Source organism: Rhodobacter sp. SY28-1, assembly GCF_005222785.1.
GTDB lineage: Bacteria > Pseudomonadota > Alphaproteobacteria > Rhodobacterales > Rhodobacteraceae > Tabrizicola.
In genome coordinates this window covers 221,714-276,617 of record NZ_STGH01000001.1, presented here as the reverse complement: position 1 = coordinate 276,617, position 54,904 = coordinate 221,714, and the positions used below count along the sequence as shown (strand labels likewise).

The 54,904-nt window shown below is 64.7% G+C and carries 58 protein-coding genes (2 of these 58 cut by a window edge); 30 read left to right on the top strand and 28 right to left on the bottom strand.

What is annotated here, in order from left to right:
- Window positions 1-771, bottom strand: the beginning of a protein-coding gene (locus E8M84_RS01350; RefSeq protein ID WP_170971816.1) for a flagellar hook-length control protein FliK. 867 nt of this gene lie to the left of the window's left edge; the window shows 771 of its 1,638 coding nt (coding positions 1-771); it begins with the start codon at window positions 769-771; the stop codon falls past the left edge of the window.
- Here E8M84_RS01350 and E8M84_RS21640 point away from each other — a divergent pair.
- The 6 genes from E8M84_RS21640 (at window position 770) to fliP (ending at window position 4,859) form a co-directional block, all read left to right on the top strand.
- On the top strand, window positions 770-1,402 hold the full coding sequence (locus tag E8M84_RS21640; RefSeq protein WP_240790256.1) for a rod-binding protein: 633 nt from the start codon (window positions 770-772) through the stop codon (window positions 1,400-1,402). The genes E8M84_RS01350 and E8M84_RS21640 overlap by 2 nt on opposite strands.
- Entirely contained in the window at window positions 1,389-1,700 is a 312-nt protein-coding gene (locus E8M84_RS01340) for a hypothetical protein (RefSeq protein ID WP_137109377.1), read from the top strand. Before E8M84_RS21640 ends, E8M84_RS01340 begins: the two co-directional genes overlap by 14 nt.
- A 195-nt stretch (window positions 1,701-1,895) precedes the next feature.
- Entirely contained in the window at window positions 1,896-3,278 is a 1,383-nt protein-coding gene (locus tag E8M84_RS01335) for a flagellar M-ring protein FliF (protein WP_137109376.1), read from the top strand.
- Window positions 3,278-3,859 carry a flagellar biosynthesis protein gene (locus tag E8M84_RS01330; RefSeq protein ID WP_137109375.1) on the top strand — a complete coding sequence of 194 codons (582 nt, stop codon included), beginning with the start codon at window positions 3,278-3,280 and terminating at the stop codon, window positions 3,857-3,859. Before E8M84_RS01335 ends, E8M84_RS01330 begins: the two co-directional genes overlap by 1 nt.
- Before the next feature lie 8 nt (window positions 3,860-3,867).
- A complete protein-coding gene (locus E8M84_RS01325) occupies window positions 3,868-4,137 on the top strand; it encodes a FliM/FliN family flagellar motor switch protein (RefSeq protein WP_128514862.1) in 270 nt (89 codons plus the stop codon).
- Window positions 4,138-4,166: 29 nt separating this feature from the next.
- Window positions 4,167-4,859 carry a flagellar type III secretion system pore protein FliP gene (gene fliP, locus E8M84_RS01320; protein WP_137110791.1) on the top strand — a complete coding sequence of 231 codons (693 nt, stop codon included), beginning with the start codon at window positions 4,167-4,169 and terminating at the stop codon, window positions 4,857-4,859.
- Between the two features lie 361 nt (window positions 4,860-5,220).
- Here fliP and E8M84_RS01315 read toward each other — a convergent pair whose 3' ends face one another.
- The 3 genes from E8M84_RS01315 to E8M84_RS01305 all read right to left on the bottom strand — a co-directional run bounded on the left by E8M84_RS01315 (window position 5,221) and on the right by E8M84_RS01305 (window position 9,558).
- Window positions 5,221-6,075 carry a 4-(cytidine 5'-diphospho)-2-C-methyl-D-erythritol kinase gene (locus E8M84_RS01315; protein WP_137109374.1) on the bottom strand — a complete coding sequence of 285 codons (855 nt, stop codon included), beginning with the start codon at window positions 6,073-6,075 and terminating at the stop codon, window positions 5,221-5,223.
- A complete protein-coding gene (locus E8M84_RS01310; RefSeq protein ID WP_137109373.1) occupies window positions 6,065-7,783 on the bottom strand; it encodes a tetratricopeptide repeat protein in 1,719 nt (572 codons plus the stop codon). Before E8M84_RS01310 ends, E8M84_RS01315 begins: the two co-directional genes overlap by 11 nt.
- Window positions 7,784-7,911: 128 nt before the next feature.
- Complete coding sequence (locus tag E8M84_RS01305) at window positions 7,912-9,558, bottom strand: electron transfer flavoprotein-ubiquinone oxidoreductase (protein WP_137109372.1); 1,647 nt, start codon at window positions 9,556-9,558, stop codon at window positions 7,912-7,914.
- A gap of 279 nt (window positions 9,559-9,837) precedes the next feature.
- On the opposite strand from E8M84_RS01305, the gene greA reads away from it, so the two are divergent.
- From greA to ureG, 12 genes are all read left to right on the top strand, one after another.
- On the top strand, window positions 9,838-10,308 hold the full coding sequence (gene greA / locus E8M84_RS01300; RefSeq protein ID WP_137110790.1) for a transcription elongation factor GreA: 471 nt from the start codon (window positions 9,838-9,840) through the stop codon (window positions 10,306-10,308).
- Between the two features lie 29 nt (window positions 10,309-10,337).
- Complete coding sequence (locus E8M84_RS01295; protein ID WP_240790255.1) at window positions 10,338-11,366, top strand: hypothetical protein; 1,029 nt, start codon at window positions 10,338-10,340, stop codon at window positions 11,364-11,366.
- Between the two features lie 151 nt (window positions 11,367-11,517).
- Entirely contained in the window at window positions 11,518-12,174 is a 657-nt protein-coding gene (locus E8M84_RS01290) for a peroxiredoxin (RefSeq protein WP_137109370.1), read from the top strand.
- 150 nt (window positions 12,175-12,324) lie between these two features.
- Window positions 12,325-13,164: an urease accessory protein UreD gene (locus E8M84_RS01285; protein WP_170971815.1), complete on the top strand. Its 840-nt coding sequence runs from the start codon at window positions 12,325-12,327 to the stop codon at window positions 13,162-13,164.
- On the top strand, window positions 13,161-13,463 hold the full coding sequence (locus E8M84_RS01280) for an urease subunit gamma (RefSeq protein ID WP_137109368.1): 303 nt from the start codon (window positions 13,161-13,163) through the stop codon (window positions 13,461-13,463). The genes E8M84_RS01285 and E8M84_RS01280 overlap by 4 nt, the downstream gene beginning before the upstream one ends.
- Window positions 13,464-13,470: 7 nt before the next feature.
- Window positions 13,471-13,647, top strand: coding sequence for a hypothetical protein (locus E8M84_RS21360; protein ID WP_170971814.1), 177 nt, complete (start codon window positions 13,471-13,473; stop codon window positions 13,645-13,647).
- Window positions 13,644-13,949 (top strand): urease subunit beta, encoded by a 306-nt coding sequence (locus E8M84_RS01275; protein WP_137109367.1) that lies wholly within the window; start codon window positions 13,644-13,646, stop codon window positions 13,947-13,949. The genes E8M84_RS21360 and E8M84_RS01275 overlap by 4 nt, the downstream gene beginning before the upstream one ends.
- Before the next feature lie 34 nt (window positions 13,950-13,983).
- The gene (locus E8M84_RS01270; RefSeq protein WP_137109366.1) at window positions 13,984-14,292 is read left to right on the top strand and encodes an antifreeze protein; all 309 of its coding nucleotides are present in this window, start codon (window positions 13,984-13,986) and stop codon (window positions 14,290-14,292) included.
- Between the two features lie 10 nt (window positions 14,293-14,302).
- Entirely contained in the window at window positions 14,303-16,012 is a 1,710-nt protein-coding gene (gene ureC, locus E8M84_RS01265; RefSeq protein WP_137109365.1) for an urease subunit alpha, read from the top strand.
- A gap of 1 nt (window position 16,013) precedes the next feature.
- Window positions 16,014-16,502 (top strand): urease accessory protein UreE, encoded by a 489-nt coding sequence (locus E8M84_RS01260; RefSeq protein WP_137109364.1) that lies wholly within the window; start codon window positions 16,014-16,016, stop codon window positions 16,500-16,502.
- The gene (locus tag E8M84_RS01255) at window positions 16,459-17,121 is read left to right on the top strand and encodes an urease accessory protein UreF (RefSeq protein WP_170971813.1); all 663 of its coding nucleotides are present in this window, start codon (window positions 16,459-16,461) and stop codon (window positions 17,119-17,121) included. The genes E8M84_RS01260 and E8M84_RS01255 overlap by 44 nt, the downstream gene beginning before the upstream one ends.
- Window positions 17,118-17,741: an urease accessory protein UreG gene (ureG, locus tag E8M84_RS01250; RefSeq protein ID WP_137109362.1), complete on the top strand. Its 624-nt coding sequence runs from the start codon at window positions 17,118-17,120 to the stop codon at window positions 17,739-17,741. The genes E8M84_RS01255 and ureG overlap by 4 nt, the downstream gene beginning before the upstream one ends.
- Here ureG and E8M84_RS01245 read toward each other — a convergent pair.
- From E8M84_RS01245 to E8M84_RS01230, 4 genes are all read right to left on the bottom strand, one after another.
- Window positions 17,738-18,319, bottom strand: a complete 582-nt coding sequence (locus E8M84_RS01245; protein ID WP_137109361.1) for a L,D-transpeptidase — start codon at window positions 18,317-18,319, stop codon at window positions 17,738-17,740. The genes ureG and E8M84_RS01245 overlap by 4 nt on opposite strands.
- 127 nt (window positions 18,320-18,446) lie before the next feature.
- Window positions 18,447-20,588, bottom strand: coding sequence for a polyribonucleotide nucleotidyltransferase (gene pnp, locus E8M84_RS01240; RefSeq protein ID WP_137109360.1), 2,142 nt, complete (start codon window positions 20,586-20,588; stop codon window positions 18,447-18,449).
- A gap of 174 nt (window positions 20,589-20,762) precedes the next feature.
- Window positions 20,763-21,710 (bottom strand): NAD(P)H-binding protein, encoded by a 948-nt coding sequence (locus E8M84_RS01235; RefSeq protein WP_137109359.1) that lies wholly within the window; start codon window positions 21,708-21,710, stop codon window positions 20,763-20,765.
- 9 nt (window positions 21,711-21,719) lie between these two features.
- Window positions 21,720-22,469: a winged helix-turn-helix transcriptional regulator gene (locus E8M84_RS01230; RefSeq protein WP_170971812.1), complete on the bottom strand. Its 750-nt coding sequence runs from the start codon at window positions 22,467-22,469 to the stop codon at window positions 21,720-21,722.
- A gap of 153 nt (window positions 22,470-22,622) precedes the next feature.
- Between E8M84_RS01230 and E8M84_RS01225 the strand changes: the two genes are divergently transcribed.
- Window positions 22,623-22,880, top strand: coding sequence for a hypothetical protein (locus tag E8M84_RS01225; RefSeq protein WP_170971811.1), 258 nt, complete (start codon window positions 22,623-22,625; stop codon window positions 22,878-22,880).
- 57 nt (window positions 22,881-22,937) lie between these two features.
- Here E8M84_RS01225 and trxA read toward each other — a convergent pair whose 3' ends face one another.
- The 8 genes from trxA to regB all read right to left on the bottom strand — a co-directional run bounded on the left by trxA (window position 22,938) and on the right by regB (window position 34,759).
- Window positions 22,938-23,264 carry a thioredoxin gene (gene trxA, locus E8M84_RS01220; RefSeq protein ID WP_137109356.1) on the bottom strand — a complete coding sequence of 109 codons (327 nt, stop codon included), beginning with the start codon at window positions 23,262-23,264 and terminating at the stop codon, window positions 22,938-22,940.
- Between the two features lie 57 nt (window positions 23,265-23,321).
- A complete protein-coding gene (gene addA, locus E8M84_RS01215; RefSeq protein WP_137109355.1) occupies window positions 23,322-26,642 on the bottom strand; it encodes a double-strand break repair helicase AddA in 3,321 nt (1,106 codons plus the stop codon).
- Window positions 26,639-29,536 (bottom strand): double-strand break repair protein AddB, encoded by a 2,898-nt coding sequence (addB, locus tag E8M84_RS01210; protein ID WP_137109354.1) that lies wholly within the window; start codon window positions 29,534-29,536, stop codon window positions 26,639-26,641. Before addB ends, addA begins: the two co-directional genes overlap by 4 nt.
- Complete coding sequence (locus tag E8M84_RS01205) at window positions 29,529-30,233, bottom strand: nucleotidyltransferase family protein (RefSeq protein WP_137109353.1); 705 nt, start codon at window positions 30,231-30,233, stop codon at window positions 29,529-29,531. The genes addB and E8M84_RS01205 overlap by 8 nt, the downstream gene beginning before the upstream one ends.
- Window positions 30,209-31,225, bottom strand: coding sequence for an aminoglycoside phosphotransferase family protein (locus E8M84_RS01200; RefSeq protein WP_137109352.1), 1,017 nt, complete (start codon window positions 31,223-31,225; stop codon window positions 30,209-30,211). Before E8M84_RS01200 ends, E8M84_RS01205 begins: the two co-directional genes overlap by 25 nt.
- A complete protein-coding gene (tsaE, locus tag E8M84_RS01195; RefSeq protein ID WP_137109351.1) occupies window positions 31,218-31,685 on the bottom strand; it encodes a tRNA (adenosine(37)-N6)-threonylcarbamoyltransferase complex ATPase subunit type 1 TsaE in 468 nt (155 codons plus the stop codon). Before tsaE ends, E8M84_RS01200 begins: the two co-directional genes overlap by 8 nt.
- Before the next feature lie 37 nt (window positions 31,686-31,722).
- Window positions 31,723-33,291 (bottom strand): PAS-domain containing protein, encoded by a 1,569-nt coding sequence (locus tag E8M84_RS01190; RefSeq protein WP_137109350.1) that lies wholly within the window; start codon window positions 33,289-33,291, stop codon window positions 31,723-31,725.
- Between the two features lie 76 nt (window positions 33,292-33,367).
- Window positions 33,368-34,759 (bottom strand): sensor histidine kinase RegB, encoded by a 1,392-nt coding sequence (gene regB, locus E8M84_RS01185; protein WP_137109349.1) that lies wholly within the window; start codon window positions 34,757-34,759, stop codon window positions 33,368-33,370.
- A gap of 95 nt (window positions 34,760-34,854) precedes the next feature.
- Between regB and E8M84_RS01180 the strand changes: the two genes are divergently transcribed.
- The 3 genes from E8M84_RS01180 to E8M84_RS01170 all read left to right on the top strand — a co-directional run bounded on the left by E8M84_RS01180 (window position 34,855) and on the right by E8M84_RS01170 (window position 36,449).
- Window positions 34,855-35,481 (top strand): SCO family protein, encoded by a 627-nt coding sequence (locus tag E8M84_RS01180; RefSeq protein ID WP_137109348.1) that lies wholly within the window; start codon window positions 34,855-34,857, stop codon window positions 35,479-35,481.
- Window positions 35,482-35,508: 27 nt separating this feature from the next.
- The gene (locus E8M84_RS01175) at window positions 35,509-36,063 is read left to right on the top strand and encodes an ActR/PrrA/RegA family redox response regulator transcription factor (RefSeq protein WP_137109347.1); all 555 of its coding nucleotides are present in this window, start codon (window positions 35,509-35,511) and stop codon (window positions 36,061-36,063) included.
- 71 nt (window positions 36,064-36,134) lie between these two features.
- Window positions 36,135-36,449, top strand: coding sequence for an H-NS family nucleoid-associated regulatory protein (locus tag E8M84_RS01170; RefSeq protein ID WP_170971882.1), 315 nt, complete (start codon window positions 36,135-36,137; stop codon window positions 36,447-36,449).
- Between the two features lie 2 nt (window positions 36,450-36,451).
- Here E8M84_RS01170 and E8M84_RS01165 read toward each other — a convergent pair whose 3' ends face one another.
- Window positions 36,452-37,327 (bottom strand): LysR family transcriptional regulator, encoded by an 876-nt coding sequence (locus tag E8M84_RS01165; protein WP_137109346.1) that lies wholly within the window; start codon window positions 37,325-37,327, stop codon window positions 36,452-36,454.
- 96 nt (window positions 37,328-37,423) lie between these two features.
- Here E8M84_RS01165 and E8M84_RS21355 point away from each other — a divergent pair, with 96 nt between their 5' ends.
- On the top strand, window positions 37,424-37,594 hold the full coding sequence (locus E8M84_RS21355) for a hypothetical protein (RefSeq protein WP_170971810.1): 171 nt from the start codon (window positions 37,424-37,426) through the stop codon (window positions 37,592-37,594).
- 19 nt (window positions 37,595-37,613) lie between these two features.
- On the opposite strand, the gene E8M84_RS01160 is transcribed toward E8M84_RS21355, so the two are convergent.
- Both E8M84_RS01160 and E8M84_RS01155 read right to left on the bottom strand, forming a co-directional pair.
- On the bottom strand, window positions 37,614-38,204 hold the full coding sequence (locus tag E8M84_RS01160; RefSeq protein WP_137109345.1) for an HD domain-containing protein: 591 nt from the start codon (window positions 38,202-38,204) through the stop codon (window positions 37,614-37,616).
- Complete coding sequence (locus E8M84_RS01155) at window positions 38,204-39,148, bottom strand: glycosyltransferase (RefSeq protein WP_170971809.1); 945 nt, start codon at window positions 39,146-39,148, stop codon at window positions 38,204-38,206. Before E8M84_RS01155 ends, E8M84_RS01160 begins: the two co-directional genes overlap by 1 nt.
- Before the next feature lie 127 nt (window positions 39,149-39,275).
- Here E8M84_RS01155 and ahcY point away from each other — a divergent pair, with 127 nt between their 5' ends.
- On the top strand, window positions 39,276-40,670 hold the full coding sequence (gene ahcY, locus E8M84_RS01150; protein ID WP_137109343.1) for an adenosylhomocysteinase: 1,395 nt from the start codon (window positions 39,276-39,278) through the stop codon (window positions 40,668-40,670).
- Between the two features lie 33 nt (window positions 40,671-40,703).
- Here the strand turns inward: ahcY and E8M84_RS01145 are convergent, their stop codons facing one another.
- A complete protein-coding gene (locus E8M84_RS01145; protein ID WP_137109342.1) occupies window positions 40,704-41,897 on the bottom strand; it encodes a glycosyltransferase family 2 protein in 1,194 nt (397 codons plus the stop codon).
- A gap of 250 nt (window positions 41,898-42,147) precedes the next feature.
- Between E8M84_RS01145 and E8M84_RS01140 the strand changes: the two genes are divergently transcribed.
- The 4 genes from E8M84_RS01140 to E8M84_RS01125 all read left to right on the top strand — a co-directional run bounded on the left by E8M84_RS01140 (window position 42,148) and on the right by E8M84_RS01125 (window position 45,438).
- Window positions 42,148-43,914, top strand: a complete 1,767-nt coding sequence (locus E8M84_RS01140) for a hypothetical protein (RefSeq protein WP_137109341.1) — start codon at window positions 42,148-42,150, stop codon at window positions 43,912-43,914.
- A complete protein-coding gene (locus E8M84_RS01135) occupies window positions 43,911-44,282 on the top strand; it encodes a GtrA family protein (RefSeq protein WP_137109340.1) in 372 nt (123 codons plus the stop codon). The genes E8M84_RS01140 and E8M84_RS01135 overlap by 4 nt, the downstream gene beginning before the upstream one ends.
- 128 nt (window positions 44,283-44,410) lie before the next feature.
- Complete coding sequence (locus E8M84_RS01130; protein WP_137109339.1) at window positions 44,411-44,752, top strand: DUF2853 family protein; 342 nt, start codon at window positions 44,411-44,413, stop codon at window positions 44,750-44,752.
- Between the two features lie 314 nt (window positions 44,753-45,066).
- Window positions 45,067-45,438, top strand: a complete 372-nt coding sequence (locus tag E8M84_RS01125; RefSeq protein WP_137109338.1) for a hypothetical protein — start codon at window positions 45,067-45,069, stop codon at window positions 45,436-45,438.
- A gap of 6 nt (window positions 45,439-45,444) precedes the next feature.
- On the opposite strand, the gene E8M84_RS01120 is transcribed toward E8M84_RS01125, so the two are convergent.
- Both E8M84_RS01120 and E8M84_RS01115 read right to left on the bottom strand, forming a co-directional pair.
- The gene (locus E8M84_RS01120; RefSeq protein ID WP_137109337.1) at window positions 45,445-45,858 is read right to left on the bottom strand and encodes a DUF1761 domain-containing protein; all 414 of its coding nucleotides are present in this window, start codon (window positions 45,856-45,858) and stop codon (window positions 45,445-45,447) included.
- Window positions 45,859-45,967: 109 nt separating this feature from the next.
- A complete protein-coding gene (locus E8M84_RS01115; protein ID WP_137109336.1) occupies window positions 45,968-46,861 on the bottom strand; it encodes a sugar kinase in 894 nt (297 codons plus the stop codon).
- A gap of 152 nt (window positions 46,862-47,013) precedes the next feature.
- On the opposite strand from E8M84_RS01115, the gene E8M84_RS01110 reads away from it, so the two are divergent.
- Window positions 47,014-48,105 carry a mannitol dehydrogenase family protein gene (locus E8M84_RS01110; RefSeq protein WP_137109335.1) on the top strand — a complete coding sequence of 364 codons (1,092 nt, stop codon included), beginning with the start codon at window positions 47,014-47,016 and terminating at the stop codon, window positions 48,103-48,105.
- Here the strand turns inward: E8M84_RS01110 and E8M84_RS01105 are convergent.
- From E8M84_RS01105 to E8M84_RS01080, 6 genes are read right to left on the bottom strand one after another with little or no spacing between them, the layout of a single operon-like run.
- On the bottom strand, window positions 48,102-49,115 hold the full coding sequence (locus E8M84_RS01105) for a zinc-binding alcohol dehydrogenase family protein (protein WP_137109334.1): 1,014 nt from the start codon (window positions 49,113-49,115) through the stop codon (window positions 48,102-48,104). The two genes, E8M84_RS01110 and E8M84_RS01105, sit on opposite strands and share 4 nt — an antisense overlap.
- 33 nt (window positions 49,116-49,148) lie before the next feature.
- Window positions 49,149-50,084, bottom strand: a complete 936-nt coding sequence (locus E8M84_RS01100; RefSeq protein WP_137109333.1) for an ABC transporter permease — start codon at window positions 50,082-50,084, stop codon at window positions 49,149-49,151.
- On the bottom strand, window positions 50,081-51,586 hold the full coding sequence (locus E8M84_RS01095) for a sugar ABC transporter ATP-binding protein (protein WP_137109332.1): 1,506 nt from the start codon (window positions 51,584-51,586) through the stop codon (window positions 50,081-50,083). Before E8M84_RS01095 ends, E8M84_RS01100 begins: the two co-directional genes overlap by 4 nt.
- Window positions 51,583-52,608: an ABC transporter permease gene (locus tag E8M84_RS01090; protein WP_137109331.1), complete on the bottom strand. Its 1,026-nt coding sequence runs from the start codon at window positions 52,606-52,608 to the stop codon at window positions 51,583-51,585. Before E8M84_RS01090 ends, E8M84_RS01095 begins: the two co-directional genes overlap by 4 nt.
- Before the next feature lie 58 nt (window positions 52,609-52,666).
- On the bottom strand, window positions 52,667-53,707 hold the full coding sequence (locus E8M84_RS01085) for a sugar ABC transporter substrate-binding protein (protein WP_137109330.1): 1,041 nt from the start codon (window positions 53,705-53,707) through the stop codon (window positions 52,667-52,669).
- 34 nt (window positions 53,708-53,741) lie between these two features.
- Window positions 53,742-54,626, bottom strand: coding sequence for an SMP-30/gluconolactonase/LRE family protein (locus E8M84_RS01080; RefSeq protein WP_137109329.1), 885 nt, complete (start codon window positions 54,624-54,626; stop codon window positions 53,742-53,744).
- A 211-nt stretch (window positions 54,627-54,837) separates the two neighbouring features.
- Between E8M84_RS01080 and E8M84_RS01075 the strand changes: the two genes are divergently transcribed.
- Window positions 54,838-54,904 carry the 5' end (the start) of a sensor histidine kinase gene (locus tag E8M84_RS01075; protein WP_170971807.1) on the top strand. Its footprint extends 1,178 nt past the window's final position, so only the first 67 of its 1,245 coding nucleotides appear in the window; the start codon lies at window positions 54,838-54,840; its stop codon lies beyond the right edge, outside the window.

Below are 54,904 nucleotides of genomic sequence, written 5' to 3'. Positions count from 1 at the left end.
AGCAACCGACAGGACCGAAGCGAGGATCCGGCTACTTTCGGGTGAATGCTGAAGCGCAACCGGTGGTTGGGGGGGCACGGACAACACTTGGGTGCGCTGAACCTGGCCTGGCGAATCCAGCGAAGGATGCAATTGTGCCATCGGAGGCTGGTGACCAGCAAATGGGCTGTCGCTTCGCTCCAACTCGGTAAGGCCTTCATTCACCAGGGAGGAGGGAGCGCGTCCCGGCGTGATTGCACCTTCCATCGCTTCCGAAACGTCCGCGATTGAACTCGCCTGAGGCCGCACTGGCGTCGATCCGTATTCCTCGACGAGCTGGCTGTTGCTGGCCCTGCATGCAATGGAACTCTCATCAGACGGAGAATTGCTGCCAAGGGGCCGCGACATGTCATGCGGTACTCCGGCATTGCCCGGCTTCGAAGCTTCTGTCGGCACGATGAGCGCAGCAGCAATCGCAGCCGGACTGGAGACTGACTTTCCAGAAACAGGTTCGGGCAATGGGCGGCCGTCGACCGTTGTTGATCCCTCCTTGGCCAGATCAGGAGGGCTTGTCCGCCCTGATAGGACTTCAGGATTGTCGCTGACTGACCCCACTTCCCTACCCACGGCAAACTCCGCCACCATCGATCCTAGGGACGGCTGAAGACCAGGCGGTGTGCCCGGTTCGTCGGTCAGCAGCGCAATGAGTGGGTCGCTTCCGGCATCACCCAAAACCGCTTCCGAAACGCTATGCTTGGCTTCGACGTTTTCCCCCTCAGTCTTAAGAGACATGTCTACGGCAGATGCCGACCCCGTCGCCAACGCAGGTATTGCAGGCCCCGGAAACGGCCAGGCCAAGATCATTGGACCTGGAAAGGCCGTCCCTGTGGCATCAATCGCCAGAGCCCCGGTATCCTGGGTCGAGGCAATGTCGCCGAATGCCTCGGCAAAGGAACCATCGCCCGGTTCGACCGGCTGGGGCGCGCTGAGCCCCTCGCTTGTGGGCGGGATTGCTGAAAGGAAAGCAAGAGGGTTCTGCATTGATCCACGACTTCTGCCGCAACAGACCCATTTCTCGCGAACAGAAGTTACCCAATCTTTACCCGCTTGCCAGATGGTTGCCGAAAATCCGAACTTTCCGGAGCAAGCAATGGACCTTTCACCCGTCTCCTCGCTTACACCGCAACGGCGGCAGCAACTCATGTCAAAGGCAGAGGAGCTGGAGGCCACCTTCCTTTCGGAAATGCTGGCCCACTCGGGCATGTCCGAGCTGCAGGGCGCGTTCGGAGGCGGTCAAGGAGAGGCGCAGTTCACCTCTTTCCTCCGCCAGGAGCAGGCCAGGCTGATCGTTCAACACGGCGGCCTCGGTCTTGCCGAACTCATCTTCAATTCGATGACCGAGGCTGAAAATGGAAAGGCTTGAGACGCTTCTCGACCAAGTCGCAGCGGCGCTGATTGCCGGGGATTTTGCTGCCTTGGCCCGACTTGCACCACAGATCGAAGCGCAAAGCCTGGCGGGAAGGGATCGTCCCGCCGCTGAAGCCTTGCGCGAAAAGGCACTTAGGAACGAGCGCCTGCTTGATGCGGCCGCACGGGGCGTCAAGGCCGCCAGCCTGCGGTTTTCCGAGGTCGTCCGAGGCCCAACGCTGACCACCTACGATTCGCGAGGTCAGAAGGCCCAGATCAGCGCGCTCGCCGAGACCCGGTCTCGTCGTGTGTGAAGTGAATCAAATTCGGGGCATTTGGTCTCTCCGGATTAGGGAATGATTAGGGCCTTTATCGCCTGATTGGTCGTGCGCCTCATGACGAGGCGGCGCTTTCCGGATCCCCGGCAAGCACGGATAGAACGCCCCTTCTGCCACGATCTGTGGCTTCCCCGGCCGTGAAACCTGCGGCCCTGTGTGAAGGACTATGTAATGTCGTCGATCCTGACCAATACCAGCGCGATGGTTGCCTTGCAGACGATGAAGGGCATCAACGCCAGCCTGAACAAGACTCAGGCGGACATTTCTACCGGCAAGTCGGTGGCCAGCGCCAAGGACAACGCCGCCTACTGGCGCGCCAAGGAAGGAGAGATCGCCCGCACGCTCCTTGCGCTCCCTCAGGTCAAGGCCGCCCGCGTGCATATCGCAAGCGCGCCGACCCGTGCGTTCCAGCCGGACGCGAAACCAACAGCCTCCGTCACGCTGACCACCGTTTCCGGCAACCTTGACGAGGCTCAGGCGCGTGCGATCCGGCACCTTGTCGCCAGCGCGGTTGCGGGAATGACACCGGATGCGGTCCAGATCATCGACACCGTCGCGGGGCTGATCGGCGGCAGCGAACCGGATGGCTTCAACGCGGGCAGTGCGGATGATCGGGCCGCTGCGATCAAAGGCAATGTGGAACGCCTGCTGGCAGCCCGCGTGGGCGATGGCAAGGCCGTCGTCGAGGTGTCGATTGAGCTGAACTCCGAACGTGAGGCGATCACCGAACGCAAGTTCGACTCACAGGGCCGTGTCGCGATTTCCTCGGAAACGGAAGAACGCAGCGGGTCCAGCACCGAACCCGGAGGTGAGGTGACGGTGGCGTCGAACCTGCCGGAAGGCGATGCAACCGGGGGCGGTCAGGGCCGAAGCCAGAACTCCGAAACGCGTGAGCGGGTCAACTACGAAGTGTCGGAAACTCAGCGCGAGATCCTGCGCAGTCCCGGGGCCGTGCGGCGCATGACCGTCGCGGTAATGGTCGACGGCGTCGTCACAATTGCCGCCGACGGCACAAGGACCTGGGCGGCGCGGCCAGACGAAGAACTGGCAGCTCTGCGCGAACTTGTCGCGTCTGCCGTCGGCCTGGATGAGGCGCGGGGCGATGTCCTGACCCTCAAATCGCTGGAATTCCAGGAAACTGCGGTGCCTCCAGGGACAGAAGCAACCGCCAGCCTGATCCCGCCAATCGGCCAGATGGATGTGATGACGATCATTCAGACAGTGGTTCTTGCCTTGGTGGCGCTGGTTCTGGGGCTGTTCGTGATCCGGCCGATCCTGACGTCGGCAAATCGCCCGGCCCTGCCTGCTCCGACCCCGCCGTTGGCGCTGCCGTCTGCCGCAGTGCCGGGTGGCATCGCCCTGACCGGAGAGGTTGAGAACGGCTTTGACTACGGCGCTTTTGCGGATGTTCGCGGCGACGTCACCCGCGAAAATGCCGCTGACGGTGAGGAGGAGGACCCAGCAACCCGTCTGCGTCGCCTGATCGAAAAGCGGCAGACCGAGTCGATCGAGATCCTTCGTGGCTGGATGGAGCATGAAGAGGAGCGCGCCTGATGCCTGCACTGCGTCTGGAAGTCTTTGACACGGCGATTGCCGGCGATGGCACCACACAGCCGATGGTCGAGGGTGCCTTGGTCGAAGAAGCCAAGGTCGCCTCGTTCGAGCAGGGATATTCTGCCGGTTGGGATGACGCAGTTGCTGCGCAGCAGGGCGACCAGATGCGCATCCGGGCCGATCTGGCGCGCAACTTGCAAAGCCTGGCCTTCACCTTTCAGGACGCCCGAAGCCATGTCCTGCAGGCGATCCGGCCTCTGATCCTGGAAATGATCAATCGGCTTTTGCCCGAGGTTGCCCGAGAATCGCTCGCCCCGACTGTCCTTGATGCGATCACCCCGCTGGCCGAGGAGCTCGCCGATGCGCCGCTGAGCCTGGTGCTCAATCCTGCGGTTCGCGGGCAGGTTGAAGATCTTGTCAGGCAAGCAACCGGACTGCCGATGGTGATCGAGGAAGAGCCCTCGCTCCCTGAAGGTCAGGTCTACATCCGGTTCGGAATGGTCGAGACCAAGGTCGACCTCTCACAGGCCACGGCGGACATCGCCATCGCGGTCCGCTCCTTTTTCACCCTCAACACCTGAGGATCGTCATGGAAGACATTGCCGACACCAACCCGTTCAGCCAGGTGCCGATTGAAGTGACCATTTCGGTGGGTCGTGCGCGGCCCCTGGTCCGCGATTTGCTGCGGCTGTCTAAGGATGCCGTGCTGCAGCTGGATCGACGGGTCGATGACCCGGTGGAACTCTATGTGGGGGATCGCCTGATCGCCCGAGGTGAGCTGACCGAACTGGAGGGGGAACATGCGGGACAGCTGGCGGTCCGGCTGACCGAGGTGGCCAACCTGCGGGGCGGACTGTGAAGGGTGCTGTCGGTCTGGCGGCCGCCCTGATGCTCCTCGCTGGACCGGCCCTGGCGCAGCAGATGTCCATCGACTTCGGCGGCAGCGGGGGCGAGTCGCTTTCGTTGCGGTCGGTCCAATTGCTGCTGCTGGTCACCGTCCTGTCGATAGTGCCGGGGCTGGCGGTGATGGTGACCTGCTTTCCCTTCATCGTCACGGTCCTGTCGATCCTGCGGCAGGCGATCGGGTTGCAGCAGGCCCCGCCGAATATGCTAATCATCAGCCTGGCGATGTTCCTGACCTGGTATGTGATGGACCCGGTCTTCTCCGAAGCCTGGGTCAAGGGGATTGAACCGATGACGAACGGGACGATGGAGGTGGGGTCGGGTCTGCAGGCGGCCATCGCGCCGTTCCGGGTCTTCATGGCCGCGCGGGTCGATCCGGAGACGCTGCAGACCCTGCAGGACCTGCGGTCGGCAGTCCCGGTCGCCCCGACCGACGCGCCGCTGTCCTTGCTCGTCCCATCGTTCCTCTTGTCCGAGATCCAGCGGGCGTTCGAGATCGGGTTCATGATTTTCCTGCCCTTCCTGATCATCGACCTCGTCGTCGCGGCGATCCTGATGTCGATGGGGATGATGATGGTCCCGCCCGCCGTTGTCGCGCTGCCCTTCAAGCTGATCTTCTTCGTGGTGGCGGACGGCTGGGCGTTGGTATCGGGGGCGCTGGTCAGGGGCTATTTTTGAGGGCCTCGGAGTGGAGGCCGCAAAAGTGTCCACGGTGGACAAAACCTGATGTAACAGCAATATCAATGACTTGGCCGTGGGCGTTTGCCGTTTCTTAATCCGTGAACTTGGCCGCTGGCGGGCAGGGTTTTCGTTGTTTGCGGTACGGACCGTCCCACCAGACGGGCCAGGCTGAGCGCAGGGTGACAGCGGTGCAGATGGCGTCTGGTGGTGCCTGGACGCGGCCAAGTCAGACTTGGACGGTCAGCGGGTCCATGACGCCAGGTTAGACCCGCCAGACGGAGAAGCGACCATCCAACCTGTCCTTGACGCCGCCACGGGAAAACCATCGGGACAGGAGGCGAACCAACCCTCGCCCGCCTCAGGCGTCCAGGATGCGACCCTTGGAGATCCACCAGTCAGGATGCCTTGCAGCAAGCTGGCGGGCAGCGGTGTCTGCGGCCTTCACGGTCGCGTAAAGGCCGAAGTGGGTACCGCCCGACCCCGACATTCGGGCAAGGAGGCAGTTCGGCGTTCCGGCGAGGGCCTGCTGCACGTCAATCAGGATCGGGGCGACCGCAACCGCCGGGGGGACAAGGTCGTTTCGGGTATGGGTGGCGAGCCAGTCGGTGAAACCCTGCGCCGACGACACGGCGGCTGCAGGCAAATCCGGCAGGGGCGGGTTGTCCCGCGCGGTGAGGGCGGCAAAGACCTGCGGCGTCGACACGGCCACGCGGGGGTTCACCAGGACCACCCACATTGGCGGCAACGGAGGAAGTCCGGCCAGCGTTTCGCCAATCCCGGACATCCGCACTGGGCGGCCGACCAGACAGACCGGCACGTCGGCACCAAGGCGCAGCGCGTCCTGAACCGCAGGAAGGGGTTTTCCGGCGTGCCGCGTCAGGGCGCGCAAGGTCGCAGCCGCATCGGTCGAGCCGCCACCGATGCCAGACGCGACGGGCAGGTGCTTTTCCAACCGGATCGCCACATCCGTCACGCCCATGAGACGGGCCGCCCGGAGGACCAGATTGTCGGGCTCAGCCTGCAATCCGGCAGCTTCGGGACCGGCCAGATGCAGGGACAGCCCTGCACCGGCAGATACCTCGATCCGGTCGGCGACATCGGCGAAGACCACCAGACTGTCCAGCAGATGATAGCCGTCGGCCCGGCGGCCGGTAACGTGGAGACAGAGGTTCAGCTTGGCCGGTGCCGGTTCGCGGATCGGCTCAGTTGCCATTCTCGGCGGCCTTGACCGGAGCCTTGGCGGTGCCTTCCTCGACCATCACGGCATCCAGGCCAATCTCCAGCTTGCGCTGGATGCGCGCCTGATCCGTTTCCGTCGGATTGAACGACAGGGCACGCCGCCATTGAAAGCGCGCCTCAAGCTTGCGGTCGTTCATCCAGTAGACGTCGCCCAAGTGATCGGTGACGATGGGATCGACCGGTTCCAGAAGCGACGCGCGCTCCATCGGCTCCAGCGCCTCGGCGTAGCGGCCAAGCTTGAAGAAGGCCCAGGCCAAGCTGTCGATGATGTAGCCCTGTTCGGGATCGGCGGCGACGGCCTTTTCGATCATGCCGAGCGCCTCGTCGAGCTTTTCGCCCCGGTCGACCAGGCCATAGCCGAGGTAATTGAGCACCTGCGGCTGGGTTGGGTTCAGCTCCAGCGCCTTGCGAAAATCGGCTTCGGCGGGGGCCCAGTCCTTGGTCTGTTCGTGGCAGATGCCACGGTAGAAGTAGAGCACCCAGTCCTCGTTTCCGGCGGCCTTGGTCAGGTCGATGGCTGCGGAATAGGCGACTTCGGCTTCATCGAACCGTTCCTCTCCGCGCAAGACATCGGCAAGGGCAAATTGCACCGAAACAAGATCACCATGGGCACGGGCCAGTGTCTGCAAGGCCTCGATGGCGGCATCGGCCTTGCCTTGCAACCCGAGTGCTCCAGCCCGTCCGATTTCAGCCGTGACGAAGGCGGGATCGTCGGATTTGAACGCCGTGTAGGTCTGGACTGCCAGATCATGCTGGCCGAGATCCTGCAGCACATCGGCGGTCAGCAGAAGTGCATCTGAATGATCCGGACGCAGGTAGCCCGCCACGCGGAGGTGGATGAGGGTGTAGACCGGATCAGCCTCGCCGTTCAGGGCGGTCGAGATCGAGTAGAACACTTCGGCAATCCCATCCTTGGCCGTGCGGACGGTGTCGAAGGGGATCGGCTCGCCCGCCTGCAACCGACGGCGGACAGCATCGACGATGGGGTCGGGGCCGGGGCCGAAGCTGCGGTCGAGGAGCGCCAGCGCATCGGCATTGCGCTCCAGCTGGCTGAGGATCTGGGCATGGGCGAAGACGCCGCGCCGCATCACCACGATGGGCCCGGCGGCCCGTCCGGACAGGATTTCGTCGGCGCCTTCGAAGTCGCCGACCGACGCCAGGGCAAGGGCCTTGTGGTAATAGCCGAAGGCCTCATAGCCTTGCTTCTGGGTGACGGCGTCGAAGTCGGCGAGAGCCTCGGACATCTTGCCTTCGCCGACCTTGGCCCAAGCCAGGACCAGCTGGTTCGCAAGATCGCCGACGTCGCGCCCGGCGGTGGCGATGGCGGCATAGTCCTCGCGGTTGGCTTCGTCGGCCAAAAGGGTCATGTCGGCAAGCTGGCTGGAGTCGAGGCCGAGTTCGATGCCCACGTCCTGCCGCCGTTTCGCGACCTCGATGGCAAGGGCAAAGTCGCCTGTGCCGAGTTCAGCCAGGATGGCGCCGTCGAGAAGGGTCGGGTTGCCGGGATCGGCGGTTATGGCCCGGCCGTACCAGGTGGCTGCAGAGGTGAAGTCGTTTTCGGCTTCGGCGACCCGTGCAGCAAGGTAGGCACCAGAGTCCTGCTTTTCGTCTGCATGAAGGGGCGCACCCATCGCCGCCGCGAACACGAGGGCGGACAAGGTGCGGGAAACGACGGAACGCATGGGCCTCTCCTTGCCGATCAGCGGGAAGGTAGCCCGGCTGACGCTGTCGCGCAATGCGGCGGGGCCCGACCTTGCGGCCGGGCCCCGGTGTTTCGGACAAGCTTTCGTGAGTCGCGCCCGGAGGGGCGTCACATGTTGGGATAGTTCGGCCCGCCGCCACCCATCGGCGTGGTCCAGTTGATGTTCTGCGAGGGGTCCTTGATGTCGCAGGTCTTGCAGTGGACGCAGTTCTGGAAGTTGATCCGGAAGGTTGCGTCATTGCCTTCGCCGAGGACTTCGTAGACGCCAGCGGGGCAGTAGCGCTGGGCGGGTTCGGCATATTTCGGCAGGTTGACCTGGATCGGGATGGACGGGTCCTTCAGCACCAGATGGGCGGGCTGGCCTTCGTCGTGGTTGGTGAAGGAGAAGGCCACATTGGTGAGCCGGTCGAACGAGAGCTTTCCGTCAGGTTTGGGGTAGTCGATCGGTTTGAAGTCCTTGGCGAGGCCCGTCGAGGCGGCGTCGGATTTCTTGTGGCGGAGCGTGCCGAAGGCGGTAAGGCCGAAGGTGTTCAGCCACATGTCGACGCCGCCGCCCATCAGGCTGGCGGTCAGCCCGTAGCGTGACCAGAGCGGTTTGACGTTGCGGACTTTCTTCAGGTCCTTGCCGATGGCGCCGGTGCGGACCTCGGTCTCGTAGGCGGTCAGTTCGTCTTGCGCGCGTCCCGCGGTGATGGCGGCATGGGCAGCCTCGGCGGCGGCCTTGCCGGACAGCATGGCGTTGTGGTTGCCCTTGATGCGGGGGACGTTAACCAGACCGGCGCTGCAGCCGAGGAGGGCCACGCCCGGTGCGACCATCTTGGGGATCGACTGCCAGCCGCCTTCGCTGATCGCCCGCGCGCCATAGGCCACGCGCTTGCCGCCCTTGAGGAGTTCCGCGACCATCGGGTGGTGCTTGAAGCGCTGGAATTCCATGTAGGGGTAGAGGTGGGGGTTTTCGTAGTTCAGGTGGACGACGAAGCCGACGTAGACCTGATTGTTTTCAAGATGATAGATGAAGCTGCCGCCGCCTGCGTTCTTGCCCAGCGGCCAGCCCATCGTGTGGGTGACGGTGCCCTCGCGGTGCTTGGCCGGGTCGATCTCCCAGATTTCCTTCATGCCAAGGCCGAACTTCTGCGGGCAGTGGCCTTTGGAGAGGTCGTACTTGGCGATCACCTGCTTGGCGAGGCTGCCGCGGACGCCTTCGGAGAGGAAGACATACTTGCCGCGCAGTTCCATGCCGGGTTCGTAGGACGGGCCGGGCTCGCGCGTTTCGGGGTCGCGGCCGAATTCGCCCGCGACGACGCCGACGACCTTGTCATCCTCGAAGACGAGTTCCGAGCAGGCCATGCCGGGGAAGATTTCGACGCCTAGCCCTTCGGCCACACCGGCCATCCAGCGGCAGACGTTGGCCATCGAGACGATGTAGTTGCCGTGGTTCGACATCAGCGGCGGCATCGGCCAGTTCGGGATGCGGACCTGACCGGCGGGGCCGAGGAGGTAGAAATTGTCCTCTTTCACCGCGGTCTTGATCGGTGCGTCCATGTTGCGCCAGTCGGGCAGGAGGGCATCGAGTCCCGACGGATCAAGCACTGCACCGGACAGGATATGCGCCCCGACTTCGGAGCCTTTCTCCAGCACCACGACTGACCGCTCCGGGTCCAGTTGCTTCAGCCGGATCGCCGCTGACAGGCCCGCAGGCCCTGCGCCGACGATCACGACGTCATAATCCATCTTCTCGCGCTGAATGGCGGTCATCGCTTGTCCTTCCCCGGGCAGCCCCAGCCTGCCCTGAAACGCTGGCTTTTCGCGGCTTCCCTGTTGCCGCAGGCGCGACCCAAGGTCAACCATGACGCAACATCACGCCAAAGGCGCATCGGGGTGCGAAACAATCTGTCTTCCGGGCGACCGGACGCCGCCTGTCCGCGGCATGCCCCCTTGCAATTCAGGGCTTCATCGGGTGAGGTGACAGCAGCCTAGCCCGAAGTCATGGATCGTGCCTCGATCCGTGACTTCTTCTTTTACTGTGGAATGCCGATGGAAAAGATCCCGATGACCCGGCGTGGGTTCGACGCGCTGGATGCGGAACTGAAGCAGCTGAAGACGGTGGACCGTCCGGCGATCATCCGGGATATCGCCGAAGCCCGCGAGCATGGCGATCTGTCGGAAAACGCCGAATACCATGCAGCGCGCGAAAAACAGGGCTTCATCGAAGGGCGGATCAAGGAGCTGGAAGGCACGTTGTCCCTGGCCGAGGTGATCGACCCATCCAAGCTGTCCGGCGCGATCAAGTTCGGCGCGACCGTCACGCTTGTCGACGAGGACAGCGACGAAGAGAAGACCTACCAGATCGTCGGCGAAGTTGAAGCCGACATCGAGAACGGCCTTCTCAACATGCGCTCGCCCCTGGCGCGGGCCTTGATCGGCAAGGACGAAGGGGACTCGGTCGAGGTGAAGACCCCGGGCGGAATCCGGTCTTATGAAATCCTGTCGATCCGCTACATCTGATCTGGGGGGAAGTTGCCCAGGTGAAACCGGTGATCGAACCGCCCAGAGGTGACAACGGACTTGGGTCCGGCCCCTTGGCGCAGCTGAACGACCAGCCGAGCCGCGGAATGGAGATCGCGGGCGTCGGCCTTAGTCTGGTCTGGGTGATCCTGATCCTGGTCTATGTGCTGGTCACCCCACCGGGCAGCGAGACCCGGACGCTGGGACTGGTCATGACGCTGCTCATGGTCTTTCTGCCGATTGCGCTGATCTGGGCGGTGGTCATTACCTTGCGGTCGATCCGCGAGTTGCGCGCCGAAGCCAAGCGGTTGCAGGCGACGGTGGATGCTATGCGGTCAAGCTATGTGCAGGCACAGGCGCAAGCGCAGCCAGCAGGTCTGAAACCGTCGGTCGAGAAGAAGATCGACGAGATTGCCGCCTCGACCAAGCAGGCGGAAACGGTGCTGGCCACCTTCACCTCGCGCCGGGACGCGGCGCATGTGGTGCCGTCGGCTGATCGCAAGGCCGCGCTGGTGCAGCCCCGGCCCGAGCCTGCGGCGGAAGAACCGACCCTCGCGCTGGGCACCCCGGCCGAGGATTTCCGCCCGCCGTTGTCGGTGGCGCATTTCATCCGGGCGCTGCAGTTCCCGGAAACCCCCGAAGACAAGGAAGGCTTTCGTGCCCTGCGGCTGGCGCTGGAAGACCGGACCTCGTCCAAGTTGATCCGCGCGGCCCAGGACGTGCTGACGCTGCTGAGCCAGGACGGCATCTACATGGACGACCTGCAGCCGGACATGTGCCACCCGGAGCTGTGGCGGCGCTTCGCGGCGGGGGAACGTGGACGGTCCATCGCGGCGCTGGGCGGCATCCGGGATCGGACCTCACTGGCACTGACAGCGGCGCGGATGAAGTCCGACCCGGTGTTCCGGGATGCGGCGCACCATTTCCTGCGGGCCTTCGACAAGACCGTGGCCGTGTTCGAGCCGAATGCCACCGATGCCGAGCTTGCCGATCTGGCCGACACCCGCACCGCGCGGGCCTTCATGCTGTTCGGGCGGGTGACGGGGACGTTCGACTGATCCTGTGGCTCGTGGGACGTTTCCGCTGTCCTGGGCATTTGCAATGGAACGAATTTCCTAATTAACCGGCCAATCACGCGGGGGGATGAAACCCTGTTCCGTTTCGCCTATCTTTGCCGTCAGACAGGATTCCAAGCCAAGCGAGGTTCTCATGGCCATCCGCATCAACGACATCGCCCCAGATTTCACTGCCGAGTCCACTGCCGGAACGATCAAGTTTCATGAGTGGCTGGGCGACAGCTATGGCATCATCTTCAGCCACCCGCGCGACTTTACCCCGGTCTGCACCACGGAATTCGCCGCCGTCGCCCAGCTTGCCCCGGAATGGGCCAAGCGCAAGACCAAGGTCATCGGCGTGTCGGTCGACAGCGTGGAAGACCACGGCAAGTGGAAGCGCGACATCGAGGCCTTTGGTGGCGCCCCGGCGGATTTCCCGATCATCGACGACACCAGCCTGACGGTGGCCAAGGCCTATGACATGCTGCCCGCCGACTATTACCTGCCGACCGAGGGGCGGACCCCGGCGAACTCGGCGACGGTGCGTACGGTCTATATCGTCGGGCCAGACAAGAAGATCCGCCTGTCGATGACCTATCCGATGTCGATCGGGCGGAACTTCGCGGAGATCCTGCGGGCGCTGGACGCGGTGCAGAAGACCGATGGGGTGCCGCTGGCGACTCCGGCGAACTGGGTGCCGGGGCAGGACGTGATCGTGGCGCTGGCGCTGAACAACGACCAGGCCAAGGAGCGGTTTGGCGAGCTGGACATCAAGCTGCCGTATCTGCGCTTCGCGAAGTCCCCGGCTTGAGCGGTTAGCCCGGATTTCGGGCAGACTGCCTGAATTTTGAGCATGATGGGGGTCGGCATCCGGTTGGGGTGCCGACCCTTTCTGTCTTGGGGCGATCCGAATTGCTGGCCCGGAAGCGGGGTCGTTATCTGGGCGCGAGACGGGGGAACCATGCCGCGCGACTTTCAAGCCATCCGCACCCAGAGCCAGCGTGCCTTCGGGCAGGCGTCGGTGCGGCTTGTGGCGGCAGGGCCGGTGACGCGGCTGGCAGACCTGCGGCAGGAGGGCTCGGCCCGGGCGATGCTGCCGCGGTCGACGCCGGAGCGGCCTGAGGTGGTTTTCCTGAACACCTCGGGCGGGCTGACCTCGGGTGACCGGATCGGGTTTGCGCTGGATCTGGCGGAGCGGGCGAAGGTGACGGCCACGACCCAGACGGCCGAAAGGGCCTATCTGGCGCCCGATGAACCGGCGCGTCTGCGCGTGGCGCTAAGCGCTGGGGCGGGTGCGGATCTGGTCTGGCTGCCGCAGGAGACGATTCTGTTCGAAGGCTCGAACCTGGAGCGGGCGACCGAGGTTGAGCTGGGCGACGGGGCGGGCTGTCTGCTGCTGGAGATGGTGGTGCTTGGGCGGCGGGCAATGGGCGAACGGCCCCGGGCAGCCCGATTGGCGGACCGGCGGCGGGTGACGCTGCGGGGGCGGCCCCTGTGGGTGGAACAGCTGCGGCTGGACGCGGGGGCGGTGACGGACAGTGCGGCGGTTCTGGGCGGCGGGTCGGCCTTCGCGACGCTGGCCTTCTGCGGTTCGGGGCGTGAGGCGGCGGTGGACAGCTTGCGCGCAGTGGCGGTGCCGGAGGGTGTCACGGCTGCGGTGTCGGGCTGGAACGGGCGCTGTCTATTGCGGGCGGTGGCGGCAGAGCCCTGGCCCCTGAAGCTTTATCTTGGCGCGGCGATGGCGCGGCTGACGGGCCGACCCCTGCCGCGCGTCTGGCAGATGCAGGGAGTGACCCCATGAACCTGACCCCGCGGGAGAAGGACAAGCTGCTGGTCTCGCTGGCCGCGATGGTCGCCCGGGGCCGGCTGGCGCGCGGCGTCAAGCTGAACCACCCCGAGGCGATCGCGCTGATCACCGATTTCGTCGTCGAAGGCGCGCGGGACGGGCGGAGCGTGTCGGACCTGATGCAGGCCGGCGCCCATGTCATCACCCGCGACCAGTGCATGGCGGGGGTGCCCGAGATGATCCATTCGGTCCAGGTCGAGGCCACCTTTCCCGACGGCACCAAGCTTGTGACCGTCCACCATCCCATCCGTTGAGGTCCAAATGAAACACTCCCTTCTCCTGCTGCTTGCCTCCGCCTCACCCGCCCTTGCTCATCCCGGGGATCACACCACCACCGGCCCGGCGCATTTCCTGACCGAGCCGGACCACCTGGCGCTGATCGCCCTGGCGCTGGTGGTTGTCGTCGGCGTGGTCATCAAGCGTCGGTCGCGGCGATGATCCCGGGGGAGATCCTGGCCGCCGCGGGCGAGATCGAGCTGAACGCGGGTGCGCCGGTCACGGTGCTGATGGTCGCGAATACCGGGGACCGCCCGGTGCAGGTGGGTAGCCACTACCACTTTGCCGAGACGAACCCCGGGCTGGACTTCGACCGCGCAGCAGCACGGGGACAGCGGCTGGACATCCCGGCAGGGACGGCGGTGCGGTTCGAGCCGGGGCAATCGCGCGAGGTGCGGCTTGTTCCGATCCTGGGGCGTCGCCATGTGTATGGGTTCAACGCAGCTGTCATGGGACCGCTGTAGGCTGTTCCAAACACAGCCCTGAAAGGAAACCCCGATGTTCCCGACCCCGATACAGATGATGAGCCTGTCGATCCGCACGGCAACGATGCTGGCCGAAGCTCAGATGGTGATCGGAATGCGCATGCTGGGCATGGCTGGCCTGTGGCGCGTCACCCCGTCAGAAAACGTTCGCATGGTCAGCGAGAAGCTGGACGCCGTGCAGCAGTCAGCCGTCTCTGCCACCCGCGCGGCGATGCAGGGCAAATCGCCCGCCGTCATTGCCGATCATGCCCTGAAACCCATCCGCCGCCGGACCAGCGCGAATGCCAAGCGTCTGGCAAAGCGCGGACCCGGAACCCCCTGAAGGACAGCCAATGGCCCACCGGATTGCCCGCTCAGACTACGCCGCAATGTATGGCCCAACCACGGGTGACCGGGTCCGGCTGGGTGACACCGACCTTATCATCGAGGTTGAACGTGACATGACCACTTACGGCGAGGAGGTCAAGTTCGGCGGGGGCAAGGTGATCCGCGACGGGATGGGGCAAAGCCAGGTGCCTCGGTCAGGCGGGACTGTAGATACAGTCATCACCAACGCGCTGATCGTCGACTGGACGGGTATATACAAGGCCGATGTCGGCCTGCGCGAGGGGTTGATCCATGCCATCGGCAAGGCGGGCAACCCTGACACTCAGCCCGGCGTGACCATCATCATCGGACCGGGGACCGAGGTCATCGCCGGTGAGGGGCGCATCCTGACCGCGGGCGGTATCGACGCCCACATCCACTTCATCGCCCCCGGCCAGATCGAGGACGCGCTGCATTCCGGGATCACCACGATGCTGGGCGGCGGGACCGGACCGGCGCATGGGACATTGGCCACCACCTGTACGCCGGGGCCGTGGCACATCGGGCGGATGCTGCAAGCGCTGGACGCGTTCCCGATCAACTTCGGCCTGTCGGGGAAGGGCAACGCCAGCCGTCCCGAGGCACTGGTCGAGATGGTCAATGCTGGCGCTTGTGCGTTGAAATTGCACGAAGATTGGGGAACGACACCCGCCGCCATCGACTGCTGCCTTTCGGTCGCGGACGACATGGACGTGCAGGTGATGATCCATACCGACACGCTGAACGAGTCGGGCTTTGTCGAGAACACCCTGGCCGCGATCAAGGGCCGCACGATCCACGCCTTCCACACCGAGGGCGCTGGGGGCGGCCATGCCCCGGACATCATCAAGGTGGTCAGCCAGCCGAACGTGCTGCCTTCCTCTACCAACCCGACGATGCCCTACACGGTAAACACCATCGAAGAGCATCTCGACATGCTGATGGTCTGCCACCACCTCGACCGCTCGATCCCCGAGGACGTGGCCTTTGCCGAAAGCCGCATCCGGCGTGAGACCATTGCGGCCGAGGACATCCTGCACGACATGGGGGCGTTCTCGATCATCTCGTCGGACAGTCAGGCGATGGGCCGGGTGGGCGAAGTCATCACCCGCACCTGGCAAACCGCGCACAAGATGAAGCAGCAGCGCGGTCGGCTGAGCGAGGAGACGGGGGACAACGACAACGTTCGGGTGCGCCGCTATGTGGCGAAATACACGATCAACCCGGCGCTGGCGCAGGGGTTCAGCGCGAATGTCGGCAGTATCGAGGTCGGCAAGCGGGCGGATCTGGTGTTGTGGTTGCCTGCGTTCTTTGGCGCCAAGCCCGAGATGGTGCTGGTCGGCGGGTCGATAGCCATGGCGCAGATGGGGGATACCAATGCCAGTATCCCGACGCCGCAGCCGGTGTTCTCACGCCCCATGTTTGGGGCCTTTGGCCGGTCGGTGGAACGGGGGGCGGTACTGTTCGTGAGTGCGGCGGCAGAGGCGGCGGGGGTTGGCGGGCAGCTGGGGCTGCGCAAGGATTTGGTGCCGGTTTCAGGAACGCGGTCGGTGACGAAGGCGGACCTAAAGCTGAACAACGCGATGCCGATGATCGAGGTACATCCGGAGACCTACGAGGTCCGTGCAGACGGTGAGCTGCTGACCTGTGCGCCTGCCACCGAACTTCCCCTTGCCCAACGCTATTTCCTGTACTGACATGGCCTTCCCGCTTCCCGCCCGCACGCATCTGCCAAAAGGTAAATGGCACGGGGCCGCCGCCGCCGTGGTGACACTGTCCTATGACGAACGGTTCCTGCGCCGAAAGCGGCTGATGACCGACGCGGGCGAGCCGGTGATGGTGGACCTGGCGCAAACGACGAACCTGGACCCCGGCGATGCTTTGGAAACCGACGATGGCCGCCGGATCGAGGTGCGCGCGGCGGACGAACCCGTGGTGCGGGTGACGGGGCCGAACCTGGCGCGGCTGGCGTGGCATATCGGGAACCGGCACACGCCGTGCGAGGTGCAAGAGGGCTGGCTGGTGATCCGGCAGGACCATGTGCTTGAGGGCATGCTGGTCGGGCTGGGGGCTAGGCTTGAGCGCGTGATCGGCCCGTTCCACCCGGAAGGCGGGGCCTATGGCCATGGCCGGACGCTGGGGCATGACCACGGGCCGCATGGCTTTCCGCTGGCGCATCATGGCTGAGCTTGACCGCCTGCGCCTGACGCAGATCCTTTCGCCGGCCTTCCCCATCGGGTCCTTCGCGCATTCGCAGGGGTTGGAATGGGCGATTGCTTCGGGTGCCGTGCGGGACGGGGCGGGGATGGAGGCTTGGGTGGCGGCGGTCATCAGCCGTGGCTCGGGCTTTGCCGATGCGGTGTTTCTGTCAATGGGTCGCCAGGCGGGGGCGGATCTTGACCGGCTGGCCGAACTTTACGACGCCTTCGTCCCGGCAGTCGGGCGGCGGCTGGAGGCGGCAGAACTGGCCCGGGGCTTCCGCGCCCTGACCGATGCTTCTGCGCCGGACTTGCCCTATGTGCTTGCTTTAGCTCGTGAAACGGCGTCTCTCGACGTGCCGGAGGTCGAGGTTCTGGGCCTGTATCTACAGGCGCTTGCCGTGCAACTTCTGTCGGTCGCAGTGCGGTTCATGCCTCTGGGGCAGGGCGAGACGCAGCGGATTCTGGCCGCGCTTGCCCCGGTGATCGCGGATGCGGCCCGGCGTGCCTCGGGTGCGGGGGAGGAGGCGCTGTTCACCTTCACCCCCGGTGCGGATATCGCGGCGATGGCGCAGGAACATATGGAAACGAGGATTTTCCGGTCATGACATCGCCCAACGGTCCCCTCCGCGTCGGCATCGGCGGCCCGGTCGGTGCGGGCAAGACCACGCTGACGGCGGCTCTGTCGCGGGTTCTGGCGCCGCAGCTGTCGATGGCGGTCATCACCAACGACATCTACACGCGTGAGGACGCCGAGTTCCTGATGCGGGCGCAGGTTCTGCCGCTGGACCGCATTCGGGGGGTGGAAACCGGGGGCTGCCCGCATACCGCGATCCGCGAGGATGCCAGCATCAACCTGGCGGCGGTGGCGGACTTGCGCGCGGTGCATCCGGCGCTGGACCTGATCCTGATCGAAAGCGGCGGGGACAATCTGGCGGCGACGTTTTCGCCGGAACTGGCGGACCTGACGATTTATGTGATCGACACGGCGGCGGGGCAGGACATCCCGCGCAAGAAGGGGCCGGGGCTGATGCGGTCGGACATTCTTGTGGTGAACAAGACCGACCTTGCGCCTTATGTGGGCGTCGATCTGGAAATGCTGGAATCCGACGCGGCGAAGGCCCGTGCGGGGCGGCCCTTCGTGCTGTCGGACCTGCGCAGCGGCAAGGGGCTGGACCGGATCGTGGGGCTGCTGGCGGAACTGGGAGGGCTGGACGTCCGCGCCTAGCTTTCCAACCTTGGCAAGAGGTAGATCGGCGCGCCAAGCTCAACCTGTTCATACAGCGCCTCAATGTCCGCGTTCGCCAGCCGCACACAGCCATTCGACACCGCCGACCCGATGGTCCAAGGCTCGGGCGTGCCGTGGATGCGCAGGAAGGTGTCGTTGCCCGCCTCGTCGAACAGGTAGATCGCCCGCGCGCCCAAGGGATTGTCCGGCCCGCCCGGCATGCCGTCGGCCCATTTTCCATAATGATCCGGATCGCGCGCGATCATATCGTCCGTGGGCCGCCAGGATGGCCACTCCTTTTTGGCGCCAACGGTGAAAAATCCCGACTCGTACAGGTTGCCGCGCCCAATACCGACCGAATACTGCATGCCCCGCGTTGGGGTCAGCGCAAAGTACAGTGCGAAGTAATCCGGATCAACGATGATCGTGCCGGGGAACTGCTCTTCGGCAAAGCGGACCGGGCGGGGCAGGAACTCCTCGGGCATCACCCAGTCTTCAGCGGTCTGGTGGGCAGAAGCGCGACTGGTCAGGCTGGCGGCGAGGCCGGTCACGATAAAGCTGCGGCGGGTGATGATCATGGACTTGTCCTCTGGTTGCGATCCTTGCGGGGTTGCGGATCACGCGCACCACAAGACATCGTGAGACAAGACGGAAAAGGCCCCGAGGTTTCCCCCGAGGCCTTCACGTTCACGCCATCAGAGGGTCTCAGCCCTCGGCGGGCTCTTCCTTCTTCTCGGTGATTTCCTCACCGGTCTCCTGGTCGACCATCTTCATGCCAAGGCGGACCTTGCCGCGGTCGTCGAAGCCCAGAAGCTTGACCTTGACCTCCTGGCCTTCCTTCAGAAGCTCATTCGGGTGGTTCAGGCGCTTGTTGGCGATCTGGGACACATGCACCAAACCGTCGCGCTTGCCGAAGAAGTTCACGAAGGCGCCGAAGTCGACCAGCTTGACCACCTTGCCGGTGTAGATCTGGCCCTCTTCCGGTTCTGCCACGATCGACCAGATCATGTCGTAGGCCTTCTTGATGGCCTTCTGGTCGTTCGAGGCGATCTTGATCTGGCCGTCGTCGTTGATGTCGACCTTGGCACCAGAAACCTCGACGATCTCGCGGATGACCTTGCCGCCCGAGCCGATCACTTCGCGGATCTTATCGGTCGGGATCTGCATCGTCTCGATCTTCGGGGCGTATTCGCTGAAGCCCTGCGGGGCAGTCAGCGCCTTGGCCATCTCATTCAGGATGTGCAGACGGCCGTCTTTCGCCTGAGCGAGAGCCTGCTTCATGATGTCGGGGGTGATCCCGGCGATCTTGATGTCCATCTGCAGCGAGGTGATGCCAGCCGCGGTGCCCGCGACCTTGAAGTCCATGTCGCCGAGGTGATCCTCGTCGCCCAGGATGTCGGTCAGAACCGCCCAGTCACCGTCCTCTTCCAGCACCAGACCCATCGCGACGCCCGCGACCGGAGCCTTCAGCGGCACGCCCGCGTCCATCATCGACAAGGACCCGCCGCAGACCGAAGCCATGGACGAGGAGCCGTTCGATTCGGTGATCTCCGACACCACGCGAATGGTGTAGGGGAAGTCGGTGGGCGCGGGCAGAACCGCCTGCAGCGCGCGCCAGGCCAGCTTGCCGTGGCCGATCTCACGACGGCCGGGCGAACCCACGCGGCCAACTTCGCCGACCGAGTAGGGCGGGAAGTTGTAGTGCAGGAGGAAGTTCGACCGGTAGTTGCCGTTCAGCGCGTCGATGATCTGCTCATCCTCGCCGGTCCCAAGGGTCGTCACAACGAGGCCCTGGGTTTCACCCCGGGTGAACAGAGCCGAGCCATGCGCACGCGGCAGGACGCCGGTTTCGCAGACGATCGGGCGGACGGTCTTGGTGTCGCGGCCGTCGATCCGGGCGCCTTTCTTGACCACGTCACCGCGCAGAACCGCCGATTCCAGCTTCTTGATCGCCGGATAAAGGTTCGGGTCGGCCTGGTCTTCCTCGCTCATCTTCGCGGTGATCGCGGCGACGGCTGCCTCGATGGCAGTGGTGCGTTCCTGCTTGTCACGCAGCGCAAAGGCGGCGCGCATCAGGCTTTCACCGGCCTTTTTCACCTTGGCGTAGAGGTCCGAGAAATCGGGCGGCGAGAAGTCGTAGGGTTCCTTGGCGGAGGATTCCGCGAAGTCGATGATGAGGTCGATCACCGGCTGCATCTGTTCGTGACCGAACACCACGGCGCCGAGCATTTCCTCTTCCGTCAGCTCGTAAGCCTCGGATTCCACCATCATCACGGCGTCCTTGGTGCCGGCGACGACGAGGTCCAGGCGCTGTTCGGGCTTCATGCGCAGCTGCGTCATGTCGTCCATCGCCGGGTTCAGCACATACTGGCCGTCGACGAAACCGACGCGGGCCGCGCCGATCGGGCCCATGAACGGCACGCCCGAAACGGTCAGGGCGGCGGAGGCCGCAATCATCGCCACGATGTCGGGGTCATTCACCAGGTCGCAGGACAGCACGGTGGCCATGACCAGCACTTCGTTGCGGAAGCCGTCGACGAACAGCGGGCGGATCGGGCGGTCGATCAGACGCGAGGTCAGCGTCTCTTTCTCCGAAGGACGCGCCTCGCGCTTGAAGAAGCCGCCGGGGATCTTGCCGGCTGCGTAGTACTTTTCCTGGTAGTGAACGGTCAGCGGGAAGAAGTCCTGGCCCGGCTTCGCGGATTTCGCGAAGGTCACGTTGGCCATCACCTGGGTTTCGCCCAGCGTCGCGATCACCGACCCATCGGCCTGACGCGCAACTTTCCCGGTTTCCAGAGTGAGCGTTTCATTGCCCCACTGGATCGATTTCTTGGTCACATTGAACATGTATCGTTTCCTCTGAGGACCCGGCCCCTGCCGGTGCCCTCGTTATCCGGCGGCCCCATTGCCGCCCTTCCCCCGTATCCTTTGCATGTGCCCCGGGGGCGGGCCGCACGTCTCAGATGGCGGGGGCCATACAGGAAAACCGTTGCGAATGAAAGAACGGATGCGGGAGCCCGGTCAGAAGATCGCATGCGCCCCGCGGTCATCCGCCACTTCGCCCCGCAGCATGGCAGCGTAGTGGTCCTCCAGCCGGTCGCTGCCGAACTCGGGCGTGGCGTCGGCGTCGAAGGTCTGGGTCGCGGGGTTCCACAGGAGCATCGGTTGCGTGGCGTAGTAGCGGCCGATGCGGGCGAGTTGGGCCTTGGCCCTCAGACGCGGCGACAGGGTGCCGAGAGCGGTGAGGAGGCCGACGATCCCGTGCATCAGTGCAACGGGGACGTGGCGGATGCGGACGGGTTGGCCGGTAAGGCGTTCCAGCATTGCGGCCTGGTCCAAGGGGGTGATCGCGGGACCCGGGCCGCCGATGGGCAGGATGCGGTTGCTCTTGTCGGGGTCGGTCAGGGTGAGGGCAAGGAACCGGCCAAGGTCGGCGTCCGAGATGGGTTTGCAGGCGGTGAGTTTCCCGTCACCGAAGACAAGGAAGGGTTGGCCCTTGGCGACCCGGGGAACCTGGCCCGAGAGGGACTTGAAGAAGGCCGTGGGGCGGACGATGGTCCAGTTGAGCGGTGCAGCCTGCAGTTGGGCCTCGAAGGCGAGCTTCGCGCGCTGGAATTCCAGGAGCGGTTTCTGCACGCAGATGGCGGAGAGGAGGGTGAAGTGGCGGACCCCTGCCGCCACGGCGGCCTTCAGCGCAGCGGAATTGGCGGCATGGTCGACGGCCCAGGCGTCCTGGGGCGCGCCGGTACGCGAGGCGAGGCAGGAAACGACGGCGTCGATGCCGATCATCGCCTCGGGAAAGGCGTCGGGCAGATTTCCCCGGATCACTGTGCAACCAAGCAGGAGATTGGCGTCGGCCTGCGGGCGGATCAGGGCAGTGACGTGGTGACCCTCGGCCCGCAGAGCCTGCGCAGTCGCCCGGCCGATGGTGCCGGTGCCGCCGAGGAGCAGGATGGAAAATGGGGCCATGCTGTCACTCTAGCATGACACTTTCTGTTGACCATCCGTCTTTGCAACCCGCTCCGCAGCGGGCAGCATCCGGATGCCGTCGGTCTGGGCATAGTCCGACCGGGGCAGCCAGTTGTTGATCGTTCGCATCAGGACGGGATCCCCGGTCATGAACAACCGGCCGGAGTCGATCTCGCGCGCGACGGTCGACCGGCCCAGCAACAGGGCGCTCCAGGACATTTTGGTCGTCTCGACAAAAAGATCGACATCAACGTCGGGGATCACAGAGCAGACTTCGGGCGGCGTAGCGGGATCGGCCACAAGCCACCAGGTGGGATACGGTTCGGCCTTGTCGGCGAAATGGAGGCGGATCACCACACGGCGTGCGGGAAGGTGGGCGGGCTTTATCGCCTTGCCGAACTTCCACATCATGTTCGAGAGGTTGGTATTGGACAATGCAACCTCGGCGTCGATATGGCGCTGCGCCCAGATCGAGATGGCATCCATAGCGGGTTCCAGTTCGATGGCCATCTGGGTGCGGATATAGTCGATGCTGCCCTTGGCGCGATCCTCGATCCGTTCTATGAGGCCGACCTTCTCCATCTCGCTTAGACGCTTCGACAGGACCCCGGGAGAAATGTTGCCGACCGCACGGCGGATGTCGCTGAAACGGGTATAGCCGCACCACATCTGGTTGAGGATCAGCAATGTCCAACGCGGCTCGATGATCTCGCAGGCTTTCGAGAGCGCGCAGATCGTACCGTAGGGTTTGGATGGCATGGGTCCGCCTCCTGATGCCGGGATCATACCAAAGGGGTTCCGCTCTGGGCCAGTGCGAAATCCGTAGCGGTCTGCTTTGATCCTAGAACTGGCCGTGGCAGGGCGGCCCGAGTGAAGGTTCAGGTCAGGGAAACCAAATGGCGGAGGTCGGAAATGGACAGAATGGGACGCGCCGGGGGCCTTGCCGGGCATGCGAAGGCGATTGCGCCGTTCATGGCTGGGCTGACCAGATTGGCTGAGTGGGTGCGGCGCCGGCAGATGCGCGCGGCGCTGATTGCGGTCCCGAGGGCGGCGCTGCAAGACATCGGGCTGATGCCGGAGGACGTCGAGGCAGCCTTGGCGTCGCCGCTGACGGTGGATGCTTCCGGCGAACTGGCCGAGGTGGCTGTAGCCCGGGCGACGAATTGGTAATGAAAACGCCCGGCCCCGTATCGCGGAGGCCGGGCGCGGTAACTGTTCGAGACGGGATCAGATCGCCGACTTGATCCAGTTTTCCAGCGCGGCCTTCGGGGCGGCGCCGACCTTGTTCGACACGACCTGGCCGTCCTTGAACATGAACAGGGCCGGAATGCCGCGCACGCCGAGGGTGGCGGGGCTGTCCGGGTTCTCGTCCACGTTGACCTTCACGATCTTGACCTGACCGGCGTACTGGGTGGCCAGTTCCTCAAGCGCCGGGCCGATCTGGCGGCAGGGGCCGCACCATTCGGCCCAGAAATCCACGACGACCGGAATCGGCGACTTGCGGACTTCGGTGTCGAAGGTGGCGTCGGTGACTGCGACGGTGGCAGCGCCCATGATCGTTCTCCTACGGGATTTGTCGGGTAAGGAAGGTATGGAGGCGGGGCGGGAACGTCAAGGGATCGTGGTGCGGGTAAGGGCTGCACTCACGATCTCGGGATCGACGGGCATGAGGCGGGGGGCCTTGGTCCAGAGGATCGCCGTCTCGATCCTCCGGTCGGGGTAGATTTGCGCCAGCATGTGGGCATAGGCGCCAAGCTGGCGGAGGATGCCTTCGGGGACACTTTCGGACCGGTCGGGGACAATGGCATTCGACTTGAAGTCGATGACCAGGATGCGGTCGGGGCCGATGATGAGGCGGTCGATGGAGCCGGTCAGGGTGCGGCCTTGCCAGGGGGCGGTGACGGCGACTTCGGTCAGGCTGTCCGCACCAAAGAGGCGCGACAGGTCGGGATGGCGCAGGACGCTTGTGGCCTCGGCGAGGGCGTCGGCACGATAGGCGCTGTCGGCAATCAGAGCGGCGGCGTGGCTTTCCCAATCCACGGGGTCAAGACCGGGCAGGCGTTCCAGAAGAAGGTGCAATGCAGTGCCCCGGGCGCGGGCCTCGGCCTCGGGCCAGGCGGGTTCGCCGGGCAGGGCCTTGGGACCGCCCAGGTCGGACGGTGACAGGACCTGAGCCGGACGCGGGGCGTCGGGGGCGGGCAGGCTGGTCCATGCGGGAAGGTGCAGCGGGACTGCTGCGACCTTGTCTTGGTGCACGGGGGCGGGCCAGGTGCCAAAGCTGTGCCGGACGATGCCGTCGGTCAGTTCGGTCTGCCCTGCGGCCGCGACGCCATTGCTGATAAGCCGGTGCCAGGTCGTGTCTTTGGTGACCTTTCCTGATCCAGAAGCGACCAGCCAACAGCGGGCGCGGGTCATCGCCACATAGAGGAGCCGCAAGCGTTCGGCAGCGTCCTTCTCGGTCCGCGCTTCGCGTTCGGCGGCAAGCGAGGCTGGGCTTTCTTCCTTGCTGACCTTCCAGACTGCGGGGCCGTTCTGCAGCGGATAGATCTGGTCGCGGTCGGGCGGCGAATAGTCGGCACATTCGGGAAGGATGACGATCTCGGCCTCCAACCCCTTGGCGCCGTGGACGGTCATCACCCGGATCAGGTCGCCCTCGCCGTCCATCTGGCGTTTGACCTCGACATCGTCGGTCTCCATCCAGGTGAGGAAGCCTGTGAGGCTGGGGACTTCTGCCGTCTCGAAGGCAAGGGCCTGGCTGAGCAGTTCGTCGATGCCGTCTTCCGCCTCGGGACCCAGGCGGCCGACCAGTTTGCGGCGGCCGTCGTGGCGGTGCAGGACGCGTTCGATCAGGTCGTAGGGTCGCAGGAAATCGGCCTGGCCGCGCATGTCGTCGAGGAAGGCCTTGGTATCGGTGTGGCCCGGATGGTCGCGCAGGGCCTCCCACAGATAGCCTTTGCGGGGATGGGCGAGGCGGAAAAGCTCGGCCTCGGTCCAGCCGCAGAGGGGCGAGCGCAGGACGGCGGCGAGGGAGAGGTCGTCTTCGGGCGTGTCAAGGAAGGCCAGCAGCGCCGACAGGTCCTTGACGGCAAGCACTCCGCCAAGCTTGAGCCGGTCGGCCCCGGCGATGGGAAGCTTGAGGTCCTTGCAGGCGCGGATGATGTCGTGGAAGACACCCGAGCGGCGCTGGACGAGGATCAGGAAATCGCCATAGCGGATGGGGCGTTCGGTGGGGCCGCCGTCCTTTGGCGCCTGGGGGATCTGCTCGCCGCCTTCGACGCGGTCGCGGATCCATTCGGCGATGTTCCTGGCCAGGCGGATCTGCGGGTCTTCGGAATGGGTGGTGTCGACGGGTTCGTACCAGGGGCCGGGTTCGGGCGTTTCAGCCTTTTCCAGAACGGGCCAGACATCGACCCGTCCGGGAAGCTTGTCGTTGATCGCGATGTGATGCGACCCGCCGCCAAGGGCTGCCTGTTCGGCGGGGGTGAAGGTCTTGTCCACCACGTCAAGGATGGCGCGTGACGACCGGAACGAGTGTTCCAGGACGCTGTCGTTCAGGCCGCGACCTCCGGCCAGACGTGAGCCGAAATGATCGCGCATCTGGTCGAAGGCGGCGACGTCGGCACCCTGGAAGGAATAGATCGACTGCTTCTTGTCGCCGACCACGAACAGCGTCCGGTCGCGCGTGTTCGCGCCTTCCCCGGCGATGAGTTCGGCGGCCAGCGCCTCGATCAGGTCCCACTGTTCGGGGCTGGTGTCCTGCGCCTCGTCGACAAGGATGTGATCGATCCCGCCGTCGAGGCGGTAGAGGACCCAGGCGGCCAGCGAAGGGTTGGTCAGAAGGTCCTTGGCGCGCAGGATCAGGTCATCGAAGTCAAGGAGCCCGCGGGCGGCCTTGCGGCGGTCGTATTCGGGCAGGAAGACGGCGGCGAAGTCATGCAGGGCGAGGGTCTTTTCGGCGGCAGATAGGGCGAGTTCCGTCTGGCGGGCATCGGCCACGCGCTGCATGAAGTCGTCGAAGTCATGGACCAGCGTATCCATCGCTGTCCTGACCTTGCGGGATGGGACCGAGCCAAACTTGGGCTCGGGAATGCGGACATCGCCCTTCTTCAGCAAGAAGGCATCATAAAGGGTTTGAAGATCGGCCCGCGCCGGTCCCTGCCAGTTGATCCCGGCCAGAACCGTCGCAAGGTCCTGCATAGTCGGGGTCGCCGCGCGCAGCAGCGGCAGGGTCTGGGCGATCAGCCAGTCTTCGGTTCCCTTGAACGCAAGCGACAGGAGGTAGGCGTCATCCACGATGTCGGGCAGGCCAAACAGCCGCCAGACCTGATCCCGGGTCAGCGGCTGGGCAAAGCGGGCGCGGTGTCGGGCGATCTCTTCGATCAACTCGCCGAACTTTTCGCCGTTCTGCACCTCGGTCAAGCGACGCACGACCTTGGCGTTCGAGCCGTCGGCCATTTCCTCGACGATCTCTGCGCGCATCAGCTTGCCGGTGCGGTCGTCCATCTCGACAAACCCGGGGGAGACGCCGGCCTCGAGCGGAAAGCGGCGGAGGAGGCTGCCGCAGAAGCTGTGGATCGTCTGGATGCGCAGGCCGCCGGGGGCCTCAATCGCGCGGGCGAACAGCTGGCGGGCACGGGCAAGGCGTTCTGGTGGATTGTCGGGTTCGCCAAGCTTGGCGAGTTCCTCTTGCAACTTCACCTCGGGCATCATCGCCCATTCGCCAAGCCTGCCGAACAGGCGGTTCTGCATCTCGCTGGCGGCGGCCTTGGTGTAGGTCAGGCAGAGGATGTGTTGCGGTTCGACGCCCGACAGCAAAAGGCGGGCAACCCGGTCGGTCAGGACGCGGGTCTTGCCCGATCCGGCATTGGCGGACAGCCAGGTGTTGCTGGCGGGATGCGCGGCGGCGATCTGGCGGGTGAAGGCCTGGGTCATGTCAGGCTTTCAGGGGTCGGGGTGTCGGTCATCTCCCATTCGCCGTAGCGCGAGAGGTGGTCGTAGTCGCTTGCGTCCGTGGTCTTTTCCAGCGCGCGGCGGGCCGTGTAGCCTTGGGTCGGCCGCGCATAGGACGTCATCAGCTTGCCGAACTCGGCCCAGCCGGTGGCGACTTGTCCGGGTTCGAGGGTGATGTCGGACAGCTTCAGCTGGGCCTTGAGGCCCACATAGACCACGCGGGCCACCTCTTCGGGCCCCAGCCCCTTGAACCCGCCGCCTTCGGCCATCGCGGCAAGGAGAAGCAGTTGCTTGTCGAAATGCTCCTGCTGCGCCGGAGACGGCGGATCGCCGGTCTTGTAGTCGATGAGCAGTAGCCGACCATCCGCCAGCCGGTCGATCCGGTCCGGCTTGCCGGTCAGCGTGAAGTCGAGGCCCGGAACCTGCACAGCACCCTTTTCTTCCAGCAGCACGGGTTGGCCGCCAGTCGAGGCGGAGAAGGTGAGGAAGGCGTCGGCGGCCTTGGCGATGCGGCTGCGCCAGATCGTGCGGGCAAGGGGCCAGGCCACGCGGTCAGCGAGGACGGCGTCGGCGATGGACAGCAGCGTTTCGCGCGGACCGCCCCCTTGGCGGAGGAAGATTTCCAGGATCTCGTGCAGCACCACGCCGCGCAGACGCGGGTCGGCTTCGGGGCGCAGCGGGTCGAGCGGTTTCAGCTTGAGAACATGGCGCGCGTAGATGGCATAGGGGTCGCGGATCAGGGTCTTGATCTCGGTCACCGACAGCTTGCGCGGGCGGGCGGCGACCGGGGGGCGGGGTGAGGGGCGCAGGGTCGCATCGACCCTGGGCGGGGCATCGAAGGCCTGAGCCAATTGCAGCCAAGTGTCGCCCCTTTTGCGCATCTCTGCCAGGGCTTCCGGGCCACGTCTGGTCGGAAGACCCGCCATCAGGTTCACCAGCCGGTTCAGCCAGCGTGAGGCGACGGTTTCCGCCTCGCTGCTGCGCTTGGACCGGCTGAGAACGACTTGAGGCGCGGCCACCGCCTGCTGGTAGTCGTGTGCGGACAGGCCGATCCGGCGTTCGGGCAAGAGAAGCCCCGCCTCTTTCCGCATCGCCCGGTTCAGCCAGGGATCGGGCGGTGGTTGCGCGGGCCAGGTTCCGTCGTTGAGGCCACCAAGGATCACGAGGTCGGCGCCTTGAACCCGGCTTTCCAGCGTGCCCCAGATCATTATGCCGGGATGCACGCTTTCGGTTTCGCGCACCTCGTGCCGCTGCAGGACACCGAGGAAGATGCCCGCATAGTCCATCGGCGTCATGTCGCCCGCTGCCGAGGCTTCTTGCTGCAATTCGGCCAGCGCCGTCTGCGCCTCTTCCCCGGCTGCCTTTTGCCAAAGCGCGCTGCTTCCGGACGTGTCGAACCCTGCTGCCAGACGCTCGGTCAGGCGCAGGTGCAGGGCGACGTAATCCGACAGCGATTGCCGCCCAAGCATTTCGTGGCCGCACAGCGTGTCGGCGACGATCCCGGCCCAATCCTCCGCCTGAGACAGACCGGACAGCGTGGCCCAGTGCCGCAGGCTGTCGGCCGTCGGGAAGGCGGGGCCGTTGCGCCGGATGTGAAGCTCCAGCTCGCGGGTCAGGATCAGGTGCGGGCCGCGACCGGCGCCGGTGAAGGCAAGCGGGTGCTTGAGGAGCGCGAGGAGGGCGTCCGACGTCAGCTTCTGTCCAAAGAGCGCCGCGACCTGCCGCATCAGCCGCCCGGGAGCGGAGAGAGCCAGAGGGCGCCCGGCCGAATCGTCGGGGCGGATGCCCCAGCGGTCAAGCGCGGCAGTCACGCGGCGGGTCAGGTTGCGGTCGGGCGAGATGAGGGCCGCGCGGGTGCCATCCTCCGCCGCCTTGCGCAGGACCAGCGCGATGGCAACGGCCTCGGATCGCGGGCTGGGGGCTTCCAGCAACGTCAGCCCCTCGGTGGCATCGACAAGATCGGGCAGATGGGGACCCTCGGCCAGCCATTGATGCGTCGTCGGCGCGGGGCGAAGCGACAAAGAAATGAGCTTGTTCCGCTGGGGGTCGGGCGCGGGGGTGGTGGTCCATGGCTGGACGTCCAGCGGACCGCATCCAAGTAGGTCCATTAGCCTGCGGAACCGGAACTGCGGATGATCCTCGGCGCTAAGCACGTCGTCCATGCCGTCCCAGACTTCTGGCGGAAGATCGAAGTCGTAGCCCGGCAGAACGATTGCGCCCTGCGGCAGCTGAGCGATGGCCTGCATCAGAAGCGCAGTCGTCCCGCGTGACCCGGTCGAGCCTGCAAGGATCACTGGCCCGGGGGGTGGCACTGCGGCCCAGCTGTCGGGCAGGCCCGCGACCACCTGGCGCAGGATCGCCTCGGCATCCGGCGCGTCGCCTGCCAATGCCTCGGACACGATGCCAAGGAAGGCCTGGGTGCGCGCCCAGTGGGCGGAATGGTTGGCGACGTCCAGCGCGGCGATCCGGCCGGGCGTGATGCCTTCGCCCTGCATCTCCTCCATCAATCCGGCGAGGCTGTCGGCCAGTTCATACAGCGCGGCGCGGGGGAAATGCGTGGTTCCGGTGGCCAGAAGGCTGTCGAGGAGAACGGACAGAACCAGCCTGCGCCGAAGGGGCGAGATGGGCTGCGGCAGGGGCAGATTTGCCAGGGTGGCGGCCTCGGTCACCAGAAGGATGCGGGGAAGGAGCCGCGCCCCATAGCCCTGCAGGCATTCCACGACCCGCCGCCGCATGCGCTGAGTGTTCACGATCAGGGTGACCCGGGCCATCGCCTCGGGCGGTTTTCCGGCCATCTGTTCCAGTAGCCCTGCGACCAGTTCGGCGGGAAAATCCACGCCGGGCGGCAGTGCGAAAAGGGAAACAGGCTTAGCCATGCCGGGCATCGTGCAGCAGGCGCTCGGCCTCGGCAATCCCCTCCGGGTGGCCGACATCGCACCAGTCGCCGGGATGCAGGACGCCGAAGGCGGTGCCGGCGGCGATCATCTGGTCCCAGACGCGGTTCAGCGAAAAGACCTCGTCGGGGAAGGCGCGGACGCGGTCTGGGTTGATGATCTGGGCGCCGATGTAGACGTGATCCTCACCCCCGGCCCCGCGCGAGAGGCGGCCTTCGGCATCGACACGGAAATCACCCTTTGGCCCATGCGCGCGGGTGCGGTCCAGCGGCAGGAGGAGGAGAAGCGCCTCCATTCTAGTGTTGTCCCAGGCGACGGCGAGGGTTTGCAGCGGGTTGGCCCCGGTCCAGATGCCATCGCTGTTCAGGATCGCTACCGGCCCGTCGCCAAGGAGCGGCAAGGCGGCCTTGAGGCCCCCGCCGGTTTCCAGAATCCGGTCGGCCTCGTGGCTGATCGTGACGCCGCTGCCCGCCAGATGCGCGGCCATCTGTTCGGCCCGGTAGTGGGTGTTGACGACGATGCGCCCCACGTCGGCCGCAGTGGCGACATCCAGCGCGTGGTCGATCAGCGCCCGCCCCGTGACCGGGATCAGCGGTTTGGGCCGGTCTGCGGTCAGCGCCTTCATCCGGGTGCCGAACCCGGCGGCGAAGAGCATCAGCGGGAAGGGGTAGGCGGGCATTGCGCTTTGATTTTCTGCAGGAGGTCGGGTGTCGGAGCAGGCAGGACCCGGTCGCAGACCGCGCGAAGATCGGCAAGGGCCGGATGTGCGAGGTTGGCTTGCAACTGGCTCCAGACGTGGGGGATCAAGGGCAGGTAGCCGGGCTTGCCTGCCACAAGGCAGAGCCGCGCGAAGACACCCAGAATGCGCAGCGCGCGCTGGGCGCCTAAGGTCGCATAGTGGGCGGCAAAGTCCTGCGGATCGGTTTGCGTTGCTGCGATGAAGCGGGCGATCATGCGGGTTTCGGTTGCCGGGCTGACGTCGCGGCGGGCGTCTTGCAGAAGTGACACCAGATCATAGCCGGGCTGGCCGAGCTGGCCGAGTTGGAAGTCGAGAAGCCCGGTCCGCGCCAGGCTGTCCCGTCCGGGTAGCCAGATCAGGTTCTCGGCGTGGAAGTCGCGCAGGATCAAGACGCGCGGGCCGTCGGCATGGGCCTGCAAGGCTTTGGTCAGGGCGGCGTGGAATTCGGCTGGATCAGGGCGGGTTCCCGACGCCGCAAAGGCGTACCAGTCGAGGGCGAACCCTGCGGCGGTGGCCCAGTCTTCGGCGGTAAGGTTGGGCAGGCCTGAGGGCGGGGCGGCGGCCTGCAGGTGCAAAAGCGTGTCGGTCGCTGCGGCGTAAAGCTGGTCTTCGCGGGTCGGGTCGGCAGCGACCAGACGGGCGAAAAGGTCGTCGCCAAGGTCCTCCAGCAGCAGGAAGCCTTGCGCAAGGTCTTCCGCAAGGATCGCCGGGGCCGAGAGGCCAAGCGCGCGCAGGTGCCGGGCCATGGCGGAAAAGGCCGCGGGGTCGTCGGCGCCTCCGGGCGGGTTGTCCATCAGGACGGCGGTCGCCGCGCCAAGCCGCAACCGTTCGTACCGGCGATCCGAGGCGTCGCCTGCAAGATGCCGCCGCTCCGCCGCTCCCCATCCGGAGCGATGGAGAAATGCTGTCAGATCGTGGGCGCGGTCAGTCATGCGCCAAGGCCCTGGCCAGGCCCGGTCGGCCGCCGGTGACAACGGCCTGTCGACCCTCCCCCTTGGCCTCCAGCCGGATGGTCAGGGCGCCGGCGGGGAGGTGACTGCCAAGGCGGTCGGGCCATTCCACCAGGCAGATTGCGGTCTCGAACGCCTGATCGAGGCCGAGTTCCCAGACTTCGTCCGGATGGGTCAGGCGGTAAAGGTCGGCATGCCAGATTTCGGTGCCGTCATCGTCGTAGACCTGGACCAGAGTGAAGGTCGGCGAGGGGACTTCCTCCGCCTCACCCAGTCGGGCGCGGATGAAGGCGCGGGCGAGGCAGGATTTCCCGGCTCCGATGGGGCCTTCCAGCAGGATCGCATCGCCCGGACCGGCAAGGGTCGCCAGCCTGCGGCCCAACGCCTCGGTCTCGGCGGCGGTCGGAAGCGGGATCGTGACGATTTCGGCGGGGTTGGGCATGACGGGACTGTAGCCGCCCGGATTGCCACCGCAAGTCTCAGGCAGAAAGCATGTCCAAGTGCGAAGGGTCCCGGACTGGGGTCAGGCCCATCGTTCCCTGGACGCGGAACGAGATCAGCGTCGCACCGCCCGTCAGCGGCCGGAACCGGCAGGACACCAGCCGCCCGTCCAGAAGCCGCACGTCACCTTCCCAGGGTGACCGGTCGTCGCCGCTGGTGGCGAAGTCGATGGCGTCGTCCCACAGGAGGGTTGGCGCTGCATGCTCACGCCACCAGGCGCAGAGAGTGGTGATGCTGGCTTCGGACAAGAGAACCTGCGGGTCATGCTGCCAAAGCTGGGCATAGGCATGGTTGGACATCACCAGCTGACCGCCCTGCGAGAAGACCGCGACGGCATCCTCGACGGCGTCGATCACCGACTGGCCCAGTTCCACGTCCGCCCGATAGCGCCGGGTCTGCGACATTTCGTTCGAGATGTCCTCGAACATGAATGCCAGCGCCCCGTTCGGATGCGGGCGGCCGATCACGCGGTAGGTCTGGCCGCCCGGCAGGCTCCAGGTTTCTTCGAAGATGCCCATGGCGGCCTCTTCCTCCAGCCGGGCAAGCTGCTTGCGCCAGCTGCGGTAGTCGCGCGGTTCGGGAATCATCGCCCGGGCGCGCATTGCATCGAGGAAGGCGTTTAGTGTGGGACGCGCGATCAAAAGCTCGGGCGGCAGGGTGGTAAGGTCGGCCAGCGAGGGGTTGAACATCTGCAGGCAGCGGGAGCGGTCGAAGATCGCAAGCCCGATGGGGAGGTCGGCGAAGGTCTTGGTCAGGGTCTGCATGAACTCACGCAGAGCAGTTTCGGCCTGAACCGCCTTGTCGGCAGCCATGGCATAGCAGAGCGCTTCGTCGCCCTGGGGCATCCGTACCAGATCGAACCATTCCGGGCCGCTGGGCATCTGCAGTTTCAGCCGTGGCACCCGGCCGGAGTTTGCGGCCGTCTGGTCGAAAAGCCTGGGCAGGGGCCAGGACAGGTCTTCGCCATCGGGCAGAAGTTCCACCGCGCGGATCAGGTAGGCGTGGTTCGCCCAGATCACCGAGCCATCCGCGGCCTCTTTCCACATAAGGACCGGCGAGCGCGACAGGACGGCGCGCTGTGCCATGACCTCTTGATGCAGGGCGGCCGAGGTGGCGGCATCGGTCTGGTTCTGGGGCAGGTCGGATTGCCCGCCGTTGATCGTCAGGCGCGTGAGGCCGGACAGATGTTCAGCCTTCAGGACCAGGGGGGGCGAGGTCCCTGGTTGCGAGGAAATCTGGATCTGGCCCAGGCGCGGCAGGGCGGCGAGCCGTTCGGTCAGATTGGGAAAGTCCGCGCCAAAGCGGGCCATCAGCCGCCCCCAGGCGCGCTGGTCTTCGCCTTCGGGCAGGATCACCCGCGCCGAGGCCGTCGCGTCGATCAGCCGTTCGCCGTTGAACAGAAAGGCAATCTGGTTCGGGGTCGGTTCAAAGATACTGGGGGCCCGGGCCGGATGCCGCGTGGCCCAGGCCTGCATGAACGCCAGTGCCGAAAACGCGACCAGAAACGCCGCCAGCACCATTCCCGCCGCCATTGCCAGATCACCCATCACTCAGGAACCCCGGAAAGGATCAAACTTGATTCAAACCTTGGCGCGGAACAGTTAATCGCCGGTTAATCCGGCCCTATTCGGAGATCGGCTGGTTCTCTCCCAGCCCGCCGGGTGTGGATGGCGCGACCAGATTGGCGGTGTCCCAGACCGCCTCGATCACCGCGCCCGAGCGTTCGGGGCGGTCCTTGGGGGCAAGAAAGGGATCGGTCGCATTGGCAAAGGACAGCTCGGCACCGGACCGTTCCAGCAGCGTCTTTGCGATGAAGAGGCCAAGCCCCATGCCTTCATAGCCCGGACGCTTTTCCGGTTCCGGCTCTGTCCGGCGGGCCCGGACAAAAGGATCGCCGATCCGGCCGATGACGCTGGGCGGAAAGCCGTCCCCGTCATCCGTGATGCGCACGACGATTCGTCTTTCAGACCATTCGCCTTCGACCCAGACCCGTGAGCGGGCAAAGTCGACGGCATTCTGGACGAGGTTCCGCAAGCCATGGATAACTTCGGGGCGACGTTGGATCGACGGTTGGTCGGGTTTTCCGTCCTGCATGGGGCCAAAACCGAACTCGACCTGCTTTCCGCGGGCAAGATGCGGCTCGGCTGCTTCGCGCAGGACGGCGGACAAGGGGGCCTGGCGAAGGTGCCGGTCATCCTTTCCGGCCCGTCCCATGTCACGCAGGATGTCCCGGCAGCGGTCGGCCTGTTCGCGGATCAGGCGGGCGTCCTCTTGCAGGTCGGGCTGGTCCGAAAGCTCTTCGATCAGTTCAGCGCTGACCAGCTTGATGGTGGCCAGGGGCGTGCCAAGTTCATGCGCGGCTGCGGCAACAACTCCTGCGAGGTCGGTCAGCTTCTGCTCTCGTGCCAGGGCCATCTGTGTCGCCAACAGCGCCTCGGACATCGAGCGCATCTCGGTTGCGACCCGGCGCGAGTAGAGGCCGAGGAACAGGATGCCGATCACGATCGACAGCCAGAAGCCGAAGACGAACAGCGGCGGAATCAGCAGTTCGCGCCCGTCGGCGAAGCGCAGGGGCAGGTGCCAGAAGAGGGCGGCGGTGACGATCAGGATCGCCAGTGCGCCCAGCGCAATGGTGGACCGCAGGCGCAGGACGCTGGCCGAGATGGTGACCGGGGCAAGCACGAGGATCGCGAAGGGGTTGGTCAACCCGCCGGTCAGGAAGATCAGCACTGCCAGCTGACCAAGGTCGAAGAGCAGAGTCAGGAACGCTTCGGCTTCCGACAGCCTGCGGTTTTCCGGGAAGAGGGCGACCAGAAGCAGGTTCACGACGACGGATACGCCCACCGCAAGGGCGGAAAGCCCGAGGGGCAGGTCCAGGCCGTAAAGCTGGCTTGCGACAAGGATCGCGGCGATCTGGCCTGCGATGGCCATCCAGCGCAGGAGGATCAGTGTCCTGAGGCGCACCCAGTTGGCCCCGGCGTCCTGGGCCTGAAAGCCAGTTGCTACGGTTGCCATGCTGTGACCGGATGTCTCCCCCTCAGGATTGTGCATTGTTAAGGTCCGGCCCTTCTGAGATCAATGCGACCCGTCAGACCAAAGGGGGTATGCCCATGACCAAGCTATATGCCAGCGTGGCCGCTGCGGCGGTTGCGGCGTTTCTCGGGGCGTCGGCATGGTATGTGCTGGCCAATCGGACCGACGATGCCTTTGCCGAGTGCCGGCAGGGTCAGATTGCCGGCGGCGATATCGGCGGGCCGTTCACGCTGGTCGACACGGCAGGAAAGACGGTGACCGACGCCGAAGTTCTGACCAAGCCGTCGCTGGTCTATTTTGGATACACGTTCTGCCCCGATGTCTGCCCCTTCGACATGTCACGCAACGTCGAAGCGGTGGATCGGCTTGATGCAATGGGCATTGACGTCACGCCGGTCTTCATCTCGATCGACCCCGAACGGGATACCCCCGATGCCCTGGCCGACTATGCTTCGAACATGCATCCGAAACTGGTTGCGCTGACAGGTAGTGCGGATCAGATCCGGGCCGCGTCGCAGGCCTACAAGACCTTCTACAAGAAGCGGGACACCGGGGACGAATACTATCTGATGGACCATTCCACTTTCACTTACCTGATGCTGCCCGGTGCGGGCTTTGTGGATTTCTTCCGGCGCGAGATTACATCCGAGCAAATGGCAGAAAGCGTTGCTTGTTTCGTTCAGGCAGGCAAAGCTGCCATGTGACGCGAGACAGAAGAACAGGTAAGCCGCATGACTGAAGACCCCGCCGCCGATCTTGGGCCGGACCGTACCCTTCTGCTTGTCGATGACGACGAGCTTTTCGTGAAGCGTCTGGCCAAGGCGATGGAGAAACGCGGCTTCCTGCCCGAGACGGCCCAAAGCGTGGCCGAGGGGCGTGCGAAGGCTATTGCCCGGCCCCCTGCCTATGCTGTTGTCGACCTGCGGCTTGAGGATGGCAACGGTCTGGAAGTGATCGAAGCCCTGCACGAAAAGCGCCCGTCCTGCCGTGTGGTGGTCCTGACCGGCTATGGCGCAATTGCGACGGCAGTGGCTGCGGTCAAGATCGGGGCCATCGACTATCTTTCGAAACCGGCCGATGCGGACGACGTGACCAGTGCCCTGCTGGCGCGGAGTGGATCGCTGCCGGAACCGTCCGAGAACCCGATGTCCGCCGACCGCGTCCGTTGGGAGCATATCCAGCGGGTTTACGAGATGTGCGACCGCAATGTTTCGGAAACGGCGCGCAGGCTTTCGATGCATCGCCGTACGCTCCAGCGTATTCTGGCAAAGCGCAGCCCGAAATAAATTAACCTTTCTTGCACAATCCGTTCATTCGACCTATTCAGGACATGTCTTTATCCGAGGGGGATCAGACATTGAAAGTCGACTGGAATAGCCTATCCTTGAAAGAGCTGAAGGACTTGCAATCGCAGGTAGCAAAAGCGATTTCCGGGTATGAAGACCGCCGCAAGCGCGAGGCATTGGCGGAACTGGAAGAAAAGGCGAAGGCCATGGGCTTTTCGCTGGCGGAACTGACGGGCGCGGCGCCGGGGCGGAAACGCTCTCCTTCCGTGGCGAAATACGCGAACCCGGCAAATGCTGCGGATACCTGGTCGGGCCGTGGGCGCAAGCCGCGCTGGTTCTCGGAAGCGCTGGCCAAGGGGAAAAAGCCGGAAGACCTGGCGATCTGAGATCAGGTCTGGGCAGCCAGCCACCTGAGAAAAGCCCGGGCTGCAGCGCGCTTTGGCCCGGGCAAGGTCACGATAAAGTAGGCCGGAAGCTTTTCGCGGCTTTCGTGCACGATGCGCAGGCGACCGTCGGTCACATCGGATTCGATCAGGGCTACACTTTCGACGACCAGCCCCAGACCCTGTCGCGCGGCTGCAATTGCCAGTTCCTCGCTGTTGATGTCGGTGCGGTTCAGGGTTTCAGGGTCAAGACCAAGCTGGCGAAGATAGGCGTCCTGTTCCGGCCATGTGCGGGACAGGATCCAGTCCATTTCTGCCATGTCATCGACCGAAAGCCTGTTTCGGTCGCCGATCAGTGAAGGCGCCCCGGCAATTACCATGTGTGCCGAGGTCAGATAGGCACTTTCAACACCGGCCCAGTCGCCGTTGCCATAGCGAATGCCAAGATCCATCCGGTCACGGTGCAGGTCGACCACCCGGTTGTCGGGATGCAGAGACAGGCCGATATCGGGATGCTTCTGCCAGAAGTCCTTGAGCCGGGGCATCAGCCATTGGGCTGCGAAGCTCGCTGTCAGCGTGACGCGGACGGGGCGGTCGGCCTCACCCGCGCGAAGGGCCTCCAGCCCGCGCTGAAAGGCTGCGAAACCTTCGTTCAATGCTTCGGCGAGTTGTTCGCCATCGGCGGTCAGGCCGACCCCGCGGCCTTCGCGCTGGACCAGCGGGCGGCCAAGCTGTTCTTCCAGCGCGCGGACCTGCTGGGCGACTGCCGCATGGGTCACGTTCAGCACGCGGGCGGCCTGGGAAAAGCTGCGCAGTTCTGCCGTGGCAGCAAATGCGCGCAGGGCCGTCAGGGAAGGAATAGTGCGCCAGTCGGTTGCCATATGATAGAATCCCTAACATATCTGCAATGCTATTGAGTCGTATCACGCCGTTCTTCATGGCAAAAGAGATCATCGCCAGAAAAAAGGAGAAAGGCCATGTTGAATATCTTTGCTGACGCCCTGCTGATCGCATCGCGGTTTGGACGCCTGCCCGAGGACCATCTGCCCCGCCGCGAGCAGCGCCGCAGCCCGCGTGAGTTCCCGCGCGAATTCATGGAGATCGAAGGTTTGAACGCCGCAGACCGGATTCGGAACTTCACCCGCTGATGCAGGTTTCCTGTCCCGGTCAATCGAAAGCGGCCAGTAGCCGCGCAACTGACGCAGCATAGTCCGCCCGCACCTCTGCGGGCGGACGAAGTCTTATTTCCAGCCGGTGGATGATCTCCGGCAGCGGTCGCCCGAACAGCTTGTCAGCTTCCGCCTCGCGAAACCCCGCAATCCGTACCGCTTCCAGCCAGGCTGATACCTTGTCCGCCGCCTTGATCGCCTTCTTGATCGGCACGGGTAGCACGGTCGGCAACCCGAACCGCAAGTGAACCGCAGCCGCAAGGCGTTCGTCCAGGGCACCGTATCCGGGTCCGACGGCGGCCTTCACCGGGCTGATCATGTCGCCGATGACATACTCCGGCGCATCGTGCAGCAGGGCCGCCAGCCGCCAGCGCACCGCGATGCCGGGATTGGCGCGGGCGAAGATCTCTTCCACCAGCAGGGAATGTTCGGCCACCGAATAGGGCCAGTCGCCCTGTGTCTGGCCATTCCAGCGGGCAACGAAGGCAAGACCGTGGGCGATGTCCTCGATCTCGATATCCATCGGGGTGGGGTCAAGAAGATCCAGCCGCCGCCCGGACAACATCCTTTGCCACGCCCGCTTCGACATCAGGTTTCTGCTTTGTAGGGGTCAGAGAAACGCTTGAGCATTTCCCGCATGATGCCCGTGCCCAAGACATGCTTCATGAACATCTGCGACAGATCACCTATCGCGACTGGCATGGGATTGCAGGGCGGCGCGATCAGCGGAAGCGCTTCAGGCAGCAGGGTTTCGCAGAAATGGCGGTAGGCTTCGTTGAACCGCGCCTCAAGATGTCCCCTCAATTCCTTGTCGGGTTTGACCCTACCGATGAAATGGCGAAGGAAGACCGGATAGCGCCATGGCATCATCGGAAAGCGACTGTTCATCTGCCAGTTCCAGCAGGGTGCCAGAAAGGCGAAATCCCCACGCAGGGCAAGGTTCGTCAGCGACTGATCAGTAAAGACGACGGCCTTCGGATGCGTCTTGCAGATGTCGAACGACCTGCGCTCCACCTCCTGTTCGGCATAGGCGCGGGTGTCGATCAGCTGCAAACCGGTGTTCACATAGGGGTGCGCCGGAAAGCCGGCGATGACGAATTCTTTGGCGCGGTAGTTCGGGGTGTAGAAGAAAGGGGCGTCCAGAACCGCGCCGATCGCATGGGTGCCAATATCGACGTCCAGAAGCCGGCTGATGTCCCCGCCTTCGACAAACATGTCGCAATCGAGATACAGGATGCGGCGGTAACGCTGGCCAAGCTCGCGCACCAGGGTCAGACGATACAGCGGTGCAAGCGACCCGAAGAACCGGCCAATTTCGGCATGTTCTGGCAGATCGCCGGTCCGGTGCAGGATCACGCCCAATGCCCGGGCCCACTCAGGCAGCTCAAGGTCGTCGCGGCTGGAAATGACGAAGTCGAACCGGCGGTGCGGATTGTAGTGCGCGATCTTCCACACCATGAACAAGGCGAGATGAAAGTAATTGCGGTCGCAGCAGAAGGCGACGGCAGAGTCGTGGCGCTGGGGATCTGACATTTCGGCCTCTGATGACTGTCGTCGAGTCTTCACAAAGCCGGGTGCTTGACAAGGGCTCCACGTTGTCTTGGTCGCCCGCATTTGCTATGGCCCCGCCAGACCCAAAGGACAGGACGCACAGGACGCCATGGATTACATCGTCAAGCACATCGCTTTGGCCGAGTTCGGCCGCAAGGAACTCACCATTGCCGAGACCGAAATGCCGGGCCTGATGGCCTGCCGTGAGGAGTTTGGCGCGGCGCAGCCGCTGAAAGGCGCGCGGATTGCCGGGTCGCTGCATATGACGATCCAGACCGGCGTGCTGATCGAGACGCTGAAGGCCCTTGGCGCCGATGTCCGCTGGGCGTCGTGCAACATCTTCTCGACCCAGGACCACGCCGCCGCCGCCATCGCGGCCAGTGGCACCCCGGTCTTCGCCATCAAGGGCGAAACGCTGGAGCAGTACTGGGACTACACCGACAAGATATTCCAGTTCGGCGGCGAAGGCGGGACCTGCAACATGATCCTCGACGACGGCGGGGATGCGACGCTTTACATCCTGATGGGCGCGCGGGTCGAAGCCGGTGAGACCGACCTGATCGCCGTGCCGACCAGCGACGAGGAGGTCTGCCTTTTCAACCAGATCAGGAAGCGCCTCGCCGCCAGCCCCGGCTGGTTCACCAAGCAGCGCGCCGCGATCAAGGGCGTGTCGGAAGAAACCACCACTGGCGTCCACCGCCTGTATGAATTGCACAAGAAGGGCCAGCTGCCCTTCCCGGCGATCAACGTCAACGACAGCGTCACCAAGTCCAAGTTCGACAACAAGTACGGCTGCAAGGAATCGCTGGTCGACGGCATCCGCCGCGCGACCGACACGATGATGGCCGGCAAGGTCGCCGTGGTCTGTGGCTATGGCGACGTGGGCAAGGGCTCGGCCGCGTCCCTGCGCGGCGCGGGTGCGCGGGTGAAGGTCACCGAAGTCGACCCGATCTGCGCGTTGCAGGCGGCGATGGACGGTTATGAGGTCACGCTCCTGGAAGACGAGGTCGCCACGGCCGACATCTTCATCACCACCACCGGCAACAAGGACGTGATCCGTATCGAGCACATGCGCGCGATGAAGGACATGGCGATCGTCGGCAACATCGGCCACTTCGACAACGAGATTCAGGTCGCGTCCTTGCGGAACCACAAGTGGACCAACATCAAGGAACAGGTCGACATGATCGAGATGCCCTCGGGCAACCGGATCATCCTCCTGTCCGAAGGCCGCCTTCTGAACCTTGGCAACGCCACCGGTCACCCGTCCTTCGTGATGTCGGCGTCGTTCACCAACCAGGTCCTGGCGCAGATTGAGCTTTGGACCAAGGGCAAGGACTATGCGCCGGGCGTCTATATCCTGCCGAAGGCACTGGACGAAAAGGTCGCCCGCCTGCACCTGAAGAAAATCGGTGTCAAACTGACCGAGCTGCGCAAGGACCAGGCCGACTATATCGGCGTCAAGGTCGAGGGCCCGTTCAAATCGGACCACTACCGCTACTGATCAGTCTCGGCCCGGTTCGCGCCGGGCCGCGCCTTACGCCTGCTGCGCGGCCTCGACGGCCTTTACCTCAGCCGCAGCAAGCGTGGGAGATTTCTGCGACATCAGGCCCCAAAGGAAGCCACCGGTCAGGCTTTGCAGCCCCAGCGCCGAAAGGACGGCCACCAGCGACGCCGCCCGGGTGATCAGGCCGGGGTCGATCGGCCCGAACCCATTCGCCGCCCAGTGTCCGACCGCAGCGATCGTTGCCACCAGCGCCAGCCCCAGAAACACCGCCCCGCCCTTGCAAGCGCTTTCGACCGAAAGCCGCTCTCGCAGGCGTTCGAACCGGGGCGAGGTCGGCAGAAGGTTCATCCGCACCGCGAAAAGCCGGGCCAGGACGTGGAACCACATCAGCTGGAAGCCGATGATGATGAAGGTCGCGGCAAAGATCATCGCGCCAGTGTCCAGCGTCAGCGCGCCAAGGTCCAAGGGCCCGAAGAGAAGCGGCAGGAACAGCACCGACCCCAGCGCGAACAGCATCGCGCCCGGATAGAGGAACAGGCTGAACGGCGCGAAGGTCAGCAATAGTTTCAGGTGCCGCCAGCCGTCGTGCCAGGTCCGCAGATGCGGCTTGCGTGACCGGCCATCGGGCTTCAGCGTCGTCGGCACCTCGACAATCTTCAGCCCGGCCATCGCGGCGCGCATCACCATTTCTGGGCAAAATTCCAGCTGCTCGGTAATCAGGTTCAGCGCAAGGATCTTGTCGCGGACAAAGCCGCGCAAACCGCACTGAAAGTCACCGACCGGAGCGCCGTAGAGCACCCGCCCGATGAAGGACAGCACGGGGTTGCCGAGGTAGCGGTGCAGGAATGGCATCGCGCCGGGCTCAATCCCGCCACGGAAGCGGTTGCCCATCACCAGGTCGGCGCCACCGCGCAGCGCCTCGACGAAACCATCCAGGCGCGAGAAATCATAGCTGTCGTCGCTGTCGCCCATGATCACGAAACGGCCCTTCGCCGCCGCGATTCCGGTGGACAACGCGATCCCGTTGCCCTTCCTCGGCGCTAGCACGACACGGGCGCCATGCGCCTCGGCGATACTCCGGCTGCCATCGGTGGACCCGTTGTCGGAAATCAGCACCTCTCCCTTGATGCCGGAGCGGGCAAGAAACCCCTTGGCCTTGTCAATGCAGGTGGCCAGGGTTTCCGCCTCGTTCAGGCAGGGCATCAGGATAGTCAGTTCCAGCATCCGCGACTCCGTCCGCGCCCAATCGGGGCGATTGGCAGGCTTTCCAGTCATTTCATACCGCAACTATGCCCGAAATGCGGCAGGATGCGGTAGGAAAAGCGGTTTTCACGGCCGATAGTCTTGGAAGCGGAGAAATTTCGCCATCAGGATGACTGTTTCCATCAGCATAAGTATCACCCGGCCAGACTTTGCCTTTTCGTCATCCAGGAAACAGCACGCCTTGACGTCCCCGACCGACTCACGCCCGTACTTGATCATCTGGATCTGCATCGGGGCCATTGCGCTGGTCATCCTGAACGCGGTGAGAACTTGGCCGGAGGTCGGCAGCCTTCTGATCGCTTCGGACAACGACGACTTGATGCGGTTGGTCGAAGCGCGTGACTGGCTGGGCGGGCAAGGCTGGTTCGATACCCGGCAATACCGCGTCCTGCCGCCCGAGGGCATCTCGATGCACTGGTCGCGCTATGTCGATGCCGGGATCGCGGCGATTCTGGTCCCCGCCTCCTGGCTGTTGCCGATGCAGCAGGCCGAGCTTTTGACCGTCGTCGTCTGGCCCAGTCTTCTTGCCTGTCTCATGATCCTTCTGATCGGATTTGGGACCAACCGGCTGTTTGGGCCAGTAGCGGCGCTGGGAGCGCTGGTTGTGTTCCTGACGTGGAGCAAGCTGCGCGGAGAATTCACACCTCCGCGCATTGATCATCACGGACTGCAGATGCTTTGTGCCACCGCAGCCATGTTCTGCGCGGCAGTTCCAGGGCGGGCAGTGATGCGGGGCGTTCTGGCCGGACTTGCGACGGCACTTTCGCTGGCCATCGGGCTGGAAATGCTGCCCGTCCTTGCGCTGATCCCGGCCTGGATGGCGCTGCGCCATGCGTACGATCAACCGCAGACTGGACCATGGCTGACCGGGTTCGGCATCGCGCTCGGGTTGGGTGCGCTGGGCCTTTTTGCTGGTCAGACCCCGGTTTCTGACTGGGCCACGATGCGTTGTGACGCCCTTGCGCCGCCGGTGCTGGCCTTGGCGGCGACTGGGATCGTGGGGACGCTGGTGCCGGTCCTGCTGGCCTATTGCCTGCAGGGTCCCCTGGTCCGGATCGCGACCATGGGCATGCTGGCTGCTTTGGGATTGTGGCTGGCTGCACCGATCCTGACCCCATGCATGGCCGGTCCCTACGCGGATGTTCCACCAGAGGTCCGCACTCTGATAGAAAGTCGCATGGTTGAGGCGTTGTCGGCCGTCGAGATGTTTGACGTGCGTCCCGACATCCTGCTGCGCGCGCTGATACCCGCCGTTGTAATCCTGGTGCTGGCACTTGCGACAACGGTCGCCATGTGGTCCCGGCTTCAGTCTGCGCAGCGGTCGGCGCTGACTCTGGCCCTTCTGATCGCTTTGGCGGGCCTTGCGGTGTCGCTGCACCAGGTCCGGGCGGCGACACTTATGGTCCCGGCCCTGCCGGTTCTGACTGCGAGTCTGGTCCATGCCTTCCTGCAAGTGCCCAGAAACAGTGTCCTGCGGCTGCCTGCCTTCGCTGCCCTGGCTCTGGCCACGCCGACCGCCGTCGAGGAAGCGGGAACGTATGCTGCCCGTGCGGTGAAACCGATGCCGGTATCCAGCGCGGCTTCGCCATCGGATCAGGTCGGTCCTGGCAACTGCCGGTCCGAGACCGCGATGGCCGAGCTTGCAGACCTGCCGCGGTCAACCCTGTTCAGTAACCTGAACCTCGGCCCCGCAATTTTGGCCTACACCCCTCATTCCGTAGCCTCGGCCCCTTATCACCGCAGCCCGGAGGCCTTCTGGAACGGCATCGCCGGGCTGGAGAGCGATACGAACCTCCGCCGCGCGCTGACCGCGTCCAGGGCCGATTTTGTCGTGCTTTGCGCCGCCGAGCCGCCGAAGCCCTATGCCCGGATACTGTTGAGCGGTGACCTGCCGATCTGGCTGACGGAGGACACCGGCGATCGGAGTGCGGTCCGGTTGTACCGGGTTGACCGGGCCCTCCTGGCGACGGCGCCATGACAACGTTCGTGCGCTTTCTTGTGGTCGGCGGAACGCTGGCGGCGATCTACGCGCTTCTCGCAGCACTGGCGACGTCGCAACTTCCCTGGCCAAAGGCGGTCTCGGCTGGAGTTGCTTGGGTAGTCTGCATTCCGCTTGGGTTCTGGCTCCATCGGCAGTTCAGCTTCCATGGCAGTGGCCAGCATCGATTTGCACTTGGGCTTTATGCTGGTACGCAATTGCTTGGGATCGGGATCGGCGCCGGGACCAGCTATCTGTTCGCGACCGGGGACTTCTGGCCTGACCTTCTCGTCCACCTTTGCGCATCGGCCCTCGCTGCGGTCGCCAGCTTTGGCCTGAACCGACGGTTCACCTTTCCAAAGCAATAGGTAAGGCAGCCAATAACGCATCGACGCGAACCTGACGGCTCGCACACGAAATTCCCCTTCCCCAATTCCTTGGGTGGCACTACGGTTATCTCGTTAACGATCACCGATCCAGTCAAGGGAGACGCAGGATGGGCAAGAGGGACGAACTCATCGCGAAATACGCCGATGACCTGAAGAACAAGTGCAAGGTGACGCCGGACATGGCGCTGCTTACGAAAGTGACCATCGGCTGCGGCCCGTCGATCTATGACAACGACGCTCAGACCGTTGCGGCCTCGGACAAGGAAGAGCTGGAGCGGATCAAGGCCAACTTCCTGATCAAGAAGCTGGGGCTCAAGGATGGGCCTGCGCTGATGGAAGGCATCAACGCCGCTGTCGACACCTACGGCAAGTCCGAGCGCAACAAGTTCCGCGCGGTGTTCTACTATTTGCTGGTCAAGCATTTCGGCAAGGAATCCGCCTACAAGTGACGCCCTTTTCAGGACCGTCGAAATGGCCTGTGCCGGTTGGCGCGGGCCGTTTTCATTGGGTGCGCGGCATTTGAGTAAAGGGCTTGGCACTCCTGCCTTGCGGGGATGGGGGGATTCGGGGCAAGCAGGTGAAGTCAGGGCAGGACGCCCGGGACCCTATACTGATCACGCGGTGCTTCGGGGTGTGCGCGTGGGTTGGATGAAGGGTCCCGTAGGGGTGCGGGGCCCTTCATTTCATTTCCTTTGATCCGTCCAAAATCAGGCACATTGTTCTGCAGATCTTCTTCTTGCGATTGCAGAAGGAAGTCGACGCCATGCCACTGAGGATACTTGCCGCCACGACGATGAGCTTCGGGTTGGCAATCGCTGGTCTGGCGGACGTCAACGCCGTGGTGACTGACGGCACCGGGCGGTTCTCGGAAGGCAGGCTGGAGGGCTACGTTGTCCAAGCCAAGGGCACAACGATCTGCCATGACCCCTATGCAATCGGAAAATACATCTCGTGCACAAGAAGCCTTGCAGTGGCGGGACAAGTCTGGTCGGCGCCGTCAAAGCAGGTGTGGATAAACACAAACGGTGTTCTCGGAGCGATGGTTGTGGTGGATGAAACCGGGGCGGCCATTTGCGAAAGCCCCTCGGTCAGCATCCAGTTCAGAGGGCCGGCAAGCTACATCCTTTGTAGCTAGACCGAACTAGAACGCATTCAGAACAGCGCCCATGATGGTGCATCCGACCACCGAATTGACCCCGTCGATGATGGTGAGGGACGGCTTTCGCATCGCGAAGGCGTAGTTCATCGCAACCCAGGGCGTGATGAAGAAGGCACCGATCCCGAGACCTGCAATCGCCCCGCCACTCAGGCTTGTGACCCCGGATGTTGCAAGCATATGTCGCATCATTCCGGCGACCAGCAGCATGGCGATCAGTCCCACGACGAAGGGCATGGCGTTGTTGCCTCCCGCCTGCCCGTCGCGCGGGGTTGGGCGGCCGTTGGCATCCACAGGGATCTCGGCGGCTGCGATCCAGGGCCTGGACATCGACATGTACCAGACCGCCCCGAAGGCGAAGGCGGCCAATGCCGCGGCGATGACGTTGAGAGCTTCCATGACAGTTCCCTCCTGTTTTCTTGTCGGAAGAATGACGCAGGATCGCAATTCGTCCTAGGATTTCGTCCTGCCTTTGGGCCGGTTGGCTTGCGGTTCTTGTCCAGGTCGGTCAGTTCACCGCGGTATCGACAATCGCTCCGGGCCGCGAAACCACGATCCGGGCCAGTGCATGGCCGGCGGCCAGGCAGGCTGCGGTGTCCTTGCCCATCGCCCAGGCCGCCAGGAAGGCGCCGTTGAAACTGTCCCCAGCCGCCGTAGTGTCCACGACATGCTCGGCGCGAGGGAAGGTGGACAGTGGAACATCCGGGTCCAGCGCGACGGGACCCTGGGACCCCCGCTTCAGGGCGCCTTGTCGCAGCCCCAAACCCCTCAGGCGGCGTAGGACGGCGGCGTCGTCAGGGTCGCCGAACAGCGCCATCTCGTCATCGACCGATGGCAAGGCGACATCGGTGAGGGTCCAGGCGCGGGCAATGACCTGTCGCGCGGTTTCCGCATCCGGCCAAAGCCTGGGGCGGTAATTCGAGTCGAAGGCGATCTGCTTGCCGGTCTTGCGCAGGCTGGAAAGACGGTCCAGCAGGGCTGTCCGGGCATCGGGTGTCAGGATCGCCAGGGTGATCCCCGACAGGTACAGGAGATCGGCAGTGTCCAGCGCGGCGAAGTCGTCCGGGTGACGGAAAAGCTGCCGGGCAGCCGAGGTATCGCGCCAATAGGCGAAAGACCTTTCGCCGCGGTCATCGGTCTGAACCGTGTAGATGCCGATGTTGTGTGTCGGCTCCCGATGGATCCGCGAGACGTCGATCTGCTCTCTCGAGGCCAGGGCAAGAAAGCCGGCCGAGAGCGGATCGGTCCCGACCCGAGTCAGATAGCCGACGCTTCCACCTTGCATTGATCGCCGACAATAGACCGCGGTGTTGAACGTGTCCCCGGCGAAGCCGACGGCGTATCCCGGTCCGTCACGGCGGATCTCGGCCATGGCTTCACCGGTGCAGAGAATACGGGTCATGGGGTCACCGGCCGACGCAGGTCGCCCGCCACGCAAGGGCTGGCCTGGCAGGGTGTCCGGAAGGGCTGACGCGCAGGATTCACGGGCAGCCACTCCTCTGGCTTGACGTGCTGTATGTAATGATTAAAAACCATACTGAAGCGGAGATCTCCATGTCAATCACCCCTGTCCTGCAATTCGGCACCAGCCGTTTCCTGCAAGCCCATGCCGATCTGTTCCTGTCGGAAGGCCCGGAGGCCATCGGGCCGGTGACGGTCGTGCAGTCGTCGGGCGATGCCGGTCGGCGTGGCAGACTGGCCGCGCTTTGCGCGACGGAGGGGTTCCCGGTCCGGGTGCAGGGCTTCGAGGATGGCAAGGCGGTCGATTATGAAACCCGCGTCACCTCGATCCGGCGCGCGTTGACCACTGAGACCGACTGGCCGGAAATCTGCCGTGTGGCGGTGGAAGAGGCCGTGATCATCCTGTCGAACACCTCGGAGTCCGGATGGGTACCGCAGGCTGCCGATGCCTCGACCGGCTTTGAGCAGGGGATGTCCTATCCCGCAAAGCTGACGCAGTTGCTGAAGGCGCGCCATGCGGCGGGGGGCAGACCGCTGCAAGTGATGCCGACGGAACTGATCGCCCGCAATGGCGACAGGCTGCGCGAGCGGGTGTTGCAGATAGCCGGGGGCCTTGACCGCGGCCTGACCGACTGGATCGCGGAAGAGGTCCGGTTTGTTTCTTCGCTGGTCGACCGCATCGTTTCCGCCCCGCGGGAACCGGCGGGGGCGGTGGCCGAACCCTATGCGTTGTGGGCCATCGAGGACTGGCCAAACCTGGTGCTGCCATGCCGTCATCCGGCCGTTAAGGTCGTCTCCGATCTGGAGCGGACCGAGAAGCTGAAGCTGTTCATCCTGAACCTGGGTCACACCTGGATGGTCTCCGACTGGCAAGCCCGGGGCGGAACCGAGGTGTTCGTGCGTGAGGTAATGGCAAATCCTGAGGTTCGGTCGCGGCTGGAGGCGCTTTACGCCGAAGAGGTCCTTCCCGGTTTCGCCGTGCGCGGGATCGAAGAGGCGCCAGCCTATGTGCAGACCACGCTGGACCGGTTCTGCAATCCGTTCCTGGATCACCGGCTGTCCGACATTGCGCAGAACCACGCCGAAAAGATCCAGCGTCGCGTTCGCGCGTTTCTGGACTGGTCGGGGGTCAAGGGACCCCGACTGCAGGCTGTCGCAGGTACGGCAGGTTCCCACCGCGCCTAAAGCTCGATCAGGAACTTGAGCGTTGTCGCGCGGTCCCGCACCCAGGTGGGCAATGCTGCCGCGGCATCGGCAAAGGGGAATATCCGGGTGATCAAGTCATCGGGTGGGATTTCGCGCCCCTCAAGCCAGCGGATGACTGCGTCGAAGTCCGACCGCAAAGCGTTGCGCGATCCCAGGATGTCCAGCTCTTTCAGGTTGAAGAAGCGGGTTTCATAGCTGACCGGGGCCTTGGAATAGCCGATGTAGACCACCCGGCCGCCGTAGCAGGCAAGGTCGATGGCTTGCGTGAATGTGGCTGGAAGACCCACGGCTTCGATCACCACATCGGCACCGTCTCCGCCTGTCAACTCCGCAACGCGGGCAGTGATGTCGGTCGTGGCCGGGTCGAGGGCGGCGACGGCGCCGTAGCGCAGGGCGATAGTGGTCTTGTCGCCGAAGTCTACCGCGACGACCCTGGCCCCGCGCGCCACGGCGCCGATCACCGCGCCCATGCCGATCATTCCGCAGCCAAGGACGACGACCGTGTCCTTCGCGGTGATGCGGCCCCGGTCCACGGCGTGGAAGCCGACCGACAGGGGTTCCACCAGTGACAGGTGCCTCGGGGCAAGGCTGTCGTTCAGGATCAGCTTCCCGTAGGGCAGAACGAAACGCTCGCACAGCCCGCCATCCTGCTGGACACCGAGGGTCCGGTTGTACCGGCAGGCGTTGACCCGGCCTGCTCGGCAGGAACTGCAGGTGCCGCAGGCGGTGTAGGGCATGACGACCGCGCGGCGCCCCGGGGCGAAGTCGGCGGGCACATCCGGCCCGGTCTGACGGATCACCACGCCCAGCTCATGCCCCGGAATCCGGGGCAATGAGACCAGCGGGTTCAGCCCGATGAAGGTAGCGAGATCCGATCCGCACAGGCCGACGTGGCGGATGTCGACAAGAACCTCACCGGGGCCGGGCTTCGGCTCCGGCACGGTGTCGATGTGACAGGATTCCAGCCCGTCGATCAGCAGTGCCTTCATGTCTTGGCCCTTTCCGGCCCGTGCCTGTCACCGTCAACCCGTCCGTCTTGCCGCAAGTGACAAGGCCAGCGCAATGATCGCGCCCTTGGCGATCAACTGAATATCGATCGACAGGTTGAGGATGTTCATCCCGTTGTTCAGAAGTCCCAGAAAGAGAACGCCAAGCAGGGTGCGCGCCACGGACCCTGCACCTCCGGAAAGCTGGGTGCCGCCCAGAACGACGGCGGCGATCACATCCAGCTCGGTGCCGAACTTGCCATAGGTGGCCGAAGCCGTATGCACCTGTGAAGACTGGATCATGCCCGCGATGGCTGCAAGCAGTCCGCACAGACCGTAGGTTGCGGCCTTGATGGCGGTGACGTTCAGGCCGGAAAGCCAGGCGGCACGTTCGTTGTCACCGACGGCCGCGACAAGGGTCCCGAAGGGCGTGCGTGATTGCAGAAGCCAGGCCATCGCCGCCAGCACAAGGAAGATCACGACTGGGACGGGGATGCCGTAGATCGCGCCGGAGCCGATGAAACTGTAGGCCGCCTGATCCCGGATGCCGTGCAGGTCCGGTCCGCCCAGAAGAAGCGCGCTGCCCCGCACGATGGACAGCGTCCCCAGCGTCACGATGATCGCCGGAAGGCCAAGGCTAGCCACCAGAAGACCGTTTGCGATTCCGATCAGAAGCCCCAGCCCCGCCCCGGCCAGTAGCGCCGCGACAAGCCCGTGCCCGGCCACCAATGCAAAATAGGCCACGAGGCCTGCAATCGCGCTGACCGGCCCGACGGACAGATCGATGCCGCCGGTCATGATGACGAAGGTCATGCCCAACGCCATGATCCCGACCAGCGAAACGGCACGCAGGATGCCGATCAGGTTCGAGCCGCTGAGAAATGCTGGCTCAAGCACCGCCAGGATCATCACGAAGGCGATCACGCACAGCGTCAAGGCATGCGGCGCGGCGCGGGTCATCAGACCGGTCATGCGTCCGCTCCGATCTCGGCGACAAGTTCGGGGCGGGTGATCCCCGCGGCGGGGCGGAGTGACAAGAGGCGGCCACGGTTCATAACTCCGATACGGTCGGCCAGGGTGGTGACCTCTTCCAGGTCGGAGGACACCACGAGGACCGCCATCCCGCGATCCCGGGCCGCGCGCAACAGGGCGTAGATCTCGGCCTTGGCGCCGACGTCCACACCCACGGTCGGCTCATCCAGGATCAGGACCGACGGATCACGCGCCAGCCATTTGCCGATCAGGACCTTCTGCTGGTTGCCACCCGACAGACGCCCGACAAGCTGCGCCGGTCGTGGCGGCTGGACGTTCAGCGCGGCGATCAGACTTGAGACCGACCGGTCGATGCCACGCGGCCGCAGAACCCCGAAGCGGTGGAACCGGCGCAGGGTGGTCATCACCAGATTGTCGCGGATCGGCATGCCCAGCATGAGGCCCTCGTGCTGCCGGTCTTCCGGGACCAGCCCGATGCCATTGGCCATTCCCCAGGCCGGAGACCTCGGCACCAGCCGTTTGCCATTCAGCAGGACCTCACCCGCGTCATGCGGGGCCGAACCGAAGAGCGCGTGGATCATCTCGGTCCGCTTGGAGCCGATCAGGCCGGTGATGCACAGGATCTCGCCCGCGTGCAGGTCAAAGCTGATGTCCCGGAAAACGCCCCTGCGCCCCAGCCCCCGCACCGAAAGGCGCACCTCGCCCGATCCGGTCGCCTTGCGGCCCGAATCAGCCGCCGCAAGGCTTTCGCGCGCCAGTCGTTCGCCGACCATGGCGGCAACCACCTCGGTCCGGCTGATCCGGTCGACGGCTCTTTCGGTGACCACCTCGCCGTCCCGGAGGATTGTCAGGCTGTCGCAGACGGCGAAAATCTCGTCCAGCATGTGGCTGATGTAGATGATGCCGACGCCTTTTGCCGCCAGCAGGCGAACCGTCTCATGCAGTCGCCGCACGTCAGACACCGCCAGCCAGCCGGTCGGCTCGTCCATCAGCAGGACCTTGGCGTCCTGCGCCAGCGCCTTTGCGATCTCGACTTCCTTCTGCTTGACGGTGGGCAGGGTGCCGACCAGGGCATCGGGGTCGAGGTCAATGCCGTATCGGGCCAGCAGGTCCTGGACCTGGGTTCGCTGGGTCTTCCGGTCAACGAAGCCGAACCGCGTCGGCTGGCGACCCATGGAGATGTTGTCCATCACCGACATCATCGGCGCGAGGTTGGAGTGCTGGTAGATGCAGGACACGCCACTGCGGATGATTGCGCCGGGTTGGCCCAGGGGAAGCGGTTTCCCCTCCAGAAGGACGGACCCGCCGCTTGGGGTGACCGCTCCGGTGAGGCATTTGATCAGGGTGGACTTCCCCGCCCCGTTCGACCCGATCAGCGCGCGGACCTCTCCCCGGTTCAGACGAAGGTCGGAAGGTTTGAGGGCGACCAGCGTGCCGTAGCTTTTGCCAAGGCCGGTCGCTTCCAGAAGCGGCGCGGTCATGCCGGCACCTCACCCAACGCCCGCGCCCGCTGGCGGTCGGCCCGCAAGGTCTGCAGCCGGTCATTGCCGACGGCGACCAGCAGGATAAGCCCGGTCAGGATCTGCTGGACGAAGGGCGAAATCCCCATCTGCGTCAGACCGATCAGGACGATGCCCAGAAGAAAGGTGCCGATGACCGACCCCAGCAGGCGTCCCGTCCCGCCAGTCAGGCTGAACCCGCCGATCACGGCAGCGGCGATGGCGGTCAGTTCGATGCCTTCGCCAAGGCCTTCCGTCGATGTCGTAAGGCGGGCCACCAGAAGGATGGCCGCGATCGCCGCGCACAGGCCCGAGATCGCGTAGGCAGCCACGGTCAACCGGCCGACCTTGATCCCGGCCAGACGGGCGGCTTCGGGATTGCCGCCAATCGCGTAGAGGTCACGGCCAAAGCGGGTGTGGGCCAGAAGGACGTGAAAGACCAGAAGGGTTCCCAGCAGGATCAGGAAGGACAGGGGAACCCAGGGCAGTTTGACGACCCCTTTTAGCCCCAACACCCGCGTCAGGTCGAAATAGGTCTCGAACCCCGTGATCCAGCGGTCGGTGATCGGCTTAGTGGATAGCTCTGGCACCAGTTGCCGACCCGAGATCGCGTAGACCAGCCCACGGTAGGCGGCCAGCGAGGCCAGCGTGGCGATGAAGGGCGACAGGCGCAGGACGGTCACCATCAGGCCATTGACGACCCCGGCCAAGGTGCCGACCAAAAGGGCCAGGGGCAGGATCGCCCAGCCGGGCACGCCGAACATCAGCGACAGGTCGAAGATGCACATTCCGACCAGCGCAAGGATCGCGCCAACCGACAGATCAATGCCGCGCAGGAGGATGGGAAAGCTTTGCCCGATGGCAAGGATGCCGATGAACGCATAGCCCGCCATCAGGTTCTCGAAATTGCCGGCCGAGGCGAAATTGGGGGCGATCAGGCAGAAGATTGCCAGGACGGCCAGGAAGAAGACCGGCAAGGTCAGTCGGGACGAAAGGCTAGGCATGCAGGCCCTCTGGCTGCGGCCGGTCCGCTGTCATCGGACCGGCCTTTCGTGCAAGGGATTACCAGCGCTGGTTCGGCTGAATTTGTCCGACATTATCCGCTGTGGCAATCAGGTAGGGCATCAGCACCCGCCCCTGCTGGCCGAAGGCGTCGGCGGAGACGAGACCCGTTGCCAGCACCGTTGCGGCGGCGGCGGCAAAGCGGCCCTGCTGGAACACGTCGGTGTACTGGGTTCCGGTCAGTTCGCTCGCCTCGATGGATGCCAGCGCGTCCTTCTCGCCGTCATTGCCGAAGATGACCATCTTGCCCAGGAGACCCTTCTCCTTGGCCACATCGACCGCGCCCAACGCCATCGAGTCGTTCACGCCGTAGACCCCGCCCAGATCGGGCGTCGCGGCAAGGATGGTGTTCAGCACGTCCTGCGCCTTCTTGCGGTCCCAGTCCGCGACCTGATCGGCGACAATCTCGATCCCCGGGTGGTGCTTCGCCATGCCCTCGACGAACCCGTTCGTCCGCTGGTCCCGGATGATGATGCCGGGGGGTGCGTTCAGGATCGCGACCTTGCCCGCGCCGCCCATTTTCTCACCCATCACCCGGGCAATCTCCATCGCGCCGTAGTAGTGGTTCATCTCGACATGGGCCGCATGAGGCTCGGTCGCGTCGATGTTCAGAGTGATGACCGCGATGCCTTCGCGCTTGGCCTTGGCAATCGAGGGCGCAAGCGCGACCGAGTCGATGGGTTGCAGGAAGATCACGCTGGTGCCGTCGTTGATCAGCGTGTCCATCAGGCTGACCTGCACCTCCACCTTGCCCTGACCGTCCAGAAGTTCGTAGTCGATCACGTTCTGCGTGCCCAGCACTTCGGCGATGCCCTGGCTCCAGGCGTTCGGCACCGTGTGCGGCATCCACTGGATAAAGGCCATCTTCACCCTTTCACCGTCCTGCGCAGCGGCGCGGGTCATGATCGGTCGCCCGGTCTTGACGTCGATACTGCCGAACATCCCGGCCGACGCACCGGCAGCGGCTGCGGGTGCAAGGGTCAGGGCCTTCAAGACCGCGCGGCGGCCGGTCATTGGCTGGTCGTCGTCGTGGTGTGCCATGGTCAGAGTCCTCCCGATTGTTTTGTGTGCCGGATCATGTCCGTCCGATGCGCCCGGCTCCGCAGACGGCGGTGTAGACGGCGTAGACCGAAGACGACGCCGTGATGAAAAGGCGGTTGCCTTTGGGTCCGCCGAAGCACAGGTTCGCGGCGGGTTCGGGCAGGTTCAGGATGCCAAGGGCGGTTCCGTCTGCGGCGAAGACCTCGACCCCGCTGGCCGAGCTGACCCAGAGGTTGCCGAATTCGTCGACACGCAACCCGTCCGGGACGCCGTTCGAGATCTGCGCCAGGACCTGTCCGGTGCCGACAGTCCCACCGGGACCGATCGCAAACCGCTGCACATGTCGGTAGCCGCGGCTGTCGTGCGAGGCGGAACTGTCCGCAACGTAAAGCCGGTCACCCGTGGGCGAGAAAGCCAGACCGTTCGGCTTTTGCATCGTGGTGATCCGCGGCTCGACCGCGCCGGTGGCGGGATCTATGCGATAGACATAGCAGCCGGGCTGTTTGGGCTCGGCCCGGCGGCCTTCGTAGTCACTGAGGATCCCGTAGGTCGGATCGGTGAACCAGATGGCCCCGTCCTGCGCCACGACGACGTCGTTCGGCGCGTTCAGCGGCAGGCCCTGATGGCGGTCGGCCAGAACTTCGCGACGGCCCACGTGGTCGTAGCGCACCACCGACCGGGTCAGATGCTCGCAGACGATCCGGCGGCCCGCGCCGTCCATCGTCTGGCCGTTGGCGTTGTTGCTGTCGTGACTGAAGACGCGCACGCCCAGATCCGGCACCCATTGATAGGTGCGGTTCTGCGGGATGTCCGACCACAAGAGGAACTCGCCCGCGGCATGCCAGACCGGCCCCTCCGCCCAGAGATGACCCGTGGAAATCCGCTCTACCCGGGCGATGGGCAAAGTCAGGTCGCGCATGCGCGGATCCAGGATCGTCACGTCCTGCACTGGCGTAGTCCTCCCCGGCAGAGGTCGACCCTCTGCTCTCCCGGTGAAAAGTCTGCGCCTGGGTCCCGCCTGCGTCAGCCGCGAAACCCGGAAAAGCCATGCGGGTTCCCGCAAGGATCGTGGGCAACTCCGCGCTTTCCGTTTGCTGGGAATCTGCGAAGCTTGGGGCTGGAGCGAGGATATGGAACGAGCTTTCCGACCCATCGACATGCCGCAGGTGACCGCGATCCTGACGTCGATTGCAGGTC

Coding starts and splice junctions, on each gene's coding strand:
- ahcY (WP_137109343.1), top strand. CDS start 39,276: ATGGATTACATCGTCAAGCACATCGCTTTGGCCGAGTTCGGCCGCAAG.
- E8M84_RS01180 (WP_137109348.1), top strand. CDS start 34,855: ATGACCAAGCTATATGCCAGCGTGGCCGCTGCGGCGGTTGCGGCGTTT.
- E8M84_RS01200 (WP_137109352.1), bottom strand. CDS start 31,225: ATGACTGACCGCGCCCACGATCTGACAGCATTTCTCCATCGCTCCGGA.
- E8M84_RS01315 (WP_137109374.1), bottom strand. CDS start 6,075: ATGGCAACTGAGCCGATCCGCGAACCGGCACCGGCCAAGCTGAACCTC.
- E8M84_RS01205 (WP_137109353.1), bottom strand. CDS start 30,233: ATGCCCGCCTACCCCTTCCCGCTGATGCTCTTCGCCGCCGGGTTCGGC.
- E8M84_RS01225 (WP_170971811.1), top strand. CDS start 22,623: ATGGACAGAATGGGACGCGCCGGGGGCCTTGCCGGGCATGCGAAGGCG.
- E8M84_RS01325 (WP_128514862.1), top strand. CDS start 3,868: ATGGAAGACATTGCCGACACCAACCCGTTCAGCCAGGTGCCGATTGAA.
- ureC (WP_137109365.1), top strand. CDS start 14,303: ATGGCCCACCGGATTGCCCGCTCAGACTACGCCGCAATGTATGGCCCA.
- greA (WP_137110790.1), top strand. CDS start 9,838: ATGGAAAAGATCCCGATGACCCGGCGTGGGTTCGACGCGCTGGATGCG.
- E8M84_RS01255 (WP_170971813.1), top strand. CDS start 16,459: ATGACCACGGGCCGCATGGCTTTCCGCTGGCGCATCATGGCTGAGCTT.
- E8M84_RS21640 (WP_240790256.1), top strand. CDS start 770: ATGTCTACGGCAGATGCCGACCCCGTCGCCAACGCAGGTATTGCAGGC.
- E8M84_RS01115 (WP_137109336.1), bottom strand. CDS start 46,861: ATGACCCGTATTCTCTGCACCGGTGAAGCCATGGCCGAGATCCGCCGT.
- regB (WP_137109349.1), bottom strand. CDS start 34,759: ATGGCAACCGTAGCAACTGGCTTTCAGGCCCAGGACGCCGGGGCCAAC.
- E8M84_RS01260 (WP_137109364.1), top strand. CDS start 16,014: ATGGCCTTCCCGCTTCCCGCCCGCACGCATCTGCCAAAAGGTAAATGG.
- E8M84_RS01080 (WP_137109329.1), bottom strand. CDS start 54,626: ATGCGCGACCTGACTTTGCCCATCGCCCGGGTAGAGCGGATTTCCACG.
- E8M84_RS01085 (WP_137109330.1), bottom strand. CDS start 53,707: ATGGCACACCACGACGACGACCAGCCAATGACCGGCCGCCGCGCGGTC.
- E8M84_RS01280 (WP_137109368.1), top strand. CDS start 13,161: ATGAACCTGACCCCGCGGGAGAAGGACAAGCTGCTGGTCTCGCTGGCC.
- E8M84_RS01100 (WP_137109333.1), bottom strand. CDS start 50,084: ATGACCGGTCTGATGACCCGCGCCGCGCCGCATGCCTTGACGCTGTGC.
- pnp (WP_137109360.1), bottom strand. CDS start 20,588: ATGTTCAATGTGACCAAGAAATCGATCCAGTGGGGCAATGAAACGCTC.
- E8M84_RS01190 (WP_137109350.1), bottom strand. CDS start 33,291: ATGGGTGATCTGGCAATGGCGGCGGGAATGGTGCTGGCGGCGTTTCTG.
- E8M84_RS01305 (WP_137109372.1), bottom strand. CDS start 9,558: ATGACCGCCATTCAGCGCGAGAAGATGGATTATGACGTCGTGATCGTC.
- ureG (WP_137109362.1), top strand. CDS start 17,118: ATGACATCGCCCAACGGTCCCCTCCGCGTCGGCATCGGCGGCCCGGTC.
- E8M84_RS01110 (WP_137109335.1), top strand. CDS start 47,014: ATGTCAATCACCCCTGTCCTGCAATTCGGCACCAGCCGTTTCCTGCAA.
- tsaE (WP_137109351.1), bottom strand. CDS start 31,685: ATGCCCAACCCCGCCGAAATCGTCACGATCCCGCTTCCGACCGCCGCC.
- E8M84_RS01290 (WP_137109370.1), top strand. CDS start 11,518: ATGGCCATCCGCATCAACGACATCGCCCCAGATTTCACTGCCGAGTCC.
- E8M84_RS01270 (WP_137109366.1), top strand. CDS start 13,984: ATGTTCCCGACCCCGATACAGATGATGAGCCTGTCGATCCGCACGGCA.
- E8M84_RS01120 (WP_137109337.1), bottom strand. CDS start 45,858: ATGGAAGCTCTCAACGTCATCGCCGCGGCATTGGCCGCCTTCGCCTTC.
- E8M84_RS21355 (WP_170971810.1), top strand. CDS start 37,424: ATGTTGAATATCTTTGCTGACGCCCTGCTGATCGCATCGCGGTTTGGA.
- E8M84_RS01105 (WP_137109334.1), bottom strand. CDS start 49,115: ATGAAGGCACTGCTGATCGACGGGCTGGAATCCTGTCACATCGACACC.
- E8M84_RS01275 (WP_137109367.1), top strand. CDS start 13,644: ATGATCCCGGGGGAGATCCTGGCCGCCGCGGGCGAGATCGAGCTGAAC.
- E8M84_RS01310 (WP_137109373.1), bottom strand. CDS start 7,783: ATGCGTTCCGTCGTTTCCCGCACCTTGTCCGCCCTCGTGTTCGCGGCG.
- E8M84_RS01235 (WP_137109359.1), bottom strand. CDS start 21,710: ATGGCCCCATTTTCCATCCTGCTCCTCGGCGGCACCGGCACCATCGGC.
- E8M84_RS01160 (WP_137109345.1), bottom strand. CDS start 38,204: ATGTCGAAGCGGGCGTGGCAAAGGATGTTGTCCGGGCGGCGGCTGGAT.
- E8M84_RS01155 (WP_170971809.1), bottom strand. CDS start 39,148: ATGTCAGATCCCCAGCGCCACGACTCTGCCGTCGCCTTCTGCTGCGAC.
- E8M84_RS01135 (WP_137109340.1), top strand. CDS start 43,911: ATGACAACGTTCGTGCGCTTTCTTGTGGTCGGCGGAACGCTGGCGGCG.
- E8M84_RS01095 (WP_137109332.1), bottom strand. CDS start 51,586: ATGACCGCGCCGCTTCTGGAAGCGACCGGCCTTGGCAAAAGCTACGGC.
- E8M84_RS01340 (WP_137109377.1), top strand. CDS start 1,389: ATGGAAAGGCTTGAGACGCTTCTCGACCAAGTCGCAGCGGCGCTGATT.
- E8M84_RS21360 (WP_170971814.1), top strand. CDS start 13,471: ATGAAACACTCCCTTCTCCTGCTGCTTGCCTCCGCCTCACCCGCCCTT.
- E8M84_RS01125 (WP_137109338.1), top strand. CDS start 45,067: ATGCCACTGAGGATACTTGCCGCCACGACGATGAGCTTCGGGTTGGCA.
- E8M84_RS01130 (WP_137109339.1), top strand. CDS start 44,411: ATGGGCAAGAGGGACGAACTCATCGCGAAATACGCCGATGACCTGAAG.
- E8M84_RS01230 (WP_170971812.1), bottom strand. CDS start 22,469: ATGCCATCCAAACCCTACGGTACGATCTGCGCGCTCTCGAAAGCCTGC.
- E8M84_RS01335 (WP_137109376.1), top strand. CDS start 1,896: ATGTCGTCGATCCTGACCAATACCAGCGCGATGGTTGCCTTGCAGACG.
- E8M84_RS01330 (WP_137109375.1), top strand. CDS start 3,278: ATGCCTGCACTGCGTCTGGAAGTCTTTGACACGGCGATTGCCGGCGAT.
- E8M84_RS01245 (WP_137109361.1), bottom strand. CDS start 18,319: ATGATCATCACCCGCCGCAGCTTTATCGTGACCGGCCTCGCCGCCAGC.
- E8M84_RS01145 (WP_137109342.1), bottom strand. CDS start 41,897: ATGCTGGAACTGACTATCCTGATGCCCTGCCTGAACGAGGCGGAAACC.
- addA (WP_137109355.1), bottom strand. CDS start 26,642: ATGACCCAGGCCTTCACCCGCCAGATCGCCGCCGCGCATCCCGCCAGC.
- E8M84_RS01175 (WP_137109347.1), top strand. CDS start 35,509: ATGACTGAAGACCCCGCCGCCGATCTTGGGCCGGACCGTACCCTTCTG.
- trxA (WP_137109356.1), bottom strand. CDS start 23,264: ATGGGCGCTGCCACCGTCGCAGTCACCGACGCCACCTTCGACACCGAA.
- fliP (WP_137110791.1), top strand. CDS start 4,167: ATGCTCCTCGCTGGACCGGCCCTGGCGCAGCAGATGTCCATCGACTTC.
- E8M84_RS01165 (WP_137109346.1), bottom strand. CDS start 37,327: ATGGCAACCGACTGGCGCACTATTCCTTCCCTGACGGCCCTGCGCGCA.
- addB (WP_137109354.1), bottom strand. CDS start 29,536: ATGGCTAAGCCTGTTTCCCTTTTCGCACTGCCGCCCGGCGTGGATTTT.
- E8M84_RS01090 (WP_137109331.1), bottom strand. CDS start 52,608: ATGCCTAGCCTTTCGTCCCGACTGACCTTGCCGGTCTTCTTCCTGGCC.
- E8M84_RS01285 (WP_170971815.1), top strand. CDS start 12,325: ATGCCGCGCGACTTTCAAGCCATCCGCACCCAGAGCCAGCGTGCCTTC.